This window comes from Aquimarina agarivorans (assembly GCF_000218485.1).
In the GTDB taxonomy this organism is placed as follows: Bacteria; Bacteroidota; Bacteroidia; order Flavobacteriales; family Flavobacteriaceae; genus Aquimarina; species Aquimarina agarivorans.
In genome coordinates this window covers 1-51,843 of record NZ_AFPB01000135.1, presented here as the reverse complement: position 1 = coordinate 51,843, position 51,843 = coordinate 1, and the positions used below count along the sequence as shown (strand labels likewise).

Sequence of the window (51,843 nt, the reverse complement as noted above, 5' to 3'; positions counted from 1 at the left end):
CTATATATATAAATAGTATCTTTTGTTATTTAACTTTGTTTTTAAACGGCAAAAAACATCTTTTCACCTCCTTAATTCTGCTTTTAGATTTAAATTAACAGGAAAAATTGACTAAAACAAAATAGCAATAGGAACTGTTTTTTATAATTTGAAGGTTCATTAGAGAATGAATATTAGTGTTAATCGATTTATAAGAATTACTGATAAGTTCTGGTGCTATAGAATCTGCTCATAAAGATGTACTACAGCAACGATTAAAACTTTCTGGCCAACGATGAACCACTAACGGGTTTCAACAAATGCCACTGCTAAGAGTCGTCTACAAAAGCAAACAACAGCACAGAATAAAAAAATTATGTCAAAACGCAGCACAAAGGAAATTTGTCGTACACCCGATTCAGTTTTATAAGAAACTATTAATTTTCGATGGTTTTTTTATAAACCTTACTTATATTATTCTTCAAATAAAAACAACAATGAAAGTAGTATTAGGTATAGATATTGGAGGGACAAGAACCAAACTTGGGCTAGTTTGTAACGAGGGTAAAATTCATAAGGAAAAAAGCTTCTCTACAAAAGATCACAAAAATTTCGATGAATATATAGATCAATTAACTCTAGAAGTAAATACTTTACTTGAGAAAGATGAAATTTATGATGTTATTGGAATAGGTATTGGAGCTCCTAATGCATCAAGCAAAAGAGGAACTATTGAAAATGCCGCTAACTTAAATTGGAAAGGTTCATTGCCTATTGTGGAATCACTAGAAAAATATTTTAATGTTCCAATTAAATTAATGAATGATGCAAGTGCAGCTGCTTTAGGGGAAAAGTTATTTGGTGGAGCAAAAGAAATGGATGATTTTATTAGTGTCACTCTAGGAACAGGCTTTGGTGGAGGAATATTTTGTAATGGTCAGCTTGTTGATGGGTTTGATGGTTTTGCGGGAGAATTAGGTCATATAGACATGACTATTGGAGACGGAAGACTCACTGGTTTGAATATTAAAGGAGGATTAGAAGCTTATGTTTCGGTCACTGGCTTAAGAAGAACAGTATCTCACATGCTTTGCTATTATATGGATGATAGCCCACTTAGAGCAATTTCTTACAACGACCTCACGGGCGAAATTATATCCGATGAAGCTAGAAAAGGTGATTTTATTGCACAACAAGTATTCGAATATACGGCTGAAATTTTAGGCTCTGCATTATCAAATTTTGTAGCTTTTACTCAACCAGAAGCCATCTTTATGGCAGGAGGTTTGACTAAAAGTTCTGATCTATTATTGGAACCAACTAAAAAATATTTAGAACAAAATTTATTAGAAGTTTACAGAGGCAAAGTGAAACTTTTAATTTCCCCGCTCATTGATAAAAACCCTGCCATTTTAGGCGCTGCAGCTTTGATTTGGAATGAGTGATTGAAAACTTTTAGAGAATACCTTGAAGTATTATTTAGCTGTATGATGCACTTAAAAACCGTTGAATTAAATTACCAAAAATATTGATTTTTAGGGTGTATTCATTAATACAACCCTATTCGAATGATCCCAGAGGCCTGAGATTTAATTCCCGTGCTCACAACCACAAAACCTTTTGAAAATCAAGGGGTTTTGTTTTTTTGTTATTTTTTTATCCTAATAATAGACCTTCTTGTACATGCAGGCGGTATTGACTATTGTAGGTTACAACCCATTACAGCCAAATGAATATCCTTTAGTCTTTTTAGTACTTCTTTTTCAAAAGCAAAAGAAATCTCACCAATAGAATAAGATAATCTACAGAAATCTTAAATGCATCTGTAATTTTTGCTACGACATCTACGGAAGGTTCAAAATCTCCTCTTTCTTATCGTTCTATCACATCAGGATAAAAAAACAAACATTGAACGTAAATTTAATATTCACTAACGATCTTCAACATTTGCTTTGCGGTGTTTTTTATATTCGCTATCGAATTTGTTTCGTTTAAAGCAGTCAAATCCCCCCCTACTCCAACGCCTTGTATTCCTGCATCAAACCATTCTTTAATATTGTGCAATCCAATACCACCAACTGCAAATAATGTAATAGCACTCAATGGCCCTTTAATAGCCTTATAATATGGAATGCCCATGCTTTCAATACCTCCTGGAAATAATTTAACGGCATCTGCACCAGCTTCATTTGCATTGCAAATTTCAGTGGGTGTTAACGCGCCCATCAAAACAGGTAATTCATTTTTATGGGCATAAGTAACTACAGCTGAATTTGTATTTGGTGTTACAATAAACTGTGCTCCTGCTGACACCGCTTTTTTGGCTAAATTGACATTAGTAATAGTTCCGGCTCCAATCAAAATATTAGGATATTTTTTTCTTGCCTTTTGGATTTCTTCAGTAAATCCAGCGGTATTCGAAGTAATTTCTAACGCTTTTATCCCCGATTCAACTAAGGCATCAATAATCATTGAAACATTTGATTGTGATTTGGAACGAATAATGGCTACTATTTTTTCCTGAGTAATAATGGCTAATTTTTCTTGTCTATTCATCGTAATACGTGTCCTGAGGTTTGTCCATTAACAATGGCATTAATTTCGGCATTGGTGCTGGTATGGTGATCTCCATAAATGGTGTGTTTTAAAGCAAATGCAGCCGCACCAAATTCAATAAGTTGTTGTGCTTCCCAATTGTTACCTAAACCGTGTAAACAAGCGGCAGCAAAAGCATCACCTGTACCAAAACGATCTAAAATACCTACGGTATATTGATTAGATATGGCATTCCCTTCCGGAGAAGAGAAGACGGCTTGGAGTTCATTTATACTTGCTGAAATATGATTTCTGATGGTGAATGCACAATGCGTTACTCCAAACATTTCTTTAGCAATTCCTATGGCTTCAAGTGTGGCTTGCAATGAATCTGTGGATTTGGGTTGAATATGATGCACATCATTTAAGGCGCCTGTATTTCCAAAAAGGATGTCAGTCATGCCTAAAACTTCATCAAAAATTTCTCGAGCTGCGGAAGCTTCCTTCCATAATTTCCTGCGATAATTCATATCAAAACCTACACGTACTCCACGTTTTTTTGCCTCCTGAACGCAAAGGATCAATTCTTTTGCGCACTGTTTCGATAAAGCTGCGGTTATTCCTGAAACAAATAACATTTTTTGTTTTTAAAAATAGCATCCCAATCAAATTCATTGGCTGAAATTTCACTAAAAGCTGAGTACTTACGATCGTATATAACGCTTGAAGGTCTAATGGAAGTTCCTATTTCAATAAAATAAGTCCCTATCCGATCTCCACCTTGTACTATATTATTTGTTTGAATGCCGTATTTATTTAAGGACTGTATGCAATTAATTCCTAATGCATTGTCAGGTAATTTTGTAACAAACGAAACCTGATTTCCTAATACGGCCAAGGCGCTTGCTACGTTGGATTCAGATCCTGCGAAATTTACATTAAACTCAGCGGTTGATTGTAACTTTTCTGCGTGAAGCGAAGGGGTTAAACGGAGCATAATTTCTCCAAAGGTGACAAAACTCATAATAGTATTACTGTATTACCAATTTGTAAAAGATCCATCTTTTTTAAACAAATGTGGTGTTTCTTTCATTTCAAATGATAATTCTGACGCTAAATCTTCATTAAATTCTACACCCAAACCTGGTGTTTCCGGAATTTTGTAGCGTGCTCCCTCCAATTTAGGTTGCACTGGGTAAAACTTTTCGCTGTTAGTACCACACCATTCTACTGGGGTATTAATTTCTTCCAACCAGGCTACGTTTGATGAAGCTGCTAGCATATGAATGGTAGCTGCTGTACAAATTGGTCCAAGGGGGTTATGTGGCATTACATCAATATAATTTGTTTCGGCCATAGCCACAACTTTCATTGCCTCGGTTAGTCCCCCTACATTACACACATCAATCCTAGCATATTGGGTAATGCTATCTTTGATATATGGCCAAAATTGCCATTTACTGGCAAATTCTTCGCCTAAGGCCAATGGCACATTAATCATTTGCCGTAGCTGTTGATAAACCTGAGGATTTTCATCTCTTATAGGTTCCTCTAAAAAATCAATAGTCCCTGCAGGAATTCTATTCATAAATGTAGTTACTTCGGATACGGTAAGCCTATGGTGGTAATCCAAACCTATAGTCATTACATTTCCCATTTCTTTTCTAAGCACAGGCAGCCAGTCTACTAAATTAGCCATGGATTCTCTGGCTACAAAAGGCGCTGCACCTTCACTAGCTTCATATAAACGTATAGCTGTAAAACCCGCTTTTTTTAGGGTGTGTGCTTTACTAATTAACTCCTCTTTAGAATCAAATTTTAACGATGCAAAACACTCAATAAATTCGCGTTGTTTACCTCCCAGCAATTCATAAACGGGTACTTCAAATAATTTCCCTTTTATATCGTGCAATGCAATATCTATTGCCGATATGGCGGCTGTTAGCACGCGTCCACCTTCAAAATACTGACTTCGATACATTTGTTGCCACAAGGCGCCAATGCGCCTAGGATCCTTTCCAATTATAAAATTAGCATAGTGCTTTACTGCACCTACCACTGCCAATTCTCTTCCGCTTAAACCAGAGGCTCCCCATCCATATATGTCTTTTTGATCAGTTTCTATTTTTATAATGAGCTGATTTCCATTTTCAATACGAACTGGAAAGGTTTTTATAGCCGTTATTTTGATCATTAATTTTGAGTTTCGTTGTTAGTAATTTGTATTCTTTCAACCTTTCCGACAAGGAAAATATAAGCTAAAAATCCTAAAATGGCTATAATTCCAATAAAAAATAGCGCAGGTTCAAAATTTCCTTCTTTTGCTAAAATACCTATGACTATTGGCACAACTACAGCTGACAAACCACCCATTAAATTAAATACGCCTCCTACCAAACCAATGTGTTCTTTTGGCGCAATTGTTGAAACAAATATCCAAGAAATACTTGCAAAACCTGTCCCAAAAAATGCTAAGGTTAAAAATGCTATAGTAAGAAATTGGCTTTCGGTATAGTTAGCTAAAATAATTGACGATGACAAAAATAATCCAGTTAACACTGGAGCTTTACGAGCAATCTCTTTAGAAACTCCCCTTTTTATCAAACGATCAGATAATAAACCTGAAATAATAACACCTAAAAAAGCACCAAGAAACGGAACTGAACCCATAATCCCTGACTTCATTAAATCAATCCCTTTTTGCTCTTGCAAGTAGGTAGGAAACCAAGTCAAAAAGAATATAAAGGTGGATCCTAAACAAAACTGACCCAAATACAAACCCCATAATTTTTTATATATAAATGCATATTTAAGATCGGACCACTTAAAAGGCTTTACTTGTTTCACTTTTTTTACTTCATCTTTTTGAATATAATCCAATTCGGATTGATTAACTCCTTTATGATTTTCAGGATCTCGGTAAAAAACATACCATACAAACGCCCAAATTACTCCAATAATTCCTGATAAAATAAATAACCCTCTCCAACCTAATTCACTTTGAATATAAGCTAGTAATGGGGTTAAAAAAGCAAGACCTATGTACTGCCCCGAGGTATAAAAAGCAATTGCTGATGCGCGCTCCTCCTCAGGGAACCATTTTGTTGCTATGGCATTATTTATAGGAAATGATGGCGCTTCAAACACTCCAATACTTGCTCTAAGACCAACTAAAGCTGCAAACGAACTTACCAAACCTTGTAGTAAAGTGGCTATTGACCATAAAATTAATATGAGTGTGTATAAAACTCTGGCTCTAATTTTATCGACAATTACTCCACCTGGAATTTGTAAACTGGCATAAGTCCAACCAAAGGCTGAAAAAATTAATCCCATTTTAACTTTATCCAAATCTAATTCATTTGATAATGCAGTAGCTGCAACCGATATGTTAGATCGATCGAGGTAATTAATAACCACCGATATAAAAACCAAACCTAGAATACCAAATCTTTTTCGCGTTGGATTGACTGAAGTAGTAGTATTTTTTTTAATCACTTGTATATTGAGTTAATGTACTAATTAGTAAATTTTCTAATCCTTTGTTAAAGGATATGCATCATTAAAAATCCAAAAAAGGCATCAATACTAATTGTCCTTATTTGGCGAAACAATGATGAGATAAAAAACGTTTTTTGAAGAAAAACAAAAACGTTTTCAACAAAAAAACAAAATCAAGTGTGGGAATTATGTTAAAGCAATATAGTGAAATAAATGTTAAATTAAACAATTGTTTAACTGTATTATCTACAAATAATATTGGTTGTGCTAATTAGTTTGCAGATCATTTTTATTTGCTAAAACGCAAATAATCGTTAGGTTTCCTATAAAATCAACAATTAATTACGTCCCAAACTTATACATTTCCTAAAACGTATAAGTTTGAAATCGTTACAAAATTAATCAATGAAATTTAAAATGGTGTGTAGTTAACTATTTCTACTTTTTGTTTAAAACTAAAGTAACTTTATTAAAATTTGCTGCGCTATTAATGATCGTTCTGTATTTTTCATAAATAGCTACCGGGATAATATTTTGATTGTAGTATTCCAATACAGATACAATTAATTGATTGTTTTGTATTTCATAACTGGATTTAAACATGAATTGAACTTTTCCATCTTCCTCAAAAGACTCGTCAATATTTATGCTGTTTAAATTTTGAAATTGATAGCCATCGGGTATGTCTACAATCAATTTACGATTGTAACTTCTTTCAAACATATTTTCTACAGGAAGCTTTCGTGCTTTTTCCTGATACATTTCTTGTTGCAGTCCAATCAAATCACCTAATTTGAAAAGATATTTTCGACCTGCCTTTTCAACAAAAGCATCGGAACTCATTTTTGCGGTAATATGCAAAGGTTTTTTTCCAAAGTCATATTGTCCGTCATTAAACACTTGCTTTTCCTTAATTTCTAAATTCTCGTTAATCGATTTTATAATATTTTCAATGGCTTCATCTTTAGCTTCTGCTTTTGCTAAATGTAAATATGGCTGCACACTCAACGCGTAATATCCACTCATTTTCCGGTCCATTTCTAAATTTGTAGTTGTCAAATCATCCGGATCAAATGACACATTCATAATTAAATTATATTGCGTTTGATCATAATTAACGGGTTCAATAAATTTTACTTTTCCTAAACCAGAAGTAAAATCACCAAGAGTCACAGGCTTTATAAATAATCCATAAGTGTCCGTTAAATTGCCCGAAGGAAAACCTAAACGCGAAAGCGGACTTAAAGGTTCCATGTATAATTTAAGCTTAGGAAAATAAATTAAGTAGTCCTCTAAAAAGTTGTAAACTTCAAAATCTTTATCAAACTTAACATCACTACGCGGACAGGTGAGTACAATTTCATGTTTAACCCCTAATTTATTAAATATAGCTGCATATAAACGCATCATCCCAGTCTCGCCTGCAATTTTAGTTTCTAATATTTTATCAATATCGTCTAACCCTTGTTGTTTGGCTGTAGTAACAAAAATATTAGATTTTATGTAAGTTTCTATTTGTAATATTTCTTCTGCCGAGGGCGTTCCTTTTACCTTTAAAATTGAAGCTATAAATTTATCTAAGGCTTTCGCCGTTTTTTTATCCAATTCAGGGTACAAACTTTTGTATACGTTTTGGGTAACCTCACCATAAGAAACATACTCTTTAGTAGGATTAGCAGTATTTTTATCCAGCTTATAAATTACTTTTTGCAAAGCAGTATCGTAAGGCGCTTGACTTTCAATTTCCAAACCTTCCACTTTATCTAATTTTACCGTCCAAAGGTTTTTATCCTTTACCAAAGTATCTTTTACCATTTCAGGCAATCCATTATAACTTTTTGAACTGAACACTAAATTTTTTGGTGAATAAAGGTAAAAACTAACATTTTCTTTATAGTATCCATCTTGTAAATATACACTAGCTCCGGTATAAGCTGGGTAGCGTTTAATAACATAATAATACTCAATAAACGATCCTTTTTCAACACCTTCAAATGCATAATATTTGTAGTTTACTTGCGTTTCTTCATTTTTTGCCTCAAGTATTTTTGAATCATCAAGCTCAATTATTTTTCCGCTTTTTGTAATTACGCGTGCCTTATTTTTTACCAATATTTTTGTGGCTGATGTGGGTAAGTATACCTTATTATACTCTTCAATTTTATCATTGGAATTTAACCAGTAAATGTTATGTATTAATGAATATTCTACAAAACCTCCTTCAGCGGTTAATACAAATTCATTAATTGTCTTTTCCTGAAAAGCAACAACGTCTTTTTCAGTATGAGCGGTGGTATTAAAACTACTTGTAGGGTTTTCATCCCATTCATAGGTTTCGCAAACTGCTGCTGTTTGACTAAAAATTGCAGATGTTGTAAAAAATAATACTAGTGAAATTAAAAAACTATTGTGTGTATTCATGTATAAATTTTAAGCTGTGTAATAGTATTTGGGGCGCTTGATAATTGAGGCTAGCTCCATACTTTTGAGCATTGATTGTTGGTTGTTGTGAATATAAAAAATATATTCTTATTCAATTTTCAAATAACTTAGTTATCCTAGATGTTCCAATGCTATTTAAATGCAAGATATCAGTTTCTATTTAATTTTGAAGATCAAGGTGTTTTTTTGAAAACTTACAATCTCCTACGATCTATTTACGGCCTGCTTTAATTGACCTTTTTTGAGGAACTCATTCCCTTTTTATTTCTTTTTAAGAATCACAACCTCCTTGTAATTCTTCTCAATTTTTTTGATCATTTTATTCAACTCCTTTTGTTCTTCTAGCGTAAGCTCAATAAAATTTTGAGTGACGCTCAATTTATAAATAACTTGATTGCTTTTAGTAGCATATTCAATTTTACAACTAAAAAAATCATTTGAAATTTCAAAACTTTCAGGTACGTAATCTAGTTGCATTGTACTCGGAATTTCCAATACCGAAGTCATTTCATTAGTGCTTTTATAATTAAACTGTTTCCCGCTTTTACGGTTATCGTCCTCTTTTAAACGACTTAAGTCTCTATTAAAATTCATGTTAACATACACCTCATTTTCATAGCCTTGTGCGTAGTTTTCGATATTAAAAGTATAATCCACACTATAAGCTTTGTCATAAGCAAATTTATTAGCTTCCTTAAAATCATCAATTAAAAAACGATTACTTCCTTTACGTAATTGGTAAGTGTAGAATTCCTTTAAATCCTTTTGTTTTGTCAATTTTTCCAGTGCATGAAAAAGATCAGTTTTAAGATATCCATTAGTTACAAACTTTCCTTTACCAATGACCTTTTTCCCTTCGATATTGATGTATATACTGTCACTAATTTGGTTTCGTTCTGCAGGAACCACGGGTACTTTTTTTACAACAAAATCATTTTTCCCAATACCGATAAGCGCCTCTTTCCCTTGAATAAATGATGATGGCATGTCAATGGGTGTATACCTACCTGTAGCATCCAGGTAATACACTTTTTCCCCTTCGGTATACGATAAAATCATATGATTATCCACTGCAGGTGTTGGAACTTCACTGTAAGTATAAGGAATACTCCGAGTACCGATCCATGTTAAATTCCCTTTCAGATTTGCAATTTCCAGCATTTCCGATAATATACTTGAATTATCTTTGCAATCACCATACTTTTTTCTGAAAACATCATTGGCTTCTCTTGGGATAAAACCACCTAAGGCATACTCAAACGCAATGTATTTTACATTTTCCTGAGTCCAATAATAAATTGCCTTTACCCTTTCCAAATCCGTTTTTTTATCCTTAGTAAGTTCTTTGACCAATGCGACTAACTCTGGACTTGAAGACTCCGTGTTTACATTTTCTACTAACGAATAGTACCAATTATACAAATCGCCCACTGACGACGACAGCTTTTTAGTTCCTTTTTTTGTTTTGTATGAAGTTAATATAGGAATAATATGTGGTACAATGGTTCGAAAGCTAGGCGCTCCACTATCCATATCATAGGCTGCAACCTCTTCCGTTTCCCAAGTATATATGATTTTGCCTTTTTTTCTTTTTTAGAAAAATTTATATCTAAACCCTCTAAATTAAACTCTTTCAATTCAAGTTCAATTTCATTATCAACACTTAATGTAAATTTACTTTTAGCAATTGGTGCATTTAATCCAAAATAAAGCGCATTTAAAAATCGTGGATTTTTTATCTTTTGTGAATAGCTTAATGAAGTTTTAGCACCTTCGTGCAAACGTGGGTATATAAAATTAATAGTTTTACTGTCATCATAAAAACTTGTATTCATATCATCTTTTTGCACAAAATCCGTTACAGGTATTTCTTTGTACTTGCCTCCGTCAAATACCAATGAAGATGCCTTAACATCATCCACCTCAAAAAATGACGAATAATGAATTGCTCTTTTAGAACCATAAGTGGCTCCTGCCGACATGTACAAATTATCTTCCCTAATATGCTGGCTGATTTCTAGATCATTGTTATTTAAAGAAACGTCAATCTTAATTTCATCCAAAAGACGTACAAAATTAGCATTTGGATACTTGTCCTTATATTTTTTGTACAAAGGCGAAAATTCTTGAGACTGTGCTTGAATAGTAGTTCCTAATAAAAAAAGAAAAATAAATGTGCTAAAAAGTCTACTCATACTACTGCTTTATTTGTTTTTCAATCATTCCATTAAAATAAATTCGTTTCTCAATAAGTGTACCATTTTCATTATAATATTCAGCTTCTCCATTTAAAACGTCATTAACGTAATGCTTTTTATTTTTAAGCTTACCGTTGGGGTAATATTCCAATAACTCCCCGTTTAAGTCACCGTAATAATAATTATAATGAGATTTTAATATTCCATTAGCATAATACACTTTATAAGACCCATGATTTTCATTGGCTTTATGCGTCATTACTTTGTTTATTTTACCCTGATAAGTATATATTTTGTAATCATTTATAAAATATCCATTTTTAAATTCCATTTCAGCGGACTTGATACCATTACTATAATAAGCCACTAACTTGCCTGTTCCTGATTTTAGGGGTATCATTGGCTTTAATTTTCCTTGACCATCATTATATGAATAGCCAATTAAATCTCCATTATTATAGTAGCGTACAAACTGCAATTTCCCTGTTGGGCTATAAAATTTTCGTAGCCCATTTATTACTCCATTCCGGTAATCAATTTCATTTTTAAGGGTACCATCATTATAATACTCTTTGTTTTTGCCATTAATCTTATTGTTTTTAAAAAAACGTGTTTCCTCTAAAGTTCCGTTATCGTAATAATAATTCCACTCGCCAATAGCATTTCCCTGCTCATAGCTTCCTTCACTTTTTACCTTACCATTTTCATGATAGGATACCCATTTACCTGTGGCATTATCGTTAAAATAATCTCCTTGTTGAGATAATTGCCCGTCGAAATAATACTTTTTATATGCTCCGTGTTTTTTCCCTCCCAAGTAATTAGTAACTGAATAAGGTGATCCGTTTAAATGGGTAAAAGTTGTTGTTCTTTCTGTACTAAAATCAGTATTATCAATAATTTCATGCACGCTTCCGCTAGAATTATAGTATGTGCGGGTAAGCAATCTTCCGAATTCATAAGTTGATTCCGAATACAACTTCCCCGTAACCGAAAATTCTTTTTGTATACCATGCAATTCATTATTATGGTAAAAATAATCCTTATTTACCGATCCATCTTTATAATACAAAAGCCATTGACCAACAGCAAAGCCATTTCGATAATATCCTTGTTCTTCAATTTTTCCATTCTTATAGTAGCTTACAAAATAACCTTCTAATTTATCATCCTTGAACGATTTTTCGATCTTTTTGTTCCCATCATTATAAAACTGAAAATAACCTCCTTGCAACTGATCATTTTTAAAAGTACCATATCCCGTTTTAGCGCCGTACTCAAAATAGGACCAAGTGCCTTCCTTTCCGCCTTTAAGATTATAAAGCCCTTTTGACTCTAATTCGCCTACAGGAGAATACCCTTTGTAATTTATTTTACCAGATTTCTTCCTTTCGTTACTTAATACGTTTCCTTCTTTATCATAATAGGATATTCCAACTAGCTCTCCTTTTTTATAAATAAAATTATAATACAATTTCCCATCAACATCATATTCCTTGTATTCACCATTAAACTGATCTTTTTCGTAATTAATTTCTTTATAAATAGTACCGTCAGATAAATAGATTTTCCAAAGCCCTTCATACATATTATCCACGAATTGCCCCTGTTCTTCAACAGTGCCATCAGGGTAATATTTAATATAATTACCCGTCAATTTCCCTTGTTCGTATGTAGATTTTGAGCTTAACTCCCCATTGTAGTGATAAGTGACTTTTTTTCCCTGCATTTTGCCATCGATATAGGAGACTTTATTCCACAGCTGGCCATTATCATAATAATTACCTAACTCCCCATCTAACTTTCCTTTTTTATAAGTTCCTACGTATTCCTTGGCTTCTTTTCCAATATCGTAATACGAGTTGTACGCTCCATGGAGTTCATTATCAATATAATTTTTAACTTCTATTATAGCGCCATATTCGTTGTAATTTGTATATTCCCCTGCTGCTTTTCCTTTTTTATTGAAATACTCATAATTAACATTTCCGGTATCAAAATAAGAAGTGAATTTCCCCTCCAACAAATCATTTATATAATTTGAAGTATGACTCAATTTTCCTTTGGTAGTAAACGACTTCCATTCTCCATCTTTTTTACCATTCTCATCAAATACGCCTTCTCCTTTTAACCTTCCATTAGTATCAAACAATTCCCAAACGCCAACTTCTTTCTCATTTTGCGTACCCCAATAGCTAACAGTTTTTTATCCTCATACAAACAACTTACTTTTTGCTCCTTACCGCGAAGGGTCATCATATTATTCGCACCAGCAATACTGGGCCATTTAGTAAAAGTATTTGCAATGAATGATTTAATCTTTGAAATGTTTTTATCAACAATTTTTTTATAGGTGCTTTTTTGAAGCGAAAACATAATCGTATACACATAGGCATCAAACAAATCATTTTCATTAATCCAATTATAGAAAGGCACATATTTTTGATTCCAAAATCCACCATTTCCACCATCGTAATCCTTTAGTTGCTCAAACAATACATGACTCTGCTTAACCATAGGTAAATCAATTTTATTCTTAATTTTATACCCCTTGTTAAGTGCTATTCCATTGCTAAGGATCAAATCAATATCCTCAAAAGAGTCATCATCTTTTGAAATTTGAATTCCAGTGGGAGTAGCATCATTGCTTCGCGAAAAAGAGGTATTAATTGAACTTAATATTGATAGAGAATTTTCTCCATCTGGGTTTAACACCAAATACATATTTAATGCCATGAGTGCTTGAGCCATCTTTTTTTCCCTATAACAAATAGTTCCCAGTTGAAAATGAGCCTCAGGATAAAAAGGGTTCAAAACAATGGTTTGCTTAAAGTCTTCAGCTGCTTTTTCATGCTCCTTAAGCTTTTCATAAACTACTCCCCTATTATAATAAAATTGAAAATTTTTAGGAAACTCTTTAAGAGCTACGTTGTAATTTTGAATTGCTTCATTATAATTTTCCAGAGCTTCATAGGCCACTCCTTTATTTAAATACAAAGCGTATTTAAACCCATTAGCCACTTTTACCAACCCTTTATCTGCTTCTGAAAATGGCCTCATCATATTTTTTCAACTTTAATAAATAGTATGTTTTGGAAGCTAATGCATCTCCATACGCTGAATCGTTAACAAAAATTTTATTGTAAGCTTCAACAATTTCAGCATAGTTATCCTTTTCAACAAATGACGCAACGTCTTTTGTTATAGCATCGTAAGTAATATTGGCTATTTTTTTTGGGGCAAAAACTGCTATTGAAATAAAGGATAATAGTAAAAAAGGTAATGTTCTATTCATAGTAGTGTAAGCGCTTGTTAAAAAAATGTTACACAATTTCTTACGAAAATACTGATAATTAATCATATCAATTTTAAAAATTTACAGGGGTTAACTATTTGTTTTAATCGCAACTATATTATGATAAAAGCAAGGAAAAATGAAGTTAATCACAAAAAAATTAGGATACTAATTCGCTATTTATAAACAAGATTCACAATTGAATATGAACCAAATTTAGTCAAGGAATTTTGATAAAAAAAAATCCATTAAAAACTGAACTAGTATTTATAAATAACATCATTAGATTCTGCACTTCTATAAAATGCAAAAAGACACCTTTTTAAGGGTGCCCTTTCACGTACTCAAAACAACTATTAATATGGTAAAAAAACCCTATTCATCTACTAAATCCCATGTTCTAACCCAATCGTACTTTGTTGTCAAATCATCATATGAAGCTGTTTCAAAAATGTTATCAGCATCAATGGGATTCCAATTATAAGTTTCGATGGCCATGGTTATATGTCCTTCCAAATCAAAATCTGCAGGAGGATTGGTTATGGCGTGCGAAAATTCACCATCCAGATAAAATAAAATTTCTTTTGGTGACTTCCACCAACAACCGTAAACAAAATATCTTGAATTATTTTCTTCTTCTAAAATCTTTATAGCTGGTGCTTGTTTGGATTCATCAATAGCCGTATCACAAGGCCTATCATGCCTCCAGGTATTAGAGTGGTATATATTTGCAAAATCTTTAGCCCAAACAGCGGTTCCAGCGTGCGTTCGACCCACACATTCCTGAACATCAAGTTCTAATTTTCTAACAGGACCTGTATTACAATTTTGTTTAAATGAAAGCCAAAATGTGGAAGACATTACCGTTTTATTCGCCTTCATTCTACATTCAAAATACTGACCTGCTTTTACTGTTTCTTTTGATCTAACTATAGCACCTCCATGAGTCCAATCCCTGCTATTTGCTGTTTTAGGGGTATCATATTTAAGGGTAGTAATATTTAAATTTCCGTCATTTACAGTAACATTTTCAGGATCAAACAAAGCTGGGGGTCTACCATACCACCCAAATCCATCCGTAGCTGGATTCTTATGCCATTTGGAATCATCAAAAGCAGTTCCGTCAAACTCATCAGATTTGTTGGCTACTTTTTCCCATTTTTTGCCCTTGGGTGTTGGATTGTTACCTACAAAATAGGGAGCACTCGATAAAGGTGCTTTTCTGGTAACAATAACATTAAAACTACAGGATGCAGTATTGCCTGCCGCGTCTGTGGTACTAAATGTATTTGTAGTTGATCCTACTGGAAACAAACTACCTGATGTTAAACCTTTAGTTTGTTTGGTACTCACTTCCGACACATCATCCGTGCCTAAAGGTGTATTAAAACTTACTTCAGTACCCGATGCTGTAGCATCTATTTTTACTTCAATATTTTCAAAACAACTAATTTCAGGTGCTGTTGTATCTAACTCCTTATTTTCATCAGAAGAATCATTACTGCATCCAAAAATTGTAAATGAAGTAAATACCACAGTAATTACTTGAATAAAACTTATTTTTCGCATATTTTTTTTGTAAATGTAATTGGGTTAACATTAATTTATACATCACATATGATTTAAATACTAATACATATTACCATATTGTACTAAAACACTTATAATTAACTAGTTAAAAAACTAAAAAAAGCCTAATTTTTATCAAATTAGGCTATCAAAGATCACAAAATAATTATTTGTGCATTGACGGGGTTAAACTCTTTTGACTTACATTAATAGTATAATTATATATACACCATTATTTGCACACCAATCATTCCGATATTTTGCCTTAAAATGATAATATAAATTTTATATAAACTAACTATTATTAACTGCTGTTACATCATATTCCCGAAACTAATGTGAGTTGTTTATGCTTATCCTGCATAGTTGCAATTTCTTTATCATCTAAATTGGTTTTCCACACGTAAATATTTTTCAATTTGGTAATGGCTGCAAGTGCCTCAATAGTCGCTACATCAGCTTTAGTAGCATACATGCTAATACTTTCCATGTTTTTTAATTCCACTAATTTTTTTAGTCCATAATCTGTTAAAGATGAATTTTTAGAAATATTAAGTTTTCTTAAATTAGAAAAAGAATTAAGCTGTCCTACATGAGCATCTGTAAGCCCGCTATTTTCCAGTGATAACCACAAAATATTATCTTTTATAGCTTTTAGTGCTTCTAATTTTTGAGCAATTGTTGATGCATCACTTTTACCGGTTGGTAAAACGACATCATAAGCATACGAGTTAGCAGCAAGTTCACGTATCGAAAAACCTTGTTCTTGTAAAGAGGCTATTGTTTGTTCTGGAATGTTGCCAAAGCTCACCATATCACCACCTGCAGAATGACCTGATAATTTTAGGTAACCAGCTACCAAATCAAGCATTTCTTCATTGGGTTTACTTGCCATAAAATCAGCATCATAACTTGCTTCTCCTTTATTAATCCAATATTCAATAATAAGTTTTTCTTCCTCCGTTAAAGGGGTTTTTCCTTTTGGTGGCATGAATAACTTATCATCTTCCGATAGATTTACTCGTATAAGCAATTCACTTGCCGCAGCATCACCAGCAACAATGGTTTTTCCGTGCTTGCCACCTTTCATGTAAGTTTCAATACTTTCAAATGAAAGTTGCCCTTTCTGTTTACTCGTATTGTGGCAAGAATAACATTTTGCTTTTATAATCGGATGCACCACATCACCAAAAAATTGTGCCTGAGCGATTTCAGTAACCTCAGGACGCTTTAAAGGATCCACTTCTTTCTTTTTAAAAGGCATATAGTGGGTTAAGTAGTCCTCTCCATGAGTCAAATTACCCCCTAGGTGCCCAGTAGCGGATAAACCACCAATCATAACTACAACCACCACCAAATACAATTTTTCTTTTATTGCTTTAAAAATAGATAAGTCTAAACTTAGTAAATAAGCAAATAATGCAATTAGAGTTGTTGCAATACCTGCCCATTTATGATCATCTAATGCTTCGTGATTATAATCGCCACTAGTTGCTAGCATTAGTCCTAAAACCGACGCAGCAACAGCACTCAGCGTACCCAATAAAAGTGAAAATGGTACTACTTTTTTTAATCCATTAGTAAAATTAAAGCGTTCAGTAACTTCAATAATCCCGGCAAAAATTAAAAACCCTATAGGTAAATGCACTAATAAAGGGTGAAAACGCCCAAAAAATAATATGATATTCGATTCTTCCATAAATTCGTATACTTTGTTATACTCTTTCTAATTTATAAGGTGCGGAGTGCCCGGCATTCCATTGACACACATATAAATTTTTATCTTCATCTACACAAACATCATGACCATGCCAAATAGGCTTATGTTCTAATTGATACGATGGTTGCAACGCTCCTTTTTTGTAAACAGGTTCCGTACCACCTGGATTAGAAACCACTTTATCACCTTCCAAAACGGTAACAAATCCTGTGTGTGCTAACCAATCAAATTTGGTTTCTCCTTTAGGAATTGACCAACAAACACCCGCGTATAAATTATTGTCATCAATTACTGCGCGGCACGCATACATATTGTTTAGGTGTAATGTCCTAATATATTTTCCGTCAAGCGTGAAGAATTTGTATGCGTTTTCAGCACGGGAGCTACAAATTAAAACAGGATTATTTTTATCTCGATAATCAACAGTTACTCCATGGGCATTTTGAAGGTTATAATTTTTATCTTCATTGTCATGTCCACCCCATTTCCTAATAAACTGCCCTTTAGCATCGTATTGCAGGATATAATCTTTGCCATAACCATCAGCAACATAAATATCGCCATTGGGTCCTACAGCTACCTCGGTTGGACAAAAGTGATCACCAACTTCATAAACACCAATAGTTTGCGGATGTCCAATATCAAAAATCACTTTCCCGTCAAGGGTAGTTTTACTTACTCTTCCGTTATGTTGTAATAGTTCGCCACGGCGATTAACATACCATCCAGAATCAGTGAGGTATAAAAAATCCTCTCCGCCTTCTTTAGACAATGTTAGTCCGTGACCTCCAGGATAAGCAGTACCCCAGTAATCCAACAATTTTCCTGATTTATCAAAAATCAGAATATTGTTTTTAGGATTATCGCCCAGCATAATCAATCTACCCTTACTATCCATTACCATTTCATGGCAATTTAAAAGCGGCGTACGTGATGCGCTTACTTTTGCCCAATTTTTATCCAACTTGTATTTGTAATCACCATGACCGTAAATGATATCATCATTTCTTTCTTTTTTGCCGGTAATAATGTTAGCTCCAAAAGTAGGTGTAGCAGAAACTAAGGATGCAACTGCTGTGGTTTTAATAAAATCTCTTCTAGTTTTCATACTACAGTTTAGCTTAATATATCTTTTACCACATGTCCATGTACATCGGTTAAACGGTAACGCCTACCTTGATGCTTATACGTCAATTTTTCATGATCAACGCCCATTAAATGCAATAAAGTAGCGTGAAAATCATGAACATGAACTGGATCTTTTACCACATTATAACTAAAGTCGTCAGTTTCGCCGTAAGTCATTCCTGGTTTTACGCCAGCACCAGCCATCCACATTGTAAATGCGCGCGGGTGATGATCTCTACCATAATCTTCTTTAGTCAAACGTCCTTGCGAGTAAGCCGTTCTTCCGAACTCTCCTCCCCATATTACTAAAGTATCTTCCAACATACCACGCTGCTTTAAATCCTGTAACAATGCCGCTGTGGCTTGATCTGTCATTTTACATTGACGCTCAATATTACCTGGTAATCCAATATGATGATCCCATCCACGTTGATACAATTGTACAAATTTCACTCCTTTTTCAAGTAAACGACGTGCCATTAAACAGTTAGCTGCATAAGTTCCAGGATCCCTACTTTCTTTTCCGTACATTTCAAAAGTAGCTTCGGATTCATCCGACATATCAGTAACTTCTGGTACCGAAGTTTGCATTCGAAAAGCCATTTCATATTGAGCAATCCTTGCTTTAATTTCTGGATCACCGTAAGTATCATTTTGGATGTCGTTCATTTGCTTTAAATAAGCCAACATTTGAGCTCGGTCGTGACCGTCATAATTTTCTGGATTATTTAAAAACAATACTGGATCTTTACCTGATCTAAATTGTACCCCTTGATGTTCCGTTGGTAAAAATCCGTTACCCCACAAGCGAGAATACAAAGGCTGACCATTACCATTTTTAGACACTAAAGTGATAAATGTTGGTAAATTTTGGTTGTCAGAACCTAATCCGTAGCTTGTCCAAGCCCCAATTGAAGGCCTCCCTGCTAACTGATGCCCGGTTTGAAAAAAGGTAATTGCTGGATCATGATTAATTTGCTCCGTGTGCATTGACTTGATAAAACAAATGTCATCCACCATTTTGGCGGTATGCGGCATTAATTCACTTACCCAAGCACGACTTTCGCCATATTGATCAAATTTATATTTTGATGGTGCTAACGGCAAAGAAGACTGGGAGGCACTCATGCTTGTTAAACGTTGTCCTTTACGTACAGAAGGTGGTAAATCCTGACCAAACATATCACTAAGTTTTGGCTTATAATCATAAGTTTCAAACTGAGAAGGTCCTCCACTTTGAAACAGGTAAACCACCCTTTTCGCTTTTGGTAAAAAGTGAGGTAATCCAGGTATACCATTTGCGCCTGAAATAGGGTTTGCATTGGCATTAGCCAAAGGTTTTATAGGACCTCGTTTGGCTGCTGTTCCTGCCAGTAATTTATCAGCTCCCATAAGAGAACCTAAGGCTACAGCACCCAAACCTAAAGACGTTTTTGTTAAAAACTGTCTTCTGTCAATACTTTCTTCTATTTTTTTAAAATCATGTACGTTAGATCGTAATATGTCATGATCATGGTGATGGTGTCCGCTCATAATTTTTATCTTTTTGTTATTGTTACATCTCCGTTTAAAATTACACTTGCTACTATGGCATTTGAAGCCAACAAGTTTACATCCAAACTTTCATCAATTTGGTACGCTCCAGCTTCAAGCCATCCTTTTGCTTTTTCAGGATTAGCTTTAAACTTTTCATACTCTTTAGCTTGCAATTCAGCTAATACTTTTAATTCTTTTTCTTCTGGACTTTTTCCCGTAAAACGCACGTAAGCCATTTTAATTCCTTCTAAAGAATCCTTCATTTTTGTCATACGCTCACCCATAACTTTGGCTGCCTCCAGATAGGTAGGGTCATTTAGTAATACTAATGCTTGGAGCGGTGTATTTGTTTTTTGTCTTTTCACCGTACAAACACTACGTTCGGGTTGATCAAACGTTGCTAATGTTGGGTTTGGAACTGTACGCCTCCAATAAGTATAAAAACTTCTGCGATACAAATCATCTCCTTCATCTTGTTCGTATGTTCCTGAGGTCATGGCATACAACCCTTCAGGCTGGTAAGGCTTTACACTTTCGCCGCCAACTTTTTTATTTAGCAAGCCTGCTGCTAATAACGCATTGTCTCGCATCATTTCGCTAGTTAAACGCGTACTAGGTCCACGAGCCAACCAAACATTTTCACTATCAACCTCTCTTAGTTCTTTTGGTGTATATGAGTCCTGTTTATATGTTGATGAAGTAACAATAAGTTTTTGCAATTCCTTTACATTCCAACCAGAATCAACAAATTTTAATGCCAACCAATCTAAAAGTTCTGGATGGCTTGGTAAATCCCCTTGATTTCCGAAATCGGCTGTTGATTTTACTATACCACGGCCAAAATAATTTTGCCAGTATCTATTTACTGCTACACGAGCAGTTAACGGATGTTCTTCCAGCGTAAGCCATTCAGCAAGTCCTAATCGATTTTTAGGCAAATCCTTTGGCATATCCAATACACTTTTTGGAGTGTCAGGATAAACCTGCTCACCGTAAGCATCATAAACACCACGTTCTAAAATAAAAGCATCACGAGGTTGCTCCATTTCTTTCATTACCATGACCTCCTTTACATTTTCTACAGAATCCACATAAATACTTCTTACTTCAGCTAATTCCTTATAAGCTTCTTTAAAAGGTTTTGAAACATTTATCAAGTAATATTCCTTAAGCAACTGCTTTTGCTCATTAGTCAATTCCTCAACTTTAGCTGCAGCAATTTCTTTGATTCCTTCGGCTTTAGCCAAATTCATTACCTCAATAGCACTTAACTTTCTTTTAAAAACTTCAATATCATCATACTGAGCATCCTTGGTTCCTACACCTCTCCAGCGAGCACCGATTTGTAAATTTGGTTCTACAGGACCATTGTAAATTTCATCCGTTAAATTGTGAAAAATAATATCTTTAGTTAAGTTATCCTTTTCAACTTCAGTTTCAACTTCGCTCCCGTTAATGTAAATTTTACCGCCATTAGCTGAACTAGAACCATCGTAAGTAACCATTAAATGCACCCATTGGTCTCTTGGTACGTCTACTTTAGTGTGTTCAATAATCGCATTTTCAGGCCAAGTATGCGCTAACATCCACTCCAATTTATTATCCCTTAAGTATAAATGGTATCCTTTATAACTATGTAATCTTGAACCTTTATTTTTATGAAAAATAACTCCTTCTTTAAGATCTTTAGGAATGTTTACCCAAACACCAATACTAAATGCATCGTCTCTTTTAAAAATTCCGACACCTTTTAAGTCCAACCAGGCATCTCCATTCATTTTTAGAGCGCTGCCATTATGACCTGGAACAAAATTTAATTTTTCATTTTTAGAAAATTCCATTCGATGCTCTACTTTAAGAGACTGATTTAAGCTGTTTTTGATAGGCGCTCCATTTAAGGTATAATGAGCCGTTTTATTAGTTGAAGACACCCTTTTAATTGCATTTTTATATGCTCCAGTTGCAAGCCATTGATTAAAACCAGCATCTTCCGAAGTAACAACTGATGCTAATAATTTTTCTTTAGCTACAATTTTTTGGTCAGTTTCTTTTAAGAATTGCTCTTGCTTTTCAGTAGGTAACATCATTGTAGGCACTGGCAAACTATTATCCCATGAAATTTGCCCTGTTTCATTCACATTATTGAAAAAACTGTATAATTGAAAAAATTCTTTTTGGGATATAGGATCGTATTTATGATCATGACATTTTGCACAAGCCACAGTAAGTCCCATAAAAGCTTCACCTACTAAGGATGCCCTATCAGATACGTATTCAGATCTGAACTCTTCATCAACAATACCTCCCTCCATATTTTGGGGGTGCAATCTATTAAAACCTGTTGCCAACACTTGTTCTTTTGTTGGATTAGGAAGTAAATCTCCTGCCAATTGCCATTTTATAAATTCATCATACGGCATATTTTCATTAAATGCTTTTATCACCCAATCTCTCCAAGGACTCATATCTCTATATCGATCAACCTGATAGCCATAAGTATCAGAATAACGCGACAAATCCATCCAATCAGTAGCTATTTTTTCAGCGTAATGAATTGAACCTAACAAACGATCAACTTGTTTTTCGTAAGCATCTTCAGAAGTATCCGCCATAAAGGCTTTAGTTTCTTCAGGAGTTGGTGGCAACCCTGTTAAATCAAGGGATAATCTTCGTAATAATAATTCTTTTTTTGCTTCTTTTGATGGAGTTAAATTTTTATCCTCCAACGTTTTAACAATGAAATTATCTATCGGATTAGTAATAAAATCTTTATGCTTGCCTTTTATTTTAGGTACCTCATGTTTTTCTGGTTTAATAAATGCCCAGTGAGGCTTGTATTCTGCTCCATCATTAACCCATTTAACCAACACCGCCTTTTCATAATTAGACAACGGAACATTAAATTCCGGAGTTGGCATTTGAATTGTAGGATCGTCAGATAAAATACGCTTTATAGCTTCTGATGACGCTATATCTCCTGGTACTATAGCAAATTTCCCAGGTGTTTCTGGCAATTCACCGTAAGCGGCTTCGGCTACATCAAGTTGCAAACCTGCTTTCTGTTTTGCTTTATCAGGACCATGGCATGCATAACATTTATCCGATAGAATTGGTTTTACATGGATATTAAAATCAAGTTTATCTGGAAGCGATTCATAATCATCAGCAACGCTATCCGGTATATTAGGGCCACAAGAAACTTGCGTAAATAAACCTAGTAGGGCTGATAAATAAAACAATTTTTTAATATTACTTTTCATAAGCTATTAAGGTAACTACTTTAAAAAAACAAAAACACTTTATCGTTTTCGTAAATATACATTTATAGATTGGTTAATTTTGTTAAATCTATATAGACTTTGTATAGACAATGACTAAATTTTATATAGATTTTGTGTTCAGAACATAAATAAAAGCATTGTATTTACTATGTTTACAGCTATAAATGACAACTAGATGGTTTTTTTTGATAGATTTCGAACTCTTTTTTTATTCAGCATAATTTTAAGCAATGTCTATAGTTTAATTGCTCAAAAAAACAATTTGAACAGCTTTTTCAATGATTTCAGAAATGAAAAAATCAAAAATTTAACCAAGAATGATACCTCTACTAATCGGTTAGAATCTCAATTAATCAAACTTAATAAAGCAAATGATACATTGACTCAAATTCAAGTTTTAAATAATTTAGGAGAACTTTATTGCAACCGTATAAATTATGAAAAATCTTACGACAGCTATTGGAAAGCTTTGTTACTTGCAGAACAAATTCGCGATCGTGCTTCCATGGCAGTAAGTTATAATGGAATAGCCATACTTTACAGTTTGTATTACCGAAGAGAAGAAGCTTTAAACTATTATTTAAAATCGTTAGAATTAAACAAAAAACTTGTAAATAAAAATGAATTGAAAGCGTCAGTTTTAATTAAAAACTACCTCCCTTTGGCTACGCATTATTTTTATAATGATGACCCCGAAACAATGAAAAGTTACATTGACGCTGCAAGAAATAGCATTAATCCAACTCATCCATTAATGATATACTTAAAAGCGCATGAGGGTTATTTATCGCTTTTAAAAAATGAATACAAAAAAGCCGAAAAACAGTTACTCCCTTTGGTCTCAATTTTAGAAAAAGAAAACCCAAGCTACTTAGTTGTACTTTATGCAATGTTAGGGGATACCTATTTTGGATGGAACAAACTAAACAAAGCTATTATTTACTATCAAAAATCAAATGATATTGGTTACAAATATAGAAATCACCTCAACTTTTTACCCGATACTTTTGAAAAATTATCCAAGGTATTTCATCAACAGAACCAAGAGGCTGAAGCTTTAAAAAGTTTGTTAACTTCATATGAAATTAATCAATTTTTATATAGCAGTCGTAGCCCAAACAACAAATATTTATTGGAAATTAAGGATCAATTCATGCAAGAAAAAGAACGTTTAGATAAACTTGCCGCTGAACAAAAACTTGAACAATTACTATACAATGAATCGTTGTGGCGTTTGCGCTACATCATTATTTTAATTTCTGCAATTTCCTCAATTGCTTTAGGTATTGTAATTTATAGGTATACTATTAATAAACATAGAGGTGAAAAGAAAATACTACTCCAAAAAAAGGAATTAGAAACAAAAAAATCTGAAGAAATTCTTGAAATTAAAAACAAAGAACTTACCGAATCTACCTTGCGTTTAATGGCTAAAGATGAACTTTTGAATGACGTTAAAACCAATCTTAAAGAGATTAGTGAAAGTCCAAATCCTTCAAACATAAAAAAATTAATAAAGACAATTACTATTAACTCAAAAGAGAACTGGGCTGAATTCGAAAGTAGATTTACTATGGTGAATGAAGGATTTTATAGCCGTATGAAAGAAAAATTCCCTCAGTTGAGTCAATATGATTTAAAGGTATGTGCATTGATAAAACTCGGTTTTTCCGGGAAGGAAATGGCTAAAGTAATGGGTATTTCTCACGAAAGTGCTAATACTTCCCGTTACCGATTACGAAAAAAATAAATTTAGACAAAAATGTAAACCTAGTAGAGTTTATTAATGATATATAAAATCATAGAGCCCATATTTTTTTCTGCTATAGGAACACATTTCTGAAACTAAATTTATTCTTTAACATCGAAACTGGCGTTAAAAGAATGAGCAATAGTAAACTGCTCATCTATCTATTTAAAATCTTATCCATTACCCAGGTTGTGTGTGCACCAGTTTCTCCTGTAGAAGGATGAACAGTACCATGCACAAGAAACTTTTCCATGTTTTTTACGTGATATAATTGAATATTTTCAGGATGACCGATTTCAAAAGTCTGTTGCTTATCATCCTTATGTAAAACTATAGGGTGGTGCTTAAATACTGAAAAGCTAATTTTACCTTTTTCACCAATAATGTCAACGGCATCCTGAACTATATCAGTCCCAAAATTCCAACTACCACTACCTGTAATTCCTGATTGATGAAGCCAATTACCCACCACCGCATCTTTTGAAGAATACAAATTTTGTTGATTAATGGCAATACCTTTTGCTTCAATAACATCGCCTAAAAGATAGATAAACAAATCAAGCCCATGACTGGCCAAATCATTAAAATACCCCCCATAAGCAATTGATACATCTGTTCGCCAATCATATGCATCATTCAAATCTGCTGTTTTAGGAGGTCTGGTATACGTCCAATTTATGTGTCTAATTTTACCTATAGCATTTTCATCAATTAATGTTTTTATTTTTAGAAAACGAGGTAAGCTCCTGCGATAATATGCTACAAATAGAGGTACATCAAGTTTTGTAAACGTATCCACTATTTTTTTACAGGATGCATAATCTGGAGCCATAGGTTTTTCAATACAACAAATTTTTCCAACATTGGCTACTTTTAGTGCATACTCCAAATGACTATCTGGCGGTGTGGCTATGTACACTGCATCAATTTCAGAATCATTAATCAAATCATCAGCATTACCGTAAAACTTGGGAACGTTGTGTCTTTTGGCGTAATCCTCAGCTTTTTCAACATTACGCCTCATTACAGCGTGTAATTCAAAACTGGCTACTTTTTGATACGCTGGTCCACTTTTTACTTCAGTGACATCTCCGCAGCCTATAATTCCCCATTTATATACTTTTTTACTCATTTATGTTAGTCTTTTATATTCTAATTAATAACTAATGTGGCACGACGATTTCTGAAAAGTTGCTCCAAGGTGTTGATAACTCATTGCATTTTTTACAAGTAGTTTTAATGGCCACTAGCCAAATTTAACTTTTCATAGCATATTGATTTCTGATCAGTTCTTTTTTTTAATCTTTTTGAGTTTACAAAAAACAATTATTGAAGCAATAACATGCGTTTGCTGTGCCAGTGATTTTTTTGTTGGTGTTCTAGTAAATGTAGTATTATTTTTTTTTATAGAAAAAACTCCTCTACTTTCCATTGTTTTTTGATAAATAGTAGTTAATTTCTAATTGTCTAAATTCAAATCACTTGTAGCCAAATAAAGCATACCTGTACTACCAACAACAGCATCTGCAAAAATATTCACGCACTAAAGTTTGATAAATAGCCCCACTTATTTTAACAAATAAACACCTTTTTCTTAATACTCTTCAATAACCAAAAGAGTAAACTCAATATACTTGGCACTTTAGAAACGTTACAACGTGTAAAATTAATATTCATAAGATTTAATTATTTTATTACTAAAAAATATAAATAAAACTTTATGAAACAAATTATGGATATTACATGAACTAAATTTAAAAAATTGAAATCATATGAAATTTACAATAACTACTAACGCATCTGATTTTAAAAAGATTATCTCCGAATACGTTCAAATTGGATTAGGAATTTTATTTGCCAGTATTGGATTGAAAGCTTTTTTGCTACCAAATGGTTTTTTAGATGGCGGAGTAACTGGAATAGCCATACTATTCAACACAATTTTTGGATGGAATATTTCAATGGCACTCATCATTTTAAGTATTCCTTTTTTGATATTAGCCTATTTCACCATATCACCGTACATGGTATTTAAATCGATTTTCAGTATTGTGAGTTTGGCAATTGTAATTCATTTTGAAAATTTTGATGTTGTAACAAATGACAAACTATTAATTTCAATTTTTGGAGGGTTGCTTTTAGGTCTCGGCATTGGAACTGCTATTAAAAACGGGGCTGTACTTGACGGAAGCGAGATACTTGGCATTTACTTGAACAGACACTTAGGGCTCAGTATTGGTAAAATCATTTTACTATTTAATTGTATTCTTTTTGCTATAACTGCCATAACAATATCAATGGAAACCGCTATATACTCCATACTTGCCTTTTTAATTACCGCAAAAGTTACTGATTTGACCGTTGAGGGCTTTGAAAATTTTATTGGAGTAATGATCGTTTCTAAATATTCGACACAAATTCAAACTTCAATTGCTAAAGAATTAGGTGCAGGAATGACTGTTTTTACAAATATTGACGGTTTCGGAAAAAATGGCACAAAAAAAGAACAAGAACTTATTCAAACTGTCGTGAACAGAATTGAAGTAATTAAAAATTTGCAAAACAATTATGGCTTTGAGGGTAATGCGTACAGCCTAAATCAATTTGATCATTCTATTTCAAAACAATTTTTAGACTATAAAATTTATAAAAAAGGGAATAATCTGTTAAGTATAATTCTTTTTAAAGGTGATTATTTAAATAACGACACTTTTCCTAAATATAGCTTTAAAGCTTTGAATTACGATATAGAAAAAGGGAACTTCTTGAATTACGAAAACACTTTTAAACCTGATGCAAAAACAGATTTAATTGCATTGGCTAACACTTATTCAAAAGCCCATTTATTTCATGATGAATGCAGTGCAATTACCAACAATCATTTTGAAATTTTTAAAAATAACTTTGCTATTAGCAATGATACTATAAAATTTTATTTTGATGAATGCATGATATGTCCTGACCACGACGGTAAATGTGCTGTTGAAATCCCAGCTAAAGACTCAACCCTTACTTATTAATCCAAATCTTATTAAAGGAGTAACAACAATTTAAAAATAACTTTAAACACATAATATGGATCTTATTCAGAAAGCAAATCAATATGAAAATCTTAGCATGCGTAACTTAACCACAAGTGATCGCATTAAAGCCTGCAAACTAGGTAAAAAAATTGTTTTGACTATTAACGAAATTTACAAACAAACTAAAAATCCAAAATTAATGGAAGTGATGAAGGCGGTAACCCAAAAGAAAAGAAAAATTGATAAACGCCTTAAAGGCAAACCCGATTTACTGTAAGCAAATGTAGTTTAAGGCGATATATTATTCTACCTTTTTCATAATTAACGACGTTGAACTACTCATTTAAATTCAAATTTTGTAAAAAAATAGCCTCTGTACTGAGGCTATTTTTTTAATATAACTTTTAATTATAATGCTACAATGCTTCAAGGATTAAAATAACTATTCGTTATTTTATAAATTATAACATAGTTAATTTAAAATAACTTCGTAGCCTTTTTCCTTGTAATAATCATAAACTTCTTTTACTGAATTGGCCACTTTTTCTCTGCAATCATCCGCTCCTTGATAGGCTTCAAATTTTGATGCCTGCTTAAAACGCGCAATTTCTTCTCTTCTTCTAATTACCTCAGGCTCATATGCGTGTTTCCTGTTCCATAAATTATGAGCTGAAATTCTTGTGGTTCCTACGTAAGGATTAGGGTCTTTATATGCCTTTATGATTTCTTTGGATAACTCTTCATAGGGTAGTAAGCTTACATTATCCACCACGTACACCTCAACTTTTTTTACCACATCATCAACATATTCCACTTCATCATTAATTACGGTTTCAAACCATGGATTTTGATAAATCCTGGCAGACCATGAATATTCTTCGTTTCTACCCGTACATTCAACTGTTTTTAAAGGTATGGAATCTTTTATTTTAATCCGAGCAAAGCCTGCTCGGTAATACATGATTTTGTATTTACCAAAGGGTATCAATACTTCATCATGACTATCAACTACCGCTTGTTCGTCTCTTTTATATTTTATATATCCCTTTCTAAAACTTAATAGCCCCTCTTTTCTTTTCTTTTCTTCTTTTTTTCTGCGTATGCCAAATCGCCAACCTCAAAGCTTTCTATTTCCGTTTTAGATGATGCCGCTACTTGCCGAGTATCTACATCCGCTGTTTGACTTTTAGTTTTTTTGGTTTTAGCTTTTGCCCTAATTTCAGGAATACCCTTTGCTGTTTTTTTAAATTCTGTTCTTTTGCTACTGCTGTCCTTAATTCAGCATTAGTTGATCGCTGTTTTTTTACATTGCTTTTAGAAATTTTATCTCGTTTTGTTACTCCAGCTTTATCTTTACTACTAACAAAACCCTCATCTTTATTTGGTTTTACCCTTGTTTGATCAACTCCATCAATAGTTGCAGTGTTACTTTTATTCCTTCTTTTTTCAGCGTCAGCTAATTTATTAACTGATACTAAAATTCGATCAATAGCAGATTTATCAGCGGCTTTTTTACGGGCTTCTTTATAAGTTTTTTGAGATGCTACATATTCTCCGTTCTTCAAGTACTCCCCTCCTTTTCTAAGCAAGTCACCGTAAGACAAATTTGCTTCGTCTTGGGCAACTTTAGTTCTTATCTTTTTTTTATTACTATTATTTGTTATTTTTTTATCTGTGGTAATCTTCTTTGACTTTCTTGTTTCACTAAATTGTTTATAATCCGCAAACAACGCTTCTTTTTCTTTCTTTTCTTTTTCTTTCCTTGACTGTTCCGAAATACTTAATTTGTTAGGCTTACTGCTTCCACCCTTTTTAATTTTATCGTTGATTATAGCAATTCCCTTGTTGACTAATACTTTATTATTGGTGTATTTTTTTGATTGATTTAATTCCGTAATCGCTTTTTTGTAATTGCCCTCAATTATATATTTATTTGCCTTATCAATTAATTTATAATATGACTTTTCTTTATTAAAGGAATCAAAGGATGCATTTATTTTTAAATCATTTTTTAAATTCAATATTGGATCTATGGTTACTGCTTTTTCTTGATTTTTATTTTTCCAGCGAAATTTAGACCTTGATCGATTCAAATAACTATCTACAATTTCAATTTTATCTTCTACAAAATCAGTGTTTGATGAGTATTTTTTTGCTTTAAGAAAAGAAAATAGCGCTTGTTCATAATTATTCTCGCTTAAGCGAATATTACCTTCCGTTAATAACCTCAAATATTCTTCTTCATTATCTTTTTGGGACTTTTCAGAAGTATTATTAGTAATACGGTCAATAATCTCTAATACAAATAAATCATTTTCAAATAGCTTTGTAATTTTTAAGGTCTTCAAAATTTTAAATTTAAATCCTAAACCTTTATCAATTTCAGCAAATGTTACATTTAATGATTTAAGCTTCTGCTTATCTGCATCAGATAGCAGAAACATCTCATACTTATTAGACCTTAACAGTAATTCTTTTTCAAAATTACTTTGGTTTTTATAAGTTAATTTTGAATCAATTTCAATATTAACTAGGCTTTCGTAAGGAAAAGAAATTCCAAATAAATCATGCCCACGATATGTTTTTCCTTCGTAAGTAACTTCTTCAATATAAAAAGAAGCCAATTTATAGTTAAAAGCCAAGTCATCAATTTTTTTAGTTTCGCTAGAAACAAAAAACTTTACTATTCCTGTATATTTAATACTCAAGCCTGCTTCTTCATAATTACCTTTAATAAAAAAATTATTTTTTATTACTGTGTTTGCAAAAACTGTAGTTGTCAATAAAAAACTACACATTATCGTAAGAAAAAAAGCAAACTTTTTTATGTTCAATTGAATTTTAATTTTCATGTAAGTAAAACGCTAAATCAACAAAATTTTTATTCTGAATTAAAACAATATTCGAAACAATATCATCTCTTTCATTATTTAAAGCAACAAGTCGTAACTTCTTTAGTTCTACAACTATTTTAATTAGGAGTTATTATAACAAGTTTAACAAATAAAATCGATACTTTTTCAAAATTATTCATTTGGGCTACATACTTTTTCAATAGCATTCAAGCACAAAAAACCCAGCTATTAAAAAACAACTGGGTCTGTAAAGTATACTGTTTTTTTATTTTACTATTCGTTTAATATAAAATCAGTTTACAAATAAACTATATTATACAATTGGTTTCATTGCTGTCATAGCCTCACGCAGTTCTTCTCCAACGATTTCAATTGGGTGATTACGTACAATATCATTTACTTTAAGTAACTCAGCGTTACTAACCCCTGCTCCGTTATCTTTAGCGTAAGGCTTACCAATTACATCCGTTGAAACCTTAGCCATAAAATCTTTCAATAATGGCTTACAAGCATGGTCAAACAAGTAGCATCCGTACTCCGCAGTATCAGAAATTACTCGATTCATTTCAAATAACTTTTTACGCGCAATGGTGTTTGCTATCAACGGAGTTTCGTGCAATGATTCGTAATATGCAGATTCTTCGATAATACCAGCTTCTGTCATAGCTTCAAAAGCCAACTCTACACCAGCTCTTACCATAGCTACCATTAACACTCCATTATCGTAATATTCCTGCTCAGTAATTTCAACATCACCTGCTGGGGTTTTCTCAAAATTAGTTTCTCCGGTAGCTGCTCTCCAACCCAATAAGTTTTTATCATCATTGGCCCAGTCTTCCATCATTGTTTTTGAAAACTCTCCTTCAATAATATCATCCATATGTTTATTAAAAAGAGGACGCATGATATCTTTTAACTCTTCAGAAAGTTCAAAAGCTTTAATTTTAGCCACGTTACTTAAACGATCCATCATGTTAGTAATACCCCCATACTTTAAACCTTCAGTAATTGTTTCCCAACCGTATTGGATTAATTTAGAAGCATACCCTGCGTCAATCCCTTCTTCAACCATTTTATCGAAACATAAAATAGAACCTGTTTGTAACAAACCACAAAGTATAGTTTGCTCTCCCATAAGATCCGATTTTACTTCGGCAATAAATGACGATGCCAACACTCCAGCTCTATCTCCTCCAGTTGCTACTGCATAAGCTTTTGCTTCAGCCCACCCTCTTCCTTCTGGATCATTTTCTTCATGTACCGCAATTAAAGTTGGTACTCCAAATCCTCTTTTGTACTCTTCTCTAACTTCAGACCCTGGTGACTTTGGTGCAACCATTATTACTGTTAAATCTTCGCGAATTTGCATTCCCTCTTCAACAATATTAAATCCGTGAGAGTACGTTAAGGTTGCCCCTTTTTTCATTAATGGCATAACTGCTGTTACTACAGCTGTATGTTGCTTATCTGGAGTTAAGTTAATTACTACATCTGCGGTTGGTATTAATTCTTGGTACGTACCTACCACAAAACCACTTTCAGTAGCATTTAAATACGACTGACGTTTTTCAGCAATAGCTGCATCACGTAAAGCGTAAGAAATATCTAAACCAGAATCTTTCATGTTTAAACCTTGATTTAAACCCTGTGCTCCACAACCTACAATTACAATTTTTTTCCCTAGTAATGCTTTTACTCCATCAGCAAATTCTGATGAATCCATAAATCTACATTTACCAAGTTGCGTTAATTGGTCTCTTAACGATAATGTATTAAAATAATTAGCCATTATTTATGCTTTTATTAAGTATCTAAATTTTGTGCAAATATAGTATTTACATTCGTTTATCATACTATGGTATTAATTATGTTTTACGATGCTCAACTACAGTATCCGCAATTATACCTTACCAGTTTTGTATAAAATATAAAGTAACACAATAGGGATTGCTAATAATAAAACCATTAGTTTACTGGTCTCAAGCAAACTTGGTTGCATTAGTAAGGTAATTATATAACCTGCAGCAGCCCCTCCAAAGTGAGCGTCATGTCCTATATTATCATGTTGGTTACGCATTCCGTAAATTGAATACAATAAGTATCCAATTCCAAAAACATAGGCTGGTATTGGTATTGGAATAAACATAATAAACAAATCCATTTGTGGATATAACAAAATAGAAGCATACAACACCCCTGAAACTGCTCCACTGGCACCAATGGCACTGTAATGCGGTTCATTTTTATGAAACAAATAGGAAAAAGCACTTCCTAAACCTAAACTAGCAACATAAATAATTAAAAAATTAACATTGCCTAATCGGCTGGTTACTATTGGCGAAAAAATATACAACGTGTACATATTAAAAATCAAATGGCCCCAGTCGGCATGCAAAAAACCTGAACTAAACATTCTTAACTTATCGCCGTTTTTTATAGCTGCGATATTAAATTTATACTTTTCAAAAAAAGCAAGGTTATTAAAACCTGTCATGGACATTATTGCATTGGCTACTATAAGGAGTAGTACAACGTTGGTTGTGTTTGGCATAATTTCATATTTATTGTTCAAATATACTTATATCTTTGTTGCAAACAATTGAACAATGCATACACTAGTTTACTGGTTAATTTATCCTTTTTTATGGTTAATATCAATACTTCCGTGGAAAGTATTCTATTTATTTTCAGATGTGGTATGCTTTATTGTTTACAGAATTTTTAGTTACAGAAAAAAAGTAGTTACAAAAAATTTGCGAAATGCGTTTCCTGAAAAATCCAAAGATGAAATAAAAAAATTCGAAATAAGTTTTACAATCATATGTGCGATATGTTTTTGGAAATGGTGAAATCAATTTCTATATCAAATGAAACCACCAAAAAACATTACAAATTTATTCATACCGAATCTCTCAGAAAATTAGAAGAAAGTGGAAAAAGCTATGTACTATTAGCAGGACATTATGCCAGTTATGAATGGGCCAATTCTATTGACTTAAACACTAGCTTTACAAGTGTAGGGGTGTATAAGCCCATTAGAAATTTAAGTTTTGACAGATTAGCAAAAAAAATCAGGGGGCGCTTTGGAGCCGATGTAATTCCCAACAAAAAAATAATGCGTTTTGCTGTTGCAAAAGAACGCAAAAACCCTGGGGGTAGTATCTATGGATTAATCTCCGACCAAAGTCCAAAACTACATGGTGGCAAAACTTATTGGTCTAAATTCATGGGGCAAAAAGTCCCAATTTTTGTTGGCGGGGAAATACTAGCAAAAAAGCTTGATCTGAATATTGCTTATCTAAAAGTAGAAAAAGTAAAACGCGGGTACTACGAAGCTGAAGTGGTTATCATATCTGATGATGCTAAATCCATTCCTGATTTTAAAGCCACCGATACTTACACCTCGCTTTTAGAAGAACAAATAAGAAATCGCCCAGAATTGTATTTGTGGACACACAAACGATGGAAACATGCACGTTGATTTTTTAGTGGTTGATGGTTGATGGTTGATGGTTGATGGTAAAATAAAAAAGCTCAAAATTCTAACATATAATTTTGAGCTTTTTTATTACTTTTTATGAAAAAAAATTATGCTTCGCTATTTTCATACTCTGAAATCTAGAATCTGAAAACCGAAAATTTTATCAAAAAATTCGTGGTTTATAAACCTGCTATTTCTTTGATTTCATTGATAGTTCTTTCTGCTAATTCATCGGCCTCATCTTGGGATTTAGCCTCTGTATAAATCCTAATAATGGGTTCGGTATTACTTTTTCGTAAGTGAAACCAATTTTCAGCAAAATCTACTTTTACCCCATCAGTAGTAGTAACATTTTCAGTAGCGTATTTATTCGCCATAGCGGCTAAAATACCATCCACATCCAAACTCGGAGTTAAAGTAATTTTATTTTTACTCATAAAATATGCGGGGTATGAAGCTCTTAACTCACTAACTTTCATTTTCTTTTCAGCTAAATGTGTCAAAAATAAAGCAACTCCTACTAACGAATCACGTCCGTAATGAGATTCGGGGTAGATAATACCCCCATTACCTTCACCTCCAATAATTGCGTTTTCTGCTTTCATGATAGTCACTACATTTACCTCTCCCACATTTGCCGCAGTATATTTGCCGCCATGCTTTTCAGTTACATCACGCAAAGCCCTACTTGACGATAAATTAGAAACTGTATTCCCTTTTGTTTTTCCTAAAACAAAATCGGCACAGGCTACTAATGTATATTCTTCTCCAAACATTTCTCCATCTTCGCTCATAAAAGCCAAACGATCTACATCAGGATCAACTGTAATTCCTAAATCTGCTTTTTCACTTACTACTTTAGCTGCCAAATCTCCCAAATGCGCTTTTAAAGGCTCTGGATTATGCGGAAAATGACCCGTTGGATCGCAGTATAATTCAACAACTTCTACCCCCATTCTTTTTAATAATGGCGGTATGGATATGCCTCCTGTGGAGTTTACTGCATCAACAACTACCTTAAATTTTGCCTGTTTTACTTTTTCAATATCTACCAATGAAAGCTTTAAAACTGATTCAATGTGTTTTTCAATATATGAATCATCAACTGTTATGGTCCCTAAATCATCTACCTCACTAAAAATATAACTATCAGACTCGGCTATGTCTAAAATTTCGGCGCCATTAGCTGCATTCAAAAATTCTCCTTTATTATTTAATAATTTTAAGGCATTCCATTGCTTAGGATTGTGGCTTGCGGTTAAAATTATTCCGCCGTCAGCTTTTTCCAAAGGCACCGCAATTTCAACCGTTGGTGTGGTTGACAAACCTAAATCAATAACTTCAACTCCTAACCCCACCAAACTATTCATAACCAATTGTTGAATCATATGGCCTGATAAACGTGCATCACGACCAACAACAACTTTTGGAGCAGCTTTTCCTGAAGCTTTTTTTATCCATGTCCCATAAGCTGATGCAAATTTTACAGCATCAACTGGTGTTAAATTATCATTTACCGATCCGCCAATAGTACCGCGTATTCCCGAAATTGATTTTATTAATGTCATTTATAATAATTTGATTTTGGTTTTTAACAAATATAAAGTTTAAAAATATCAAGTAGGAAAGCAATTACACAAAATATTCGAAAGAAAAAACAGACAAAACGTAAAGCGCTTAATAATAAAAAATTACAAATTAATAAGCTGACATTTAAATTAAACATTAGTTCAATTTACATTTTAAGTTTATCTTACAATCAATGAATTTTTTAGCACACATTTACCTTTCTTACGATCATCCTGAAATACAAATTGGAAATTTTATTGCTGATTCGGTCAAAGGAAATAGCTATTTAAATTATGACGAAACAGTCAAAAAAGGGATCATTTTACACAGGTCAATTGACTCCTACACCGACAAACATTCCATTACAAAACAGTGTAAACTAAAATTTTCAAGTTACGGGCATTTTGCAGGTGTGGTAACTGATATCATATTCGATCATTTTTTGGCAAAAAACTGGAATAATTATCATGCTACACCACTTAAAGAATTTACTGTTGACTTTTATACGTTACTCAAAACAAATCAAAATAAGTTACCTCCAAGAGTACAGCATTTTCTTCCTGCAATGATTTACGAAAACTGGCTTTACAAATACCGTACAATTGGTGGCATAAGCAACATCCTATTCCAAATGAATCGGCGCACTAAAAATATTTCAAAAATGAATTATGCAGTCATTGAACTCAATGAAAATTACAATTATTTAGAACAGCAATTCACTTATTTTTTTAAAGACCTAGAAGCTTACGTTAAGCTACAAACAACTCTTATCAATACAATTTGATCCATTACACTTCACAAAATATTCGAAGCAATGCTGAACTAGAAATTAACACCGTATACTAATTCGAGTGTTTTTGCATAGCAATAGCGAAGCAAAAATGTATCGAGAACTCATGGGGCTGACCTACAAGCAACGCTTCTCGTATTCTATTTTTTCCATTACACTTCACAAATTAATCAAAGCAATGGGTTTTAACATTATTTTTTGTTTAGTGTTTTGAATAAAAAGTTAAACACTTGTATATTTACAAAAAATAAATATATGAGTATTCCCCAATTTAATGAACGTCAATTAGATCGGATTATAGAAATGGCTTGGGAAGATCGTACCCCTTTTGAGGTTATTGAATTTCAATTTAATATTCCTGAAAAAGAGGTTATCAAATTAATGCGTGCCAACCTTAAAGAAAGTAGTTTTAAACGTTGGCGCAAAAGAGTAAACAGCGGTGTAAGCCAAAAGCACGCCAAAAAAAGAAATCCTGATATCAAACGCTTTAAATGTTCCAGGCAAAGAGCCATTTCTGGAAATAGAATTAGTAAACGCTAGTTTTTTAAAGTTCAGTTATAAAACTTCTCCGTAAGGAAATAATTAACAATTTGATATGCATTACAAAAAGCAAGATATAGCGGCAATGGATAAGTCCACCCGAATAATTACTATGAACAGCGCTTCGGGCATTAAACCTGGGAATTTAATTGGGAGTATCAATAAAAATGGAAATACTAATGTGGCTATTTTTAGTTCAGTTGTTCATTTAGGTAGTGATCCTGCGCTATTTGGTTTTGTTATGCGCCCTACTGGAGAAGTGCCTCGACACACTTACGATAATATTATCGATACTGGTACATATACCATAAACCACATCCATCCTTCATTTGTAAAAAATGCACATTACACCTCAGGTAAATTTGATGAATCCATTTCTGAATTTGAATCCTGCGGATTAACAGAAGAATTTATAGCCGATTTTGAAGCACCATTTGTTGCTGAAAGTAAATTTAAACTCGGTATGAAATATAGGGAAACAATTGAAATACCTTTAAATGGCACAAAATTAATTGTTGGCGAAGTGGAACATTTAATTGTTCCAAATGATTTAGATAAAAGTATCAATTTAGAAACTTTAAACGGCGTTGGAATTTCGGGACTTAACAGCTATTACAGCTTAAAAAAAATTGCTGAATATCCGTACGTGAGACTTAATGAAGTTCCTGATTTTGGTCATTTAAAAGTATGAAAAAGCAACACTTACCCACAAAAATTTGTAGTATTTGCAATAAACCATTTGCATGGAGAAAAAAGTGGGCTAAAGATTGGGAAAATGTAAAATATTGTAGCGAAAGATGCAGAAGAAATAAATAAGATATGAGTACAGGTTTAATTTGGTTTCGTAATGACTTAAGGGTAAATGATCAAAAATCATTGGCTGAGGCTACTCGCAAACATGATAGTGTAATTGGGGTATATTGCTTTGATCCAAGACAATTTTCTACAGATCCGTATGGGTTTATTAAAACAGGAAAATTTAGAACCCAGTTTTTGATTGAAACTGTGGAACAACTAAAATTAAATCTTGCTAAATTCAATATTCCTTTGTTTGTGTATTTTAACAAGCCCGAGGATAAACTTCCTGAAATTATTAGCGCCCACAATTGTACCCACATATACTGTCAGAAGGAATGGACTAGCGAAGAATTAAAAGTAACAAATGCCGTAAAAAAAGCGCTTACCAAAAACTTGGTCGCATGGATTGAAAGTTACGACCAATTTTTATACCAACCTGATAATATTCAGTTTACTATTGAAAAAATACCTCAGGTATTTACACGTTTTCGAAAAAGTGTTGAAAAATACGCAAAGGTTGAGGATTTAGCGACTATCGATCCTGCTTATCTTCAAAATCCAATTGAAAATAAAACCAAAATTCTTAACTTAACTGATCTTGGTTTTACCTATTTCGAGACTCCTTCACATACTGCCTTCCCATTTAAAGGAGGTGAAAATAGTGCATTGGAAAGACTGAATTCCTATTTCTGGGAAACCAAAAAACTAGCGTATTACAAAAAAACTAGAAACGGATTATTGGGTACGGATTATAGTTCCAAATTTTCTGCTTGGTTAGCTAACGGTAGTATTTCTGCCAAAACAATTTATATTCAAGTTAAAAAGTTTGAAAAAGAAATTAAGAAAAATGATTCCACCTACTGGTTGATTTTTGAATTGCTATGGCGTGATTATTTTAAATATATTTCCTTAAAACACGGCAACTCTATATTTAAAATCGGAGGTATTTTAAATAAAAATTACAACTGGTCAACGGATATGGAAGTAGTTCAACATTGGATCCACGGAAACACAGGTAAACCATTTGTTGATGCAAATATGCTTGAATTACAGCAAACCGGTTGGATGAGTAACCGAGGCCGTCAAAATGTAGGTTCGTATTTAGCGAAGGATTTATTGGTCGATTGGCGTATTGGTGCCGCTTATTTTGAAAGCATGCTTATTGATTATGATGTGCACAGCAATTACGGAAATTGGATGTACGTTGCTGGTATAGGTAATGACCCAAGAGATCGGAAATTTAACGTAGATCTGCAAGCTGAAAGGTATGACACCAATAAAAAATTTCAACGCTTGTGGTTACAACCTACCCTATTTTAAGTAAACCACTTTTTAAAATTTAAAACAACGTAAGCATCAACTAATGACAGTAAGACTCATACTCGGCGATCAATTAAATTACAACCATTCCTGGTTTAAATCAGTGGATGCAAGTGTCATCTATTTTATGGCCGAAATGCGTCAGGAAACCGATTATGTTACCCATCACATCCAAAAAATAGTCGCTTTTTTTAAAAGTATGCGAAATTTTGCTGCGCATTTACAACAGCTAGGTCATCAAGTGATCTATTACGAACTAGACCAAACCGAAAACCTACAATCCATAACCGCAAATTTATCCCAAGTATTAGCAAATAAAAAGGCTGATTTTTTTGAGTATCAACTTCCAGACGAATACCGATTAGACCAACAATTACAAAAATTTTGCGATACTCTTTCTATTGCTAGTAACGTGGTGGACAGCGAGCATTTTTTAACAAGTCGGACAGATCTTACCACTTTTTTTAAAGGTAAAAAGCAGTACACCATGGAATTCTTTTACCGCTACATGCGGAAGCGGTTTCATATTATGATGGATAACGATGACAGTCCCGAAGGTGGCAAATGGAATTTTGACCATAGCAATAGAAACAAATGGAAAGGAGATCCCGAAATACCTGGTAAAAAAAATTTTAATACGGATATACAAACTATTGTTTCATTACTAAAAACACAAAATGTAAAAACTATTGGAGTAATTGATACTACCAGTTTTAATTGTCCTACGAGTAGAAAAGAATCATTAGCGGTGCTCGATTATTTCTTCAAACACCTTTTAATTCATTTTGGTGATTTTCAGGATGCCATGCATACGGAGGAATATTATCTTTTTCATAGCAATCTCTCATTTGCAATGAACAGCAAACAGTTACATCCTAAAGAAGTTGTTGATGCAGTAATCCATTACTGGAGAAGCAATAAGGACACTATTGCTATTAGTCAAGTTGAAGGGTTTGTACGGCAAATTATAGGTTGGCGCGAATACATGCGTGGTATATATTGGATGAAGATGCCTGATTATGCCAATCTAAATAAATTAGATAATAAAAATCCCTTGCCGGATTTTTATTGGACGGGAAAAACAAAAATGAATTGTTTACACCACAGCATCACACAAAGTTTACAAACTGGCTATGCGCACCACATACAACGCTTAATGGTGACTGGCAATTACGCTTTACTGACTCAAACAAATCCTGATGAAGTGGACAAATGGTATTTAGGCATTTACAATGATGCAATTGAATGGGTTGAGATTACCAATACACGTGGCATGAGTCAATTTGCTGATGGAGGCCTTGTAGCCACAAAACCTTATGTTTCTAGCGGAAGCTACATTAATAAAATGAGCAATTATTGTAAAGGTTGCCATTATAAAGTTTCTAAAAAAATAGGTGAAAATGCGTGCCCTTTCAATTCCTTGTATTGGAATTTCCTTGATGAAAAGCGCCCAATACTAAAGGGGAACCAACGCATGCGTATGATGTACAGTTTGCTCGATAAAATGGATACTGAAACCTTAGTTGCTCACAAACAAAGAGCAGCACATATAATTTCCAACCCCAATGACTACTAAACCTTCCATAAATATTGTTTGGTTTAAACGCGATTTACGTTTGTTAGATCACGAGCCCTTACATAAAGCTATTTCAAATGGTTTACCTACGTTATTGCTATTTACTTTTGAACCTTCATTAATACAAAATCCTCATTACAGTGATCGGCATTGGAATTTTATTAAAGAATCCATTGTTGATATGAATAATGAGCTGAAAGAATTTGATACAAAAATTTTAGCAGTAACTGCTGAATTTATACCTGCTATTAGTAAACTACTTCAGTTTTGGACAATAAAAAATTTATTTTCCCATCAGGAAACCGGATTGAGAGTTACTTACGAACGCGATAAAGCTGTTAAACGTTTTTGTAAAAACAATTTAATACATTGGGAAGAAAGTATCACTAACGGAGTAGCCCGAGGCTTAAAAGATAGAATCAATTGGAGTGAAAATTGGACCAGCTATATGCTCCAACCCAAATTTGACTTTTTACCAAAGTTTTCCAATTTTATAGCTACCGAAACTTTAATAAACGTGGCTTCGTTTTTTAAAGAAACCTATTTAAAAACACCAAACGATTCCCAATTCCAAAAGGGAGGCACGGAAATGGGAATAAAATATTTACATTCTTTTTTTAAGGATGGTAGGTATAAAAATTACAACTCGCATATTTCAAAACCAGTACTTGCTCGTAAAAGCTGCAGCCGCTTATCCCCTTACCTTGCTTGGGGCAATTTGTCTGTTAGACAGGTTTGGCAGCATGCTAAAGTATTTAAAATTGAAGCAAGCAATAAACGCTGTATAGATGGTTTTACTTCAAGATTAAGGTGGCAAGCCCATTTTATTCAAAAGTTTGAAATGGAAGATCGCATGGAATTTGAAAGTATCAACCGGGGCTATCACAAACTAAAAAAAAATATATCCGATCAATATCACGAAGCGTGGATAACAGGAAATACTGGTTATCCAATAGTTGATGCTTGTATGCGCTGTTTAAATACGACTGGTTATCTAAATTTTAGAATGCGTGCCTTAGTGGTATCATTTTACACTCATAATTTATGGCAACCCTGGCAGGGTGCAACTACTCATTTATCCAAACAATTTTTAGATTTTGAACCTGGAATACATTTTCCGCAGTTGCAAATGCAAGCTGGTGAAACAGGTATAAATATGTTGCGTATATATAACCCAGTTAAAAATAGCAAAGAACACGACCCTGCTGGAGAATTTATTAAAAAATGGATTCCTGAATTAAAAGATATTCCTGTACAGTATATCCATGAGCCCTACTTGATTCCTCCATTAGAGCAACAGTTTTTAAATATTGATATTGGAAATGACTACCCACTACCAATTGTTGAACTAAGCAAAACAAGACAAAAAGCAAGTGATCATTTGTGGAAATTAAAAGATGATCCAACGGTAAAATCCGAAAGCTTTCGAATTTTGAGTCGCCATACATTATCCGATCGTAATAATTTTGATTGAGCATTGACCGAACGTTAAATTTATAGCAAAAAAAAGCTGCCTAAAATTTAGACAGCTTTATCATTTATTTATGGTGGTTCATTTAATTTTTAAAGATAGAACGTGTGTCAATTAACTTTTGCGTTTTCAAATCAACAACGTTAATAAAATACAAGCCATCTGGCTCATTTCCTAAATAAACTGTTTCGTTAACGTCTCTATTTTCCAGTGTAATTTCTTTATGAAAAACATTTCTTCCTGTAAAAGAAAATATGTCAACAAATAATTCACATTTCCCTTCAACAACTAGATTCAGTTTAAATTCTCTTTCAAATGGAGAAGGAAAAGCATTTACAGAAATTACATTCGACTCTCCTCTTTCTATATCGCTATCCATTACAAAATCATCCCCAAGTATTTCAACTAACGCATCAAATGTATTGATGAATCCATGACCTGTTTTAACATCATAACCTTCGTCAAATTCTTCAGTTAATGGATCATTCATATCTTCAGCCGTATTTTTATAGGCTTCTCTGATTTCCGCTGTAGTCAACTCATTATTGGCCTCCAATAATAAGGCAGTTGCCGCCGCTACTAAAGGTGCACTTGCTGAGGTTCCAAAAAAGTTTGGAAAACCGTCAGGTGCAAACTGTAAATCTTGACCAAAAAAGCTGGTATTAGTTCCATTGGGACCTACAATGAAAGGATTTTCATTAAATTGAGGCTCAATTGGTGTACCATCGCTAGCTAACAAAATTGGAGTTCCACCTGCCGATGAAAATCCATTTACAACAGAAAGTTCCAATGGTTCAGCACCTAATGAAACTCTAAAATCATTAAATTCAGGAGTATTAAAGAAAGAAGCTGCTCCTACCGCAATTGCTCCAGGTACATTTGAATGTCCAACGCAAGTACCCGCACTTGTTCCAACGGTATCAACAAAAACAACACCCTCATCTCTATCCAAGTATTTGATAACTCTTGGATTTGGTCCTGAAAATTTTTCTATTACAAGATCTGCAGAAATATCAGTAGTTCCCGTTGAATTGTCAAATTGAATTAATTCAATGTTAAATCCATCAGTAATATTATCAAAAACACTTGAATCAAGTAATTCAAGAGATTCTGCATCAAACAAAAATGCATCTATATCTGTTTGCGGATTTGGATTTGGTTTATCATTAAAAGCTGGCTGAGGGTCGTCCCACATGATAAACAAATTGATAGATCGACCTGCTGGTATCGTTAAACGCTGCGCGGTATCATTTCCACCAAAATCTAATAACTCCCCTCCTGACGGTCCTACTATTCCTGAGTTTACAAAGTCATTCTCGTACGAAGCTCTATCAGAATTTCCTGCAGATGAAAAATAAGAAACTCCACTTTCTGCTACATCATTAACAGCTCCACCAACGGCACTATCCTGAAAATAACTTTCAACAAAATAACTCACATCATCAACTATAATATCACAGCCCGCAGCTTCCAACGCTCTAATGCCCGCCGCAAAATCTAAAACTCCATCAAACGCTGTGTAAAAAAATAATTCTGCCCCTGGTGCTACGTCATGTATTAATTCAGCCATTGCTCTACCTTCGTCACTTCCTCTTGGCGACTCCGCTTCAGGATCTTCTGGTAAATCTTTCAATATAACTACTGGTTTTGTAAAACCATTTGGATTTCCCACTCCTGGCAAATCACCTTCTAATACTGAATCAGCAGCACCACCTAGTGAATTGTAACTATCGGATAGAATCCCTATTTTGATTCCAGTCCCGTTCAAACCCAAATTATTTCTTATTGAGTCAGTAAGCATTGAACGATCTCCTTCACTATCTACAACACCTACATTTAATTTAGGTTTAAACTCAGGCATTACCATTTTTAAAGTTTCCAAACCTTCCAAACGCTCAATAGCATCAATACTTATTTTACCACAAACCAAAGCATTAACGATAACACAATCTTTAGCTCCTATAGTAAGTAATTCATTTAACAACGTAGCTGTTTCATTAGTAGGCGATGCTATAAATGATATGTTCCCTTTATTAACAATAAATTGATCAATTTTAGAAGGATCCTTTAGTAGTTGCTTAAAACCAAATCCTAGTTTGGAATTACTTTTTAAGAGTGTCAATCTTTGTTTTTGAGAATCACTTAATCGGTATTCTTGCGCCGTCAACGAAGCACTTAATAACACCGATATAAAAAGATAGACTAAATAACAATTTTTCATTTTATATAGTTTTTGAAGTTACATTGCAAAAACCCATCACTTTACGCTCATTAAAATCAACACAAATTTATAAATGCATTAGAATTATTGATTTTAAAAACAATAATAGAGTCTTACTCAAAGCTATACAAAAACAGATATACTGTAGGAATAATTATATTTTATTAAGATTTTTTTAGGATAAAAAAATGATATTTAAACAAAAATGACAAAATAATTGATAAATTTTAATTTATTACGCTTAAAAAAAACAATAATTAAATAAATAGACTGTCATTTATCGATATTAACATTTAATTATAGTAAGATAAATATTACTTAGTGCAATAATTTGACTAAAAGGAGTATTATTAATGATTTATATGATCAATGATACGTTTTATATACTTATATATATTAAAATTACTAGGTATAATAATATAAGCATACTTAGCAGTACAGCTTCAAAATAGATACTTATGAATAAGAGCTATTAACCGAGTGTCTTTTACATTTCTTGATGCCAAGTGCTATCAATTTACTCTGGTTAACCTATGAGCTGTGTAATTTGCATTTGTCCGATTTAAACCTCAAACATAAAACTGCCTAAACTTAAAGAAAACAGCTCACAATCAGATTATAACCCATTCATATATAACCTATTGGTTAGGCGAGCGCGTTGGATGTTGCCGATGGTTTTTTATTTATATTCTAATTCTTCAAATGTTTTTAATAAATCTAAAGCAATAAATTCTGGTATTATATTTACGACTTTTTTTGTTATAGTAGGACAAATTGAGTTTTTCTCCATAAAACCTCTAAGATCGTAAATGCTTTTCAAAATGATTTCTTCCAAGATGTGTCCTTTTGTTTTAAAATACCAAATAGGTACTTTAATTATATAATCGTTTAAAGTTCTATATGATACTATTTCTGAATTATATAAATTTGAAATATTAGGTTCTATCTTTATTATTATTTTATCAACAATATTTTGAAGTTTTTCTTTGCCTATTTTTTGAAAATTTGTAATCTTATCATAGTCATCAAAACCAAATTCTAACTTTTTGTTTTCAATTTCTCGTAATATGAAAAATGCTATAAAAATAGGGTCAAGAATATAGTTCTCAATACTATATCTTTTTTTGTTTCCTAAAATAGAAATCACAGAACTTTCATGATTATTCCCATTATCGTAATCAATAAGTCCAAAAGCAGTTTTGCTTCCTGATTTTTGAAGACGATTCACTATTTTTTTTAACAAAATCACAACCTCCATTAACATCTCCATTTTGTTTTGTTTCACTCATAGTTATGAATTCTAAATGAATTTGTCTATTTAAATTACCCAAACTTTTTATATTAGAATACGTGTTTTCATAAAACAATTTATCAATATTTGCTTTAACGAAAATTTGCCTTCTATTTTCGTAATATATATTTAAGTTGTCTAAACCTTTAGTCAGATTATTTATAGCCTCTTTTTTTTCTATTTTTAATAACATTCCTAAATCTCTATCCATTTTATATATTGACAATTCTGGACTTAAGGCAACAGTAGATGGGGAGTGCGTTGTAATAATAACTTTAACTTGTTGTTGTTTTACAAAAATATTTTGTAAAACATCTAACATTTGCTTTGACATTGATGGATGTAGAACAGAGTCAGGTTCATCAAATAATATAACTTCTGGAAAAGTGATTTCATTTTTAGAGTTATATAATGCCAGTATTAAAGACATTATAGTTTTTTCACCTGAAGACAAATTGGGTATTTCAATAATTTTTTTACTTTTTATATCAATTAAGTTAGCTCTAAGATTAAAGTTCTCAACACTAAAATCGGGAGGGTTTAATCTATAAGGAAAATTAGCTTCTTCTAAAATTTTATTAAAAATATCCCAAGGTTTTTCTTTAGGGATTATTCCTAAATCTAATTTGCATTTATGCTTGATGTAGAGTAATGTAAGGTCAGTTGAAAATAGATTATTATTATTACTGAATGGAAGATTAATTATACATTCTTCAATTGTTGCAAGTTCAAATTTGTTTATTTTTTGAGAATATATTTTTTCAAATAGATTTAAGTCAGATTGTGTAATTGAATTATTATTACCTATATCTTTTTGATATCTTTTATTCAAATTTTCTAAGCTTATATTTTTATTAGAAATTTTCTTTAAGTTTAAATAGCTTACATATTTTATTGGTAATCTACCCCATTTATCAATATAAACTTGGGGAGTAATATTTTGTCCTAAATTTACATTATAATGATCTTGCATTTCATCATTATTCGAAATATAGTTGATGTTATTCATTTTTTTTTCTCCATCAAATATTTCACTCTTGGAATATTGAATAAAAGTTTCATTTTCAAATTTTTCTTCTATCCAATTTTCAATTGATAAAATTTTTAATAATTGAGTTTTACCTGAACCATTTTCACCTGTAACAACAATAAAATCAGGTAAGTTATCTATTTCAAATTTCTTTAAAATTTTATCTTCAACATTAATTTTAATTTTCATAATTTTGAATTATAGGCAATATTTAAAGCATTCATATTTCCTATAGTAGACAATAAACAAATGCTTTAGGTGTGGTAGCGCGTTAATTTTTATTCTTATACAGTTCAAATGCTTTTAAAAACTTCTTACCTCCAGACTTCGTTTGGCCATCAATAAAACCGTTCAATTCAGGGTGGTTTTTCGAATTCCAGTTCAAAAGTACATTTCTGTTTTTTCCCCAGCTCCAGCTCGCTTCGTCAAAATTATTTCAAGCACTTTATAAGTTGGTTCAAAACTAAATCCCATTTTAGCTAATTTCACAAGTAATCATTTTTAGAATATCTTACCTCATATTCATATTTCTGTATCGAGCTAATAAGAATGTTAGTTATTAAAGTTTTCATTTTAGAACTATTCAATTCATCAAAAGATTCGAAATTTTGTTTAGAAATTTCAACTCTGTTAATTTTTTTCAGGGTTTTTACAGGGTTTTTACAGGAAATGAACAAAATTATCAATAGTAAAAAAACTATAATTTTGCTCATTCTTTTTTTGTTTGGTTTAATGTACTACAAACCCAGCTATGGAAATCAGACACAATGCAGTTATCGAAAAAATGAACAAGTATTTGCGTCTATCATTTTGTGATCTTTTTTGGCATTAGTCAACATCTCATTCATCTATAGCCTATCGGCAAGACGAATGCTTTATGTGTTGTGTGCAGTTTTTTATTTCAATCTTTTTTTAATATCCATTCGCTGGTGCAAAATTCTAACTATTTCCACAATATCATTTTCTGCTTTACTATAAAAAATCAAATGAGATTTTATCTTAGTTACTCGATAATTCTTTCGAGTTTGTTCCGCTGACTTTCCAGTCATAAAGTTGTTAGCAATAAATTTAATTTCCGTAAATATCAAGTCATAATATCTGTCAGCTTGTTCTTTAGACCATATATTGAGCGTATAAATCCAAATTTTATCTAAATCCTCAATCGCTTGTTGACTTATGCGATATTTGTTTTTGCTCATAAGTGTTTACTATGTAATTCTTTCAGATGTAGTTTTGGGTCAAAATTTTCAACAAATCCACTATTTTCCCCAACTTCGAGAGCTTTAATCAGTTCCCTTTCCTTTTTTTCTTCATGTTCTAACAAACGTAAAGCAGAACGAATTACTTCGCTAACCGAACCATACCTTCCAGAGTTTACTTCTTCTCTTATAAAATTCTCAAAATGATTTCCGAGTGATATTGATATGTTTTTTTCCATTTCGACTATATTTTACCTAAATATACCAAGTCTTGGTAACATAGCCAAATTGCACACAACGGTCTCGGCATCGAGTAGGCAAAGGGATTTTCACCCTAAGCCTCTCACAGAACCGTGCTTGAAAGTCTCCCTTCATTCGGCTTACGATGTACGAATCTAAATTAACGTTTTCAATTGGTATAACCCATACTCCAGTGGTAGAATAGATTAGGAAATTGTTCCTTAATTCTATTAAACCACCGGTAAGCACTTTTTAAACTTGTATTATAACGCTTATACCTTTTTCTTGTCCATCGCACTAAACGATTGTTCAATAGCTTGAAGACTCCATGGAGCATGGATTTTCTGAATTTACCGTAGTAATTAATTCATCCTCTAATCATTGGATTAAGAATTTTAGCAATGCCTACAATATTATTTGAATTCATCCTATGAACTTTGAGTTCTCCTAACTTATCGGCAATCTTTTTTCTTATATTTATACAAATGCCACAATCAAATCCTAAAAATTGCCCACTTCGCTTTTTAGATTTAGAAGTTATAGGTTGAAATAAGTAACCCAGAAAATCAAATTTAACGTTGTGGTATTTTTCTTTTCTTCGATAATCTTTACAAAGCATTACCGTAAAGGAAGTGAATTAGCAACAATAAGTCTTCCCATCAACACCTTTGTTAATCGTTTTCAGTTACACATTTTACCAAAGGGTTTTACAAAGATCCGTCATTATGGATTGCTCAGTAGTACTACCAAGCGAAAGTACCTAAAGAAGCTGCAAGCGACATTGGCTAAAAGTCCACTAAATGTTAAAGCGCAAAAGATCAAGGACAACCACCGTATTTGCCCAAAATGTAAAAAAGGCACTTTGCAAATCATCGCTTACTTTGGGGTACGAGGTCCGCCAAAGCGCTGGTTAGAAAAACTAAAGACTACATAGATTTTAAAAAAATCCCATAATAGGGACGGGACAAGTATTGTCCAAATTTAAAGGAAATAGCTCAAAATTGGATTAAACCCCATATAAAACTTATAATCGATGCCAATAGATTCGTTTTTCAATAGTCAAAGCGTATTTTCAAACCTTGAAATTTGTGAAAAACGAGGTTGTACTTTCTAAAATTGAAGATTACCACACATCACTTTCCCCATAAATCCACCACCGGGTCAGTCAACATCGCATTCATCTCTGGCCTATCGGCAAGACGAATGCTTTATGTGTTACCTACTGCCTTTTCTATTCAGGTAATTCTTCACATTCAAAGCCAATGTCGTTTAAAATTTCAATAGTTTTTTTTACAATATTAATTTGGCTATTAATCCGTAAAATATTGTCACAATCTTCAAGGTCAAAGTTCCAATCGGAAACTGCTAATAATTTGTTTAAGTGTGGTGTCAGTAGTTTGATTGTTTTTTTAGAACTTATTGATGTTTTAAATACAAATATCATTATTACCTATTCGTTATTATGTTGCGAAGGATTTTATAATCAATGTAGAAAGTACCAAATGGAATAAAACAAGCGATAATGATTTTCCAAGTTGTTTCTTTGAATTTCCATTGCTGTTCGATACTTACTTTTAAAACATTGATTAAAAACAGTAAAAATAAGGCACCGTGAATAGGTCCAAGAGATTTTGAAAGAGAAGAATTGCCATAATAATATTTTAGTGGAACAGCTATAAAAATCAAAATAAGTAATGAAAACCCTTCTAAGAAAGCAAGAAGTCGTAAACGTCCGATTGTTGTTGTAAAATATTTTTTCATAATTAAAATTGTCTAAAATTAGGTCTACTTGATAGTGGTGAAAATGTCCAAGGAATTGCAATAAAAATGATTAATAAAGTAATGAAAAACCAAAGTAGTATTGCTTTAAATTTTTCTTTATCTGTCGGTTTTCTTTTTGCTTTTGCAGAACCAATTGTCAATACAATAATAGAAGTCAACATTAGAAAAATGTGTATTAAACCATAGAATGTCAAGTCCAAATTTTGCAAACCTATTTTGGTTTCTTTCCAAAAGTATTTTATTATCGGACTTTGTGTATAAAGTACTATTCCAACCATTAACTGAATGTGTGCAATGGTTGCTGTCCAATGTCGGAAAGCATTATCGATTTTTGAAAAAGCTTTGTTTTTTGAGTACCCAATAAATGCTCTATAAATGGAATAAACCAAAAAAGCTATAACAAACCAACGGAATAATGAGTGAATAGATAATAATATTGAATACATTTTACATTGTAATTTTTTAATTTGAATGTAAAAATAAACAAAACATACTATACAGTATGTTTTTTGATAAAAAATTACTTTAAGCTATTGAGATAATTTTTAAGCTGTTTTAAATAAGGTAGATATGGTTTTTTACTGTTTTCTAATTTGCCAAAATTTCGTATGCCCCAATAACCTGATATAATAAACATTGTTACCTGTTCTGAATTAACATTATTACGTACTAATTTATTTTCCTTTCCTTTTTCAATGATAGCTGTCATTACTTTTATCCATTCTTGTGTTAGCTCGTTTAAAGCAATATTAAAGTTAGTATTCCATGGAGTCATCTCTTGTGTAAAGTTTGACACAGGACAACCATACTCAACTTTTAAAAACTTATTTTTCATTAAAATGTTATCAATTAGATAATAAATAGCCTCCAATGGGTTTTCTTCTTTTTGTAAGGGTTGAATAAAATTGTTTGTAAATCTTGGTTTCAGAATTTCATTGATAATCGCAATTCCCATCTTGTCTTTGGTTTTAAAATGGTAATAAAAAGCTCCTTTTGTTACTTGTGTTGTAGCAATAATGTCATCAATACTTGTTGTTTGATAACCCTTAGTGTAAATCAGTTCAAATGCTTTTTGTAAGATTGTCAGTCGTGTTGATTCTGCCTTTTTCATGTAAGATACTATTCAGTATTTTTAACAAAGAAACAATAAAATAGTTTTTATTCAAAATTTCAATCTATTTGCTGGATCAGGTTGTAGGTAACGGTCTCGGCTATGAGTAGTTGCTTGGTTTAGCACTTAACTTTGCAAGTACACACCAAACTGAAAATCCGAGAGGATTTTTAGAAGTAGGCGAGAACAAGCAATTACTTATAGCCATTGTTGAACTAACCCTCCTTACCAGTCGTGAGCTTTTTACTACCTTGAAAGGTCAAATATTAAAATTTGTTATTATGATTTCAAAAAAAAGCAACGCTAGTTGATGAAGCTTTAGCTAAAGTGCTTCATTTTAAAGAATTACACGATAGATTACTTCGAGATTTTACCATTCAAGGTAAAGCCAAGAGTACCTTTAACAATTATATCCGTTGCCTTGCACACATGGCTTTGCATTTTAATCAAAGTCCAGAAGGTTTGGATGAAGAAGCTGTCAAGGATTACCTATTTCTTTGTAAATCCCAACATCAAACGCCATCGGAGAGCTTCTTTAAACACACCGTTTATGGTCTACGAGCAGCATACAAGGTTTTTTTTATTCAAATTTTGAACACCTTAATTATATAC

General features: G+C 32.8%; 43 protein-coding genes and 2 pseudogenes. 14 read left to right on the top strand and 31 right to left on the bottom strand.

Annotated features, from left to right (window positions below):
* Positions 1–299 precede the first annotated feature (299 nt).
* Complete coding sequence (locus GMC_RS0107495) at positions 300–1,424, top strand: ROK family protein (RefSeq protein WP_238527945.1); 1,125 nt, start codon at positions 300–302, stop codon at positions 1,422–1,424.
* A 475-nt stretch (positions 1,425–1,899) separates the two neighbouring features.
* On the opposite strand, the gene GMC_RS0107490 is transcribed toward GMC_RS0107495, so the two are convergent.
* The 16 genes from GMC_RS0107490 to GMC_RS0107425 form a co-directional block, all read right to left on the bottom strand.
* A complete protein-coding gene (locus GMC_RS0107490; RefSeq protein WP_010521552.1) occupies positions 1,900–2,535 on the bottom strand; it encodes a bifunctional 4-hydroxy-2-oxoglutarate aldolase/2-dehydro-3-deoxy-phosphogluconate aldolase in 636 nt (211 codons plus the stop codon).
* Positions 2,532–3,152 carry a carbohydrate kinase family protein gene (locus tag GMC_RS22170; RefSeq protein WP_238527944.1) on the bottom strand — a complete coding sequence of 207 codons (621 nt, stop codon included), beginning with the start codon at positions 3,150–3,152 and terminating at the stop codon, positions 2,532–2,534. The genes GMC_RS0107490 and GMC_RS22170 overlap by 4 nt, the downstream gene beginning before the upstream one ends.
* Positions 3,131–3,538: a PfkB family carbohydrate kinase gene (locus GMC_RS22165; protein WP_238527943.1), complete on the bottom strand. Its 408-nt coding sequence runs from the start codon at positions 3,536–3,538 to the stop codon at positions 3,131–3,133. The genes GMC_RS22170 and GMC_RS22165 overlap by 22 nt, the downstream gene beginning before the upstream one ends.
* Positions 3,539–3,553: 15 nt before the next feature.
* Positions 3,554–4,708 (bottom strand): mandelate racemase/muconate lactonizing enzyme family protein, encoded by a 1,155-nt coding sequence (locus GMC_RS0107480; protein WP_010521551.1) that lies wholly within the window; start codon positions 4,706–4,708, stop codon positions 3,554–3,556.
* Positions 4,708–6,012: an MFS transporter gene (locus GMC_RS0107475; protein WP_010521550.1), complete on the bottom strand. Its 1,305-nt coding sequence runs from the start codon at positions 6,010–6,012 to the stop codon at positions 4,708–4,710. The genes GMC_RS0107480 and GMC_RS0107475 overlap by 1 nt, the downstream gene beginning before the upstream one ends.
* A 441-nt stretch (positions 6,013–6,453) precedes the next feature.
* Positions 6,454–8,436, bottom strand: coding sequence for a DUF3857 domain-containing protein (locus GMC_RS0107470; protein ID WP_010521549.1), 1,983 nt, complete (start codon positions 8,434–8,436; stop codon positions 6,454–6,456).
* 282 nt (positions 8,437–8,718) lie between these two features.
* On the bottom strand, positions 8,719–9,990 hold the full coding sequence (locus GMC_RS19450; RefSeq protein WP_094766270.1) for a transglutaminase-like domain-containing protein: 1,272 nt from the start codon (positions 9,988–9,990) through the stop codon (positions 8,719–8,721).
* Positions 9,933–10,652 (bottom strand): DUF3857 domain-containing protein, encoded by a 720-nt coding sequence (locus GMC_RS21210; RefSeq protein ID WP_094766269.1) that lies wholly within the window; start codon positions 10,650–10,652, stop codon positions 9,933–9,935. The genes GMC_RS19450 and GMC_RS21210 overlap by 58 nt, the downstream gene beginning before the upstream one ends.
* Position 10,653: 1 nt before the next feature.
* Positions 10,654–12,807: a toxin-antitoxin system YwqK family antitoxin gene (locus GMC_RS0107460; protein ID WP_010521548.1), complete on the bottom strand. Its 2,154-nt coding sequence runs from the start codon at positions 12,805–12,807 to the stop codon at positions 10,654–10,656.
* A complete protein-coding gene (locus GMC_RS0107455) occupies positions 12,783–13,718 on the bottom strand; it encodes a tetratricopeptide repeat protein (protein WP_094766268.1) in 936 nt (311 codons plus the stop codon). The genes GMC_RS0107460 and GMC_RS0107455 overlap by 25 nt, the downstream gene beginning before the upstream one ends.
* Positions 13,690–13,950 carry a hypothetical protein gene (locus GMC_RS0107450; RefSeq protein ID WP_010521546.1) on the bottom strand — a complete coding sequence of 87 codons (261 nt, stop codon included), beginning with the start codon at positions 13,948–13,950 and terminating at the stop codon, positions 13,690–13,692. The genes GMC_RS0107455 and GMC_RS0107450 overlap by 29 nt, the downstream gene beginning before the upstream one ends.
* 375 nt (positions 13,951–14,325) lie before the next feature.
* The gene (locus tag GMC_RS0107445) at positions 14,326–15,519 is read right to left on the bottom strand and encodes an HYR domain-containing protein (RefSeq protein ID WP_010521545.1); all 1,194 of its coding nucleotides are present in this window, start codon (positions 15,517–15,519) and stop codon (positions 14,326–14,328) included.
* Between the two features lie 319 nt (positions 15,520–15,838).
* Positions 15,839–17,218 (bottom strand): c-type cytochrome domain-containing protein, encoded by a 1,380-nt coding sequence (locus tag GMC_RS0107440; protein ID WP_010521544.1) that lies wholly within the window; start codon positions 17,216–17,218, stop codon positions 15,839–15,841.
* Between the two features lie 16 nt (positions 17,219–17,234).
* The gene (locus GMC_RS0107435) at positions 17,235–18,347 is read right to left on the bottom strand and encodes an NHL repeat-containing protein (protein ID WP_010521543.1); all 1,113 of its coding nucleotides are present in this window, start codon (positions 18,345–18,347) and stop codon (positions 17,235–17,237) included.
* 8 nt (positions 18,348–18,355) lie between these two features.
* The gene (locus tag GMC_RS0107430; RefSeq protein ID WP_010521542.1) at positions 18,356–19,900 is read right to left on the bottom strand and encodes a DUF1501 domain-containing protein; all 1,545 of its coding nucleotides are present in this window, start codon (positions 19,898–19,900) and stop codon (positions 18,356–18,358) included.
* Between the two features lie 5 nt (positions 19,901–19,905).
* Positions 19,906–23,163, bottom strand: a complete 3,258-nt coding sequence (locus GMC_RS0107425) for a DUF1553 domain-containing protein (protein WP_010521541.1) — start codon at positions 23,161–23,163, stop codon at positions 19,906–19,908.
* 283 nt (positions 23,164–23,446) lie between these two features.
* Here GMC_RS0107425 and GMC_RS0107420 point away from each other — a divergent pair, with 283 nt between their 5' ends.
* Positions 23,447–24,934, top strand: coding sequence for a tetratricopeptide repeat protein (locus GMC_RS0107420; RefSeq protein ID WP_157998152.1), 1,488 nt, complete (start codon positions 23,447–23,449; stop codon positions 24,932–24,934).
* A 157-nt stretch (positions 24,935–25,091) separates the two neighbouring features.
* Here the strand turns inward: GMC_RS0107420 and GMC_RS0107415 are convergent, their stop codons facing one another.
* The gene (locus tag GMC_RS0107415) at positions 25,092–26,066 is read right to left on the bottom strand and encodes a Gfo/Idh/MocA family protein (RefSeq protein ID WP_010521539.1); all 975 of its coding nucleotides are present in this window, start codon (positions 26,064–26,066) and stop codon (positions 25,092–25,094) included.
* Between the two features lie 640 nt (positions 26,067–26,706).
* Between GMC_RS0107415 and GMC_RS19445 the strand changes: the two genes are divergently transcribed.
* Both GMC_RS19445 and GMC_RS0107395 read left to right on the top strand, forming a co-directional pair.
* Positions 26,707–27,954 (top strand): YitT family protein, encoded by a 1,248-nt coding sequence (locus tag GMC_RS19445; protein ID WP_010521538.1) that lies wholly within the window; start codon positions 26,707–26,709, stop codon positions 27,952–27,954.
* Positions 27,955–28,009: 55 nt separating this feature from the next.
* Positions 28,010–28,234, top strand: coding sequence for a hypothetical protein (locus tag GMC_RS0107395; RefSeq protein ID WP_010521537.1), 225 nt, complete (start codon positions 28,010–28,012; stop codon positions 28,232–28,234).
* Between the two features lie 195 nt (positions 28,235–28,429).
* Here the strand turns inward: GMC_RS0107395 and GMC_RS0107390 are convergent, their stop codons facing one another.
* From GMC_RS0107390 to GMC_RS0107375, 4 genes are all read right to left on the bottom strand, one after another.
* Positions 28,430–28,918, bottom strand: a complete 489-nt coding sequence (locus GMC_RS0107390) for a hypothetical protein (protein ID WP_010521536.1) — start codon at positions 28,916–28,918, stop codon at positions 28,430–28,432.
* Positions 28,919–29,123: 205 nt separating this feature from the next.
* Entirely contained in the window at positions 29,124–30,809 is a 1,686-nt protein-coding gene (locus tag GMC_RS0107385; RefSeq protein ID WP_029489654.1) for a hypothetical protein, read from the bottom strand.
* 316 nt (positions 30,810–31,125) lie between these two features.
* Positions 31,126–32,601 (bottom strand): ketol-acid reductoisomerase, encoded by a 1,476-nt coding sequence (ilvC, locus tag GMC_RS0107380; RefSeq protein ID WP_010521534.1) that lies wholly within the window; start codon positions 32,599–32,601, stop codon positions 31,126–31,128.
* A gap of 111 nt (positions 32,602–32,712) precedes the next feature.
* On the bottom strand, positions 32,713–33,363 hold the full coding sequence (locus GMC_RS0107375) for a rhomboid family intramembrane serine protease (protein WP_029489653.1): 651 nt from the start codon (positions 33,361–33,363) through the stop codon (positions 32,713–32,715).
* A 55-nt stretch (positions 33,364–33,418) separates the two neighbouring features.
* Here GMC_RS0107375 and GMC_RS19440 point away from each other — a divergent pair.
* Positions 33,419–34,293, top strand: a pseudogene (locus GMC_RS19440) (lysophospholipid acyltransferase family protein).
* A gap of 179 nt (positions 34,294–34,472) precedes the next feature.
* Here GMC_RS19440 and glmM read toward each other — a convergent pair.
* On the bottom strand, positions 34,473–35,861 hold the full coding sequence (gene glmM / locus GMC_RS0107365; protein WP_010521532.1) for a phosphoglucosamine mutase: 1,389 nt from the start codon (positions 35,859–35,861) through the stop codon (positions 34,473–34,475).
* 194 nt (positions 35,862–36,055) lie between these two features.
* On the opposite strand from glmM, the gene GMC_RS0107360 reads away from it, so the two are divergent.
* The 7 genes from GMC_RS0107360 to GMC_RS0107330 all read left to right on the top strand — a co-directional run bounded on the left by GMC_RS0107360 (position 36,056) and on the right by GMC_RS0107330 (position 42,360).
* Entirely contained in the window at positions 36,056–36,646 is a 591-nt protein-coding gene (locus GMC_RS0107360) for an acyl carrier protein phosphodiesterase (RefSeq protein WP_010521531.1), read from the top strand.
* A 261-nt stretch (positions 36,647–36,907) separates the two neighbouring features.
* Positions 36,908–37,192, top strand: a complete 285-nt coding sequence (locus GMC_RS0107355) for a TIGR03643 family protein (RefSeq protein WP_010521530.1) — start codon at positions 36,908–36,910, stop codon at positions 37,190–37,192.
* 55 nt (positions 37,193–37,247) lie between these two features.
* On the top strand, positions 37,248–37,883 hold the full coding sequence (locus tag GMC_RS0107350; RefSeq protein WP_010521529.1) for a flavin reductase family protein: 636 nt from the start codon (positions 37,248–37,250) through the stop codon (positions 37,881–37,883).
* Positions 37,880–38,008: a DUF2256 domain-containing protein gene (locus GMC_RS21205; RefSeq protein ID WP_010521528.1), complete on the top strand. Its 129-nt coding sequence runs from the start codon at positions 37,880–37,882 to the stop codon at positions 38,006–38,008. The genes GMC_RS0107350 and GMC_RS21205 overlap by 4 nt, the downstream gene beginning before the upstream one ends.
* Before the next feature lie 3 nt (positions 38,009–38,011).
* Positions 38,012–39,310, top strand: coding sequence for a DASH family cryptochrome (locus tag GMC_RS0107340; protein ID WP_010521527.1), 1,299 nt, complete (start codon positions 38,012–38,014; stop codon positions 39,308–39,310).
* A gap of 43 nt (positions 39,311–39,353) precedes the next feature.
* Positions 39,354–40,886 carry a cryptochrome/photolyase family protein gene (locus GMC_RS0107335; protein ID WP_010521526.1) on the top strand — a complete coding sequence of 511 codons (1,533 nt, stop codon included), beginning with the start codon at positions 39,354–39,356 and terminating at the stop codon, positions 40,884–40,886.
* The gene (locus tag GMC_RS0107330) at positions 40,876–42,360 is read left to right on the top strand and encodes a cryptochrome/deoxyribodipyrimidine photo-lyase family protein (RefSeq protein ID WP_010521525.1); all 1,485 of its coding nucleotides are present in this window, start codon (positions 40,876–40,878) and stop codon (positions 42,358–42,360) included. Before GMC_RS0107335 ends, GMC_RS0107330 begins: the two co-directional genes overlap by 11 nt.
* Before the next feature lie 82 nt (positions 42,361–42,442).
* On the opposite strand, the gene GMC_RS0107325 is transcribed toward GMC_RS0107330, so the two are convergent.
* From GMC_RS0107325 to GMC_RS0107295, 5 genes are all read right to left on the bottom strand, one after another.
* The gene (locus tag GMC_RS0107325) at positions 42,443–44,578 is read right to left on the bottom strand and encodes a S8 family peptidase (protein ID WP_010521524.1); all 2,136 of its coding nucleotides are present in this window, start codon (positions 44,576–44,578) and stop codon (positions 42,443–42,445) included.
* Between the two features lie 679 nt (positions 44,579–45,257).
* Entirely contained in the window at positions 45,258–45,806 is a 549-nt protein-coding gene (locus tag GMC_RS20630; RefSeq protein ID WP_138940590.1) for a hypothetical protein, read from the bottom strand.
* Entirely contained in the window at positions 45,757–47,088 is a 1,332-nt protein-coding gene (locus tag GMC_RS20625) for an ATP-binding protein (protein WP_029489651.1), read from the bottom strand. Before GMC_RS20625 ends, GMC_RS20630 begins: the two co-directional genes overlap by 50 nt.
* A 707-nt stretch (positions 47,089–47,795) precedes the next feature.
* Complete coding sequence (locus tag GMC_RS0107300) at positions 47,796–48,098, bottom strand: type II toxin-antitoxin system RelE/ParE family toxin (RefSeq protein WP_010521522.1); 303 nt, start codon at positions 48,096–48,098, stop codon at positions 47,796–47,798.
* A complete protein-coding gene (locus tag GMC_RS0107295) occupies positions 48,095–48,337 on the bottom strand; it encodes a type II toxin-antitoxin system ParD family antitoxin (RefSeq protein ID WP_010521521.1) in 243 nt (80 codons plus the stop codon). Before GMC_RS0107295 ends, GMC_RS0107300 begins: the two co-directional genes overlap by 4 nt.
* 581 nt (positions 48,338–48,918) lie before the next feature.
* Between GMC_RS0107295 and GMC_RS21200 the strand changes: the two genes are divergently transcribed.
* Complete coding sequence (locus GMC_RS21200; RefSeq protein ID WP_040472481.1) at positions 48,919–49,272, top strand: transposase; 354 nt, start codon at positions 48,919–48,921, stop codon at positions 49,270–49,272.
* Between the two features lie 297 nt (positions 49,273–49,569).
* On the opposite strand, the gene GMC_RS0107285 is transcribed toward GMC_RS21200, so the two are convergent.
* The 4 genes from GMC_RS0107285 to GMC_RS0107270 form a co-directional block, all read right to left on the bottom strand.
* A complete protein-coding gene (locus GMC_RS0107285; RefSeq protein WP_010521519.1) occupies positions 49,570–49,782 on the bottom strand; it encodes a hypothetical protein in 213 nt (70 codons plus the stop codon).
* A gap of 2 nt (positions 49,783–49,784) precedes the next feature.
* The gene (locus GMC_RS0107280) at positions 49,785–50,099 is read right to left on the bottom strand and encodes a DUF3817 domain-containing protein (protein ID WP_010521518.1); all 315 of its coding nucleotides are present in this window, start codon (positions 50,097–50,099) and stop codon (positions 49,785–49,787) included.
* A gap of 2 nt (positions 50,100–50,101) precedes the next feature.
* On the bottom strand, positions 50,102–50,566 hold the full coding sequence (locus GMC_RS0107275; RefSeq protein ID WP_010521517.1) for a hypothetical protein: 465 nt from the start codon (positions 50,564–50,566) through the stop codon (positions 50,102–50,104).
* Between the two features lie 74 nt (positions 50,567–50,640).
* On the bottom strand, positions 50,641–51,231 hold the full coding sequence (locus GMC_RS0107270) for a TetR/AcrR family transcriptional regulator (RefSeq protein ID WP_010521516.1): 591 nt from the start codon (positions 51,229–51,231) through the stop codon (positions 50,641–50,643).
* A gap of 327 nt (positions 51,232–51,558) precedes the next feature.
* Here GMC_RS0107270 and GMC_RS22160 point away from each other — a divergent pair.
* Positions 51,559–51,843, top strand: a pseudogene (locus GMC_RS22160) (hypothetical protein); the annotation flags it as partial.

What these genes read in the sequence shown, in the direction of transcription:
- GMC_RS0107430 (WP_010521542.1), bottom strand. Translation starts at nt 19,900, where the DNA reads ATGAGCGGACACCATCACCATGATCATGACATATTACGATCTAACGTA.
- GMC_RS0107415 (WP_010521539.1), bottom strand. Translation starts at nt 26,066, where the DNA reads ATGAGTAAAAAAGTATATAAATGGGGAATTATAGGCTGCGGAGATGTC.
- GMC_RS0107490 (WP_010521552.1), bottom strand. Translation starts at nt 2,535, where the DNA reads ATGAATAGACAAGAAAAATTAGCCATTATTACTCAGGAAAAAATAGTA.
- GMC_RS0107395 (WP_010521537.1), top strand. Translation starts at nt 28,010, where the DNA reads ATGGATCTTATTCAGAAAGCAAATCAATATGAAAATCTTAGCATGCGT.
- GMC_RS0107435 (WP_010521543.1), bottom strand. Translation starts at nt 18,347, where the DNA reads ATGAAAACTAGAAGAGATTTTATTAAAACCACAGCAGTTGCATCCTTA.
- GMC_RS22170 (WP_238527944.1), bottom strand. Translation starts at nt 3,152, where the DNA reads ATGTTATTTGTTTCAGGAATAACCGCAGCTTTATCGAAACAGTGCGCA.
- GMC_RS0107330 (WP_010521525.1), top strand. Translation starts at nt 40,876, where the DNA reads ATGACTACTAAACCTTCCATAAATATTGTTTGGTTTAAACGCGATTTA.
- GMC_RS0107360 (WP_010521531.1), top strand. Translation starts at nt 36,056, where the DNA reads ATGAATTTTTTAGCACACATTTACCTTTCTTACGATCATCCTGAAATA.
- GMC_RS0107390 (WP_010521536.1), bottom strand. Translation starts at nt 28,918, where the DNA reads ATGTATTACCGAGCAGGCTTTGCTCGGATTAAAATAAAAGATTCCATA.
- GMC_RS19450 (WP_094766270.1), bottom strand. Translation starts at nt 9,990, where the DNA reads ATGGATAGTGGAGCGCCTAGCTTTCGAACCATTGTACCACATATTATT.
- GMC_RS0107275 (WP_010521517.1), bottom strand. Translation starts at nt 50,566, where the DNA reads ATGTATTCAATATTATTATCTATTCACTCATTATTCCGTTGGTTTGTT.
- GMC_RS20625 (WP_029489651.1), bottom strand. Translation starts at nt 47,088, where the DNA reads ATGAAAATTAAAATTAATGTTGAAGATAAAATTTTAAAGAAATTTGAA.
- GMC_RS0107355 (WP_010521530.1), top strand. Translation starts at nt 36,908, where the DNA reads ATGAGTATTCCCCAATTTAATGAACGTCAATTAGATCGGATTATAGAA.
- glmM (WP_010521532.1), bottom strand. Translation starts at nt 35,861, where the DNA reads ATGACATTAATAAAATCAATTTCGGGAATACGCGGTACTATTGGCGGA.
- GMC_RS0107470 (WP_010521549.1), bottom strand. Translation starts at nt 8,436, where the DNA reads ATGAATACACACAATAGTTTTTTAATTTCACTAGTATTATTTTTTACA.
- GMC_RS0107335 (WP_010521526.1), top strand. Translation starts at nt 39,354, where the DNA reads ATGACAGTAAGACTCATACTCGGCGATCAATTAAATTACAACCATTCC.
- GMC_RS0107295 (WP_010521521.1), bottom strand. Translation starts at nt 48,337, where the DNA reads ATGGAAAAAAACATATCAATATCACTCGGAAATCATTTTGAGAATTTT.
- GMC_RS19445 (WP_010521538.1), top strand. Translation starts at nt 26,707, where the DNA reads ATGAAATTTACAATAACTACTAACGCATCTGATTTTAAAAAGATTATC.
- GMC_RS0107425 (WP_010521541.1), bottom strand. Translation starts at nt 23,163, where the DNA reads ATGAAAAGTAATATTAAAAAATTGTTTTATTTATCAGCCCTACTAGGT.
- GMC_RS21210 (WP_094766269.1), bottom strand. Translation starts at nt 10,652, where the DNA reads ATGAGTAGACTTTTTAGCACATTTATTTTTCTTTTTTTATTAGGAACT.
- GMC_RS0107300 (WP_010521522.1), bottom strand. Translation starts at nt 48,098, where the DNA reads ATGAGCAAAAACAAATATCGCATAAGTCAACAAGCGATTGAGGATTTA.
- GMC_RS0107455 (WP_094766268.1), bottom strand. Translation starts at nt 13,718, where the DNA reads ATGATGAGGCCATTTTCAGAAGCAGATAAAGGGTTGGTAAAAGTGGCT.
- GMC_RS21205 (WP_010521528.1), top strand. Translation starts at nt 37,880, where the DNA reads ATGAAAAAGCAACACTTACCCACAAAAATTTGTAGTATTTGCAATAAA.
- ilvC (WP_010521534.1), bottom strand. Translation starts at nt 32,601, where the DNA reads ATGGCTAATTATTTTAATACATTATCGTTAAGAGACCAATTAACGCAA.
- GMC_RS0107440 (WP_010521544.1), bottom strand. Translation starts at nt 17,218, where the DNA reads ATGGAAGAATCGAATATCATATTATTTTTTGGGCGTTTTCACCCTTTA.
- GMC_RS0107340 (WP_010521527.1), top strand. Translation starts at nt 38,012, where the DNA reads ATGAGTACAGGTTTAATTTGGTTTCGTAATGACTTAAGGGTAAATGAT.
- GMC_RS0107495 (WP_238527945.1), top strand. Translation starts at nt 300, where the DNA reads ATGCCACTGCTAAGAGTCGTCTACAAAAGCAAACAACAGCACAGAATA.
- GMC_RS0107450 (WP_010521546.1), bottom strand. Translation starts at nt 13,950, where the DNA reads ATGAATAGAACATTACCTTTTTTACTATTATCCTTTATTTCAATAGCA.
- GMC_RS0107385 (WP_029489654.1), bottom strand. Translation starts at nt 30,809, where the DNA reads ATGAAAATTAAAATTCAATTGAACATAAAAAAGTTTGCTTTTTTTCTT.
- GMC_RS0107350 (WP_010521529.1), top strand. Translation starts at nt 37,248, where the DNA reads ATGCATTACAAAAAGCAAGATATAGCGGCAATGGATAAGTCCACCCGA.
- GMC_RS0107445 (WP_010521545.1), bottom strand. Translation starts at nt 15,519, where the DNA reads ATGCGAAAAATAAGTTTTATTCAAGTAATTACTGTGGTATTTACTTCA.
- GMC_RS0107375 (WP_029489653.1), bottom strand. Translation starts at nt 33,363, where the DNA reads ATGCCAAACACAACCAACGTTGTACTACTCCTTATAGTAGCCAATGCA.
- GMC_RS0107270 (WP_010521516.1), bottom strand. Translation starts at nt 51,231, where the DNA reads ATGAAAAAGGCAGAATCAACACGACTGACAATCTTACAAAAAGCATTT.
- GMC_RS22165 (WP_238527943.1), bottom strand. Translation starts at nt 3,538, where the DNA reads ATGAGTTTTGTCACCTTTGGAGAAATTATGCTCCGTTTAACCCCTTCG.
- GMC_RS0107325 (WP_010521524.1), bottom strand. Translation starts at nt 44,578, where the DNA reads ATGAAAAATTGTTATTTAGTCTATCTTTTTATATCGGTGTTATTAAGT.
- GMC_RS0107280 (WP_010521518.1), bottom strand. Translation starts at nt 50,099, where the DNA reads ATGAAAAAATATTTTACAACAACAATCGGACGTTTACGACTTCTTGCT.
- GMC_RS0107285 (WP_010521519.1), bottom strand. Translation starts at nt 49,782, where the DNA reads ATGATATTTGTATTTAAAACATCAATAAGTTCTAAAAAAACAATCAAA.
- GMC_RS0107480 (WP_010521551.1), bottom strand. Translation starts at nt 4,708, where the DNA reads ATGATCAAAATAACGGCTATAAAAACCTTTCCAGTTCGTATTGAAAAT.